This window comes from Amphritea sp. 1_MG-2023 (genome assembly GCF_030547545.1).
Taxonomy (GTDB): domain Bacteria; phylum Pseudomonadota; class Gammaproteobacteria; order Pseudomonadales; family Balneatricaceae; genus Amphritea.
The window spans coordinates 1-57,671 of sequence record NZ_JAUOQE010000020.1; the positions used below are offsets into that span (position 1 = coordinate 1).

Annotated in this window: 56 protein-coding genes and 1 riboswitch (1 of these 57 running past the window's edge); of the genes, 32 read left to right on the top strand and 24 right to left on the bottom strand. The window is 47.9% G+C overall.

The features are described from left to right. From Q4488_RS11590 to Q4488_RS11605, 4 genes are all read left to right on the top strand, one after another. Positions 1–193 (top strand): hypothetical protein (locus Q4488_RS11590; RefSeq protein ID WP_303580636.1); only part of this gene is annotated, 193 nt, incomplete at its 5' end. A gap of 248 nt (positions 194–441) precedes the next feature. Further along, positions 442–1,416 carry a DUF1852 domain-containing protein gene (locus Q4488_RS11595; protein WP_303580702.1) on the top strand — a complete coding sequence of 325 codons (975 nt, stop codon included), beginning with the start codon at positions 442–444 and terminating at the stop codon, positions 1,414–1,416. A gap of 96 nt (positions 1,417–1,512) precedes the next feature. Beyond that, a complete protein-coding gene (locus Q4488_RS11600; RefSeq protein ID WP_303580637.1) occupies positions 1,513–2,544 on the top strand; it encodes a methionine synthase in 1,032 nt (343 codons plus the stop codon). A 408-nt stretch (positions 2,545–2,952) separates the two neighbouring features. Further along, on the top strand, positions 2,953–3,861 hold the full coding sequence (locus Q4488_RS11605; protein WP_303580638.1) for a LysR family transcriptional regulator: 909 nt from the start codon (positions 2,953–2,955) through the stop codon (positions 3,859–3,861). Positions 3,862–4,395: 534 nt separating this feature from the next. Here the strand turns inward: Q4488_RS11605 and groL are convergent. The 3 genes from groL to Q4488_RS11620 form a co-directional block, all read right to left on the bottom strand. Next, positions 4,396–6,048, bottom strand: coding sequence for a chaperonin GroEL (gene groL / locus Q4488_RS11610; RefSeq protein WP_303580639.1), 1,653 nt, complete (start codon positions 6,046–6,048; stop codon positions 4,396–4,398). 58 nt (positions 6,049–6,106) lie between these two features. After that, the gene (locus tag Q4488_RS11615) at positions 6,107–6,400 is read right to left on the bottom strand and encodes a co-chaperone GroES (RefSeq protein ID WP_303580640.1); all 294 of its coding nucleotides are present in this window, start codon (positions 6,398–6,400) and stop codon (positions 6,107–6,109) included. A gap of 142 nt (positions 6,401–6,542) precedes the next feature. Beyond that, the gene (locus tag Q4488_RS11620) at positions 6,543–7,025 is read right to left on the bottom strand and encodes an FxsA family protein (protein WP_303580641.1); all 483 of its coding nucleotides are present in this window, start codon (positions 7,023–7,025) and stop codon (positions 6,543–6,545) included. 484 nt (positions 7,026–7,509) lie between these two features. On the opposite strand from Q4488_RS11620, the gene Q4488_RS11625 reads away from it, so the two are divergent. Together Q4488_RS11625 and Q4488_RS11630 are read left to right on the top strand one after the other, a co-directional pair. Continuing rightward, positions 7,510–8,271 (top strand): SDR family oxidoreductase, encoded by a 762-nt coding sequence (locus Q4488_RS11625; protein ID WP_303580642.1) that lies wholly within the window; start codon positions 7,510–7,512, stop codon positions 8,269–8,271. A 176-nt stretch (positions 8,272–8,447) separates the two neighbouring features. Further along, positions 8,448–9,302: an alpha/beta fold hydrolase gene (locus tag Q4488_RS11630; protein WP_303580643.1), complete on the top strand. Its 855-nt coding sequence runs from the start codon at positions 8,448–8,450 to the stop codon at positions 9,300–9,302. Positions 9,303–9,322: 20 nt separating this feature from the next. Here Q4488_RS11630 and Q4488_RS11635 read toward each other — a convergent pair whose 3' ends face one another. The 3 genes from Q4488_RS11635 to Q4488_RS11645 form a co-directional block, all read right to left on the bottom strand. After that, on the bottom strand, positions 9,323–10,327 hold the full coding sequence (locus Q4488_RS11635; RefSeq protein WP_303580644.1) for an adenosine deaminase: 1,005 nt from the start codon (positions 10,325–10,327) through the stop codon (positions 9,323–9,325). Between the two features lie 79 nt (positions 10,328–10,406). Beyond that, positions 10,407–11,999 carry an MFS transporter gene (locus Q4488_RS11640; RefSeq protein ID WP_303580645.1) on the bottom strand — a complete coding sequence of 531 codons (1,593 nt, stop codon included), beginning with the start codon at positions 11,997–11,999 and terminating at the stop codon, positions 10,407–10,409. 48 nt (positions 12,000–12,047) lie between these two features. Next, positions 12,048–12,530: a YajQ family cyclic di-GMP-binding protein gene (locus tag Q4488_RS11645; protein ID WP_303580646.1), complete on the bottom strand. Its 483-nt coding sequence runs from the start codon at positions 12,528–12,530 to the stop codon at positions 12,048–12,050. 116 nt (positions 12,531–12,646) lie between these two features. Here Q4488_RS11645 and Q4488_RS11650 point away from each other — a divergent pair, with 116 nt between their 5' ends. The 5 genes from Q4488_RS11650 (at position 12,647) to Q4488_RS11670 (ending at position 17,873) form a co-directional block, all read left to right on the top strand. Next, positions 12,647–13,561, top strand: coding sequence for a ketopantoate reductase family protein (locus Q4488_RS11650; protein ID WP_303580647.1), 915 nt, complete (start codon positions 12,647–12,649; stop codon positions 13,559–13,561). Between the two features lie 62 nt (positions 13,562–13,623). Beyond that, entirely contained in the window at positions 13,624–14,481 is an 858-nt protein-coding gene (gene ppk2, locus Q4488_RS11655) for a polyphosphate kinase 2 (RefSeq protein WP_303580648.1), read from the top strand. Between the two features lie 161 nt (positions 14,482–14,642). Further along, positions 14,643–14,869: riboswitch (cobalamin riboswitch) on the top strand. Positions 14,870–14,904: 35 nt separating this feature from the next. Next, positions 14,905–16,740, top strand: a complete 1,836-nt coding sequence (locus Q4488_RS11660; RefSeq protein ID WP_303580649.1) for a TonB-dependent receptor — start codon at positions 14,905–14,907, stop codon at positions 16,738–16,740. 69 nt (positions 16,741–16,809) lie between these two features. Then, positions 16,810–17,379, top strand: coding sequence for a cob(I)yrinic acid a,c-diamide adenosyltransferase (locus Q4488_RS11665; RefSeq protein ID WP_303580650.1), 570 nt, complete (start codon positions 16,810–16,812; stop codon positions 17,377–17,379). Positions 17,380–17,606: 227 nt separating this feature from the next. After that, positions 17,607–17,873 carry a hypothetical protein gene (locus Q4488_RS11670; RefSeq protein ID WP_303580651.1) on the top strand — a complete coding sequence of 89 codons (267 nt, stop codon included), beginning with the start codon at positions 17,607–17,609 and terminating at the stop codon, positions 17,871–17,873. A gap of 103 nt (positions 17,874–17,976) precedes the next feature. On the opposite strand, the gene Q4488_RS11675 is transcribed toward Q4488_RS11670, so the two are convergent. Next, positions 17,977–18,783 carry a cobalamin-binding protein gene (locus tag Q4488_RS11675; RefSeq protein WP_303580652.1) on the bottom strand — a complete coding sequence of 269 codons (807 nt, stop codon included), beginning with the start codon at positions 18,781–18,783 and terminating at the stop codon, positions 17,977–17,979. Between the two features lie 213 nt (positions 18,784–18,996). On the opposite strand from Q4488_RS11675, the gene Q4488_RS11680 reads away from it, so the two are divergent. Both Q4488_RS11680 and Q4488_RS11685 read left to right on the top strand, forming a co-directional pair. Beyond that, the gene (locus Q4488_RS11680; protein WP_303580653.1) at positions 18,997–20,184 is read left to right on the top strand and encodes an NnrS family protein; all 1,188 of its coding nucleotides are present in this window, start codon (positions 18,997–18,999) and stop codon (positions 20,182–20,184) included. Between the two features lie 291 nt (positions 20,185–20,475). After that, on the top strand, positions 20,476–22,326 hold the full coding sequence (locus Q4488_RS11685) for a methyl-accepting chemotaxis protein (RefSeq protein ID WP_303580654.1): 1,851 nt from the start codon (positions 20,476–20,478) through the stop codon (positions 22,324–22,326). Between the two features lie 183 nt (positions 22,327–22,509). On the opposite strand, the gene Q4488_RS11690 is transcribed toward Q4488_RS11685, so the two are convergent. Further along, entirely contained in the window at positions 22,510–23,493 is a 984-nt protein-coding gene (locus Q4488_RS11690) for an MDR family oxidoreductase (RefSeq protein WP_303580655.1), read from the bottom strand. A 1,181-nt stretch (positions 23,494–24,674) separates the two neighbouring features. Between Q4488_RS11690 and Q4488_RS11695 the strand changes: the two genes are divergently transcribed. Continuing rightward, positions 24,675–25,415, top strand: coding sequence for a FadR/GntR family transcriptional regulator (locus Q4488_RS11695; protein WP_303580656.1), 741 nt, complete (start codon positions 24,675–24,677; stop codon positions 25,413–25,415). Between the two features lie 89 nt (positions 25,416–25,504). Further along, positions 25,505–26,083 carry a YhcB family protein gene (locus Q4488_RS11700; protein ID WP_303580657.1) on the top strand — a complete coding sequence of 193 codons (579 nt, stop codon included), beginning with the start codon at positions 25,505–25,507 and terminating at the stop codon, positions 26,081–26,083. A gap of 98 nt (positions 26,084–26,181) precedes the next feature. On the opposite strand, the gene Q4488_RS11705 is transcribed toward Q4488_RS11700, so the two are convergent. Beyond that, positions 26,182–26,943 (bottom strand): Nif3-like dinuclear metal center hexameric protein, encoded by a 762-nt coding sequence (locus Q4488_RS11705; RefSeq protein ID WP_303580658.1) that lies wholly within the window; start codon positions 26,941–26,943, stop codon positions 26,182–26,184. 93 nt (positions 26,944–27,036) lie between these two features. Here Q4488_RS11705 and Q4488_RS11710 point away from each other — a divergent pair, with 93 nt between their 5' ends. Beyond that, a complete protein-coding gene (locus Q4488_RS11710) occupies positions 27,037–28,236 on the top strand; it encodes a S1C family serine protease (RefSeq protein WP_368411572.1) in 1,200 nt (399 codons plus the stop codon). Positions 28,237–28,316: 80 nt separating this feature from the next. Here the strand turns inward: Q4488_RS11710 and hisD are convergent, their stop codons facing one another. From hisD to Q4488_RS11755, 9 genes are all read right to left on the bottom strand, one after another. Continuing rightward, positions 28,317–29,624, bottom strand: coding sequence for a histidinol dehydrogenase (gene hisD, locus Q4488_RS11715; protein WP_303580659.1), 1,308 nt, complete (start codon positions 29,622–29,624; stop codon positions 28,317–28,319). A 2-nt stretch (positions 29,625–29,626) separates the two neighbouring features. Continuing rightward, the gene (gene hisG / locus Q4488_RS11720) at positions 29,627–30,277 is read right to left on the bottom strand and encodes an ATP phosphoribosyltransferase (protein WP_303580660.1); all 651 of its coding nucleotides are present in this window, start codon (positions 30,275–30,277) and stop codon (positions 29,627–29,629) included. Between the two features lie 76 nt (positions 30,278–30,353). Further along, on the bottom strand, positions 30,354–31,643 hold the full coding sequence (gene murA, locus Q4488_RS11725; protein ID WP_303580661.1) for a UDP-N-acetylglucosamine 1-carboxyvinyltransferase: 1,290 nt from the start codon (positions 31,641–31,643) through the stop codon (positions 30,354–30,356). A gap of 22 nt (positions 31,644–31,665) precedes the next feature. Further along, positions 31,666–31,905 (bottom strand): BolA family protein, encoded by a 240-nt coding sequence (locus Q4488_RS11730; protein ID WP_303580662.1) that lies wholly within the window; start codon positions 31,903–31,905, stop codon positions 31,666–31,668. Between the two features lie 122 nt (positions 31,906–32,027). Further along, positions 32,028–32,324, bottom strand: coding sequence for a lipid asymmetry maintenance protein MlaB (locus Q4488_RS11735; RefSeq protein WP_303580663.1), 297 nt, complete (start codon positions 32,322–32,324; stop codon positions 32,028–32,030). Continuing rightward, positions 32,324–32,953, bottom strand: coding sequence for a phospholipid-binding protein MlaC (locus Q4488_RS11740; RefSeq protein ID WP_303580664.1), 630 nt, complete (start codon positions 32,951–32,953; stop codon positions 32,324–32,326). Before Q4488_RS11740 ends, Q4488_RS11735 begins: the two co-directional genes overlap by 1 nt. Positions 32,954–32,995: 42 nt before the next feature. Beyond that, positions 32,996–33,457: an outer membrane lipid asymmetry maintenance protein MlaD gene (mlaD, locus tag Q4488_RS11745; protein WP_303580665.1), complete on the bottom strand. Its 462-nt coding sequence runs from the start codon at positions 33,455–33,457 to the stop codon at positions 32,996–32,998. Positions 33,458–33,460: 3 nt separating this feature from the next. Then, entirely contained in the window at positions 33,461–34,252 is a 792-nt protein-coding gene (gene mlaE / locus Q4488_RS11750) for a lipid asymmetry maintenance ABC transporter permease subunit MlaE (RefSeq protein ID WP_303580666.1), read from the bottom strand. Next, entirely contained in the window at positions 34,252–35,061 is an 810-nt protein-coding gene (locus Q4488_RS11755) for an ATP-binding cassette domain-containing protein (protein WP_303580667.1), read from the bottom strand. Before Q4488_RS11755 ends, mlaE begins: the two co-directional genes overlap by 1 nt. A gap of 263 nt (positions 35,062–35,324) precedes the next feature. On the opposite strand from Q4488_RS11755, the gene Q4488_RS11760 reads away from it, so the two are divergent. The 13 genes from Q4488_RS11760 (at position 35,325) to yjgA (ending at position 45,232) form a co-directional block, all read left to right on the top strand. After that, positions 35,325–36,278 carry a calcium/sodium antiporter gene (locus Q4488_RS11760; protein ID WP_303580668.1) on the top strand — a complete coding sequence of 318 codons (954 nt, stop codon included), beginning with the start codon at positions 35,325–35,327 and terminating at the stop codon, positions 36,276–36,278. A gap of 56 nt (positions 36,279–36,334) precedes the next feature. Next, on the top strand, positions 36,335–37,309 hold the full coding sequence (locus tag Q4488_RS11765; protein ID WP_303580704.1) for a KpsF/GutQ family sugar-phosphate isomerase: 975 nt from the start codon (positions 36,335–36,337) through the stop codon (positions 37,307–37,309). Beyond that, positions 37,309–37,869 (top strand): HAD family hydrolase, encoded by a 561-nt coding sequence (locus tag Q4488_RS11770; protein ID WP_303580669.1) that lies wholly within the window; start codon positions 37,309–37,311, stop codon positions 37,867–37,869. The genes Q4488_RS11765 and Q4488_RS11770 overlap by 1 nt, the downstream gene beginning before the upstream one ends. After that, complete coding sequence (lptC, locus tag Q4488_RS11775; RefSeq protein ID WP_303580670.1) at positions 37,870–38,439, top strand: LPS export ABC transporter periplasmic protein LptC; 570 nt, start codon at positions 37,870–37,872, stop codon at positions 38,437–38,439. Beyond that, positions 38,429–38,977, top strand: a complete 549-nt coding sequence (gene lptA / locus Q4488_RS11780; protein ID WP_303580671.1) for a lipopolysaccharide transport periplasmic protein LptA — start codon at positions 38,429–38,431, stop codon at positions 38,975–38,977. The genes lptC and lptA overlap by 11 nt, the downstream gene beginning before the upstream one ends. Then, the gene (gene lptB / locus Q4488_RS11785; protein WP_303580672.1) at positions 38,974–39,699 is read left to right on the top strand and encodes an LPS export ABC transporter ATP-binding protein; all 726 of its coding nucleotides are present in this window, start codon (positions 38,974–38,976) and stop codon (positions 39,697–39,699) included. The genes lptA and lptB overlap by 4 nt, the downstream gene beginning before the upstream one ends. Positions 39,700–39,720: 21 nt before the next feature. Continuing rightward, positions 39,721–41,235 carry an RNA polymerase factor sigma-54 gene (locus Q4488_RS11790; protein ID WP_303580673.1) on the top strand — a complete coding sequence of 505 codons (1,515 nt, stop codon included), beginning with the start codon at positions 39,721–39,723 and terminating at the stop codon, positions 41,233–41,235. Positions 41,236–41,292: 57 nt separating this feature from the next. Beyond that, on the top strand, positions 41,293–41,583 hold the full coding sequence (gene raiA, locus Q4488_RS11795; protein WP_303580674.1) for a ribosome-associated translation inhibitor RaiA: 291 nt from the start codon (positions 41,293–41,295) through the stop codon (positions 41,581–41,583). Positions 41,584–41,593: 10 nt separating this feature from the next. Continuing rightward, the gene (gene ptsN, locus Q4488_RS11800) at positions 41,594–42,052 is read left to right on the top strand and encodes a PTS IIA-like nitrogen regulatory protein PtsN (protein ID WP_303580675.1); all 459 of its coding nucleotides are present in this window, start codon (positions 41,594–41,596) and stop codon (positions 42,050–42,052) included. A gap of 4 nt (positions 42,053–42,056) precedes the next feature. Further along, on the top strand, positions 42,057–42,914 hold the full coding sequence (gene rapZ / locus Q4488_RS11805) for an RNase adapter RapZ (protein WP_303580676.1): 858 nt from the start codon (positions 42,057–42,059) through the stop codon (positions 42,912–42,914). Between the two features lie 16 nt (positions 42,915–42,930). Beyond that, positions 42,931–43,200, top strand: a complete 270-nt coding sequence (locus tag Q4488_RS11810) for an HPr family phosphocarrier protein (protein WP_303580677.1) — start codon at positions 42,931–42,933, stop codon at positions 43,198–43,200. A gap of 128 nt (positions 43,201–43,328) precedes the next feature. Next, a complete protein-coding gene (mgtE, locus tag Q4488_RS11815; protein ID WP_303580678.1) occupies positions 43,329–44,678 on the top strand; it encodes a magnesium transporter in 1,350 nt (449 codons plus the stop codon). Positions 44,679–44,701: 23 nt separating this feature from the next. Continuing rightward, positions 44,702–45,232 carry a ribosome biogenesis factor YjgA gene (yjgA, locus tag Q4488_RS11820; RefSeq protein ID WP_303580679.1) on the top strand — a complete coding sequence of 177 codons (531 nt, stop codon included), beginning with the start codon at positions 44,702–44,704 and terminating at the stop codon, positions 45,230–45,232. 70 nt (positions 45,233–45,302) lie between these two features. Here yjgA and Q4488_RS11825 read toward each other — a convergent pair whose 3' ends face one another. The 6 genes from Q4488_RS11825 to Q4488_RS11850 form a co-directional block, all read right to left on the bottom strand. Further along, the gene (locus tag Q4488_RS11825; RefSeq protein WP_303580680.1) at positions 45,303–49,331 is read right to left on the bottom strand and encodes a YhdP family protein; all 4,029 of its coding nucleotides are present in this window, start codon (positions 49,329–49,331) and stop codon (positions 45,303–45,305) included. A gap of 56 nt (positions 49,332–49,387) precedes the next feature. Next, positions 49,388–50,872, bottom strand: coding sequence for a ribonuclease G (gene rng / locus Q4488_RS11830; RefSeq protein WP_303580681.1), 1,485 nt, complete (start codon positions 50,870–50,872; stop codon positions 49,388–49,390). Between the two features lie 192 nt (positions 50,873–51,064). Then, positions 51,065–51,703 (bottom strand): nucleoside triphosphate pyrophosphatase, encoded by a 639-nt coding sequence (locus Q4488_RS11835; RefSeq protein WP_303580682.1) that lies wholly within the window; start codon positions 51,701–51,703, stop codon positions 51,065–51,067. A gap of 70 nt (positions 51,704–51,773) precedes the next feature. Beyond that, positions 51,774–52,262: a rod shape-determining protein MreD gene (mreD, locus tag Q4488_RS11840; RefSeq protein WP_303580683.1), complete on the bottom strand. Its 489-nt coding sequence runs from the start codon at positions 52,260–52,262 to the stop codon at positions 51,774–51,776. After that, the gene (gene mreC / locus Q4488_RS11845; RefSeq protein ID WP_303580705.1) at positions 52,255–53,169 is read right to left on the bottom strand and encodes a rod shape-determining protein MreC; all 915 of its coding nucleotides are present in this window, start codon (positions 53,167–53,169) and stop codon (positions 52,255–52,257) included. Before mreC ends, mreD begins: the two co-directional genes overlap by 8 nt. 64 nt (positions 53,170–53,233) lie before the next feature. Further along, a complete protein-coding gene (locus Q4488_RS11850; RefSeq protein WP_303580684.1) occupies positions 53,234–54,277 on the bottom strand; it encodes a rod shape-determining protein in 1,044 nt (347 codons plus the stop codon). A gap of 156 nt (positions 54,278–54,433) precedes the next feature. Here Q4488_RS11850 and gatC point away from each other — a divergent pair, with 156 nt between their 5' ends. From gatC to gatB, 3 genes are all read left to right on the top strand, one after another. After that, on the top strand, positions 54,434–54,721 hold the full coding sequence (gene gatC, locus Q4488_RS11855) for an Asp-tRNA(Asn)/Glu-tRNA(Gln) amidotransferase subunit GatC (RefSeq protein ID WP_303580685.1): 288 nt from the start codon (positions 54,434–54,436) through the stop codon (positions 54,719–54,721). Positions 54,722–54,760: 39 nt separating this feature from the next. Beyond that, the gene (gatA, locus tag Q4488_RS11860) at positions 54,761–56,209 is read left to right on the top strand and encodes an Asp-tRNA(Asn)/Glu-tRNA(Gln) amidotransferase subunit GatA (protein WP_303580686.1); all 1,449 of its coding nucleotides are present in this window, start codon (positions 54,761–54,763) and stop codon (positions 56,207–56,209) included. 83 nt (positions 56,210–56,292) lie between these two features. After that, a protein-coding gene (gatB, locus tag Q4488_RS11865; protein WP_303580687.1) for an Asp-tRNA(Asn)/Glu-tRNA(Gln) amidotransferase subunit GatB crosses the window boundary here: on the top strand, positions 56,293–57,671 show its 5' portion. The gene runs 79 nt beyond the window's last position; 1,379 of the gene's 1,458 nt are visible here — the first part of the coding sequence; its start codon is at positions 56,293–56,295; its stop codon lies beyond the right edge, outside the window.

The window sequence follows — 57,671 nt, forward strand, 5'->3', positions numbered from 1 at the left end:
CAGCTTGAAAAGGTCCAGACATTTCGCTGCACTGGCTTTCGCGTATCTGGCCATTCTAATGTCCGCAGAGAATATAAAGGATTTATTCGCACCTTCCTTAGTCTGCATCGACATCGGCGACCTTATACCCGAAATGATAGAGCGTCATGGTAAAAAATTGACGAACAACACCACCCATGAACAACGATCATAAATCAATGAAGTAATATCAATTTTTTTCATGCAACGAACCCCGTATAAAACACTTTCTGCTTTTAACTTTAAACAATATTGCAGTTGGTTCTTAACTAAGGAAGGTGCGAATAAGTCCGTTATGTTCTCTGTAAGCCAGAGGCGTAATTGACTTATTCACACCTTCCCTAAGCTTTTAGGCATAGATCCAAAAAATAGTGAAGACGACAGACTGAGAAATCAAAGAAGAAAACTGGATAGCTGATGATCATCAACAAAGATTTTACATTTACAATTAAGAGCACTTGTCTGGATGAAAACTATCACCCTTCAGACAATACGCGTATTACTACCAACTTTGCTAATTTGGCCCGAGGCCAGAGCCGCCAACAGAATTTACGCAACGCTTTAAAGATGATCGATAATCGCTTTAATGCCTTAGCCAATTGGGATAATCCCAAAAGAGACCGTTATTCTGTCGAGCTTGAAATCATTTCCGTTGATTTAGATATTAATGGCAGTGGCCATACTTTCCCATCCATTGAAGTATTGAAAACGAATATTGTTGATCACAAGACTAACAAACACATTGAAGGCATTGTCGGAAATAATTTTTCCTCTTATGTAAGAGACTATGACTTTAGCGTATTGTTGCGAGAGCATAATAAAGATCGAGGCGAATTTAGCATTCCCGATAATTTTGGCGAACTACATGGAAATATCTTTAAATATTTCATCAATTCGGAAATCTATCAGCAAAACTTTAAAAAGCCACCGGTTATATGCCTCAGCGTTTCAGATAACAAAATCTACCATCGGACTGACAATCAACATCCGTTATTAGGCTTTGAATATCAACCTAATGAAGCATCGCTGACGGAGCAATATTTCAAAAAAATGGGCTTACAAGTACGCTACTTTATGCCGCCAAATAGCGCTGCACCGTTGGCTCTCTTTTTCTTTGGCGATTTGCTTAATGATTACACTAATCTTGAGCTAATAAGCACCATCAGCACCATGGAAACGTTTCAAAAGATCTATCGACCTGAAATTTATAACGCCAATGCGGCTGCAGGAAATTGCTATCAACCGAATATGAAGAATCAAGATCACTCATTAACGCAAATTGTTTATGACCGAGAAGAGCGTACTCAATTGGCGAATGAGCAAGGGAAGTTTACTGAGGAGCATTTCATCAAACCGTATCAAGCTTTTCTTGAGCAATGGTCTGCTAACTTTGCTTGATAACTGAATTTTATAGCTGAACTTTATAGCTGAACGTTGTAGTTGAACGTCATAAAGACGTTGAAACATTAAACCCACTATACGGCATCACCGATTATGAAAACATTATTACCTACCTCCACGGCAGGCAGTTTACCTAAGCCGACTTGGCTAGCTCAACCGGAAACACTTTGGTCTCCTTGGAAATTACAGGGTGAGGAATTAATTGGCGGCAAACAAGATGCTTTACGTTTGTCATTACAGGATCAGCAACAAGCCGGTATTACGATTGTCAGCGATGGCGAGCAAACACGTCAACATTTTGTAACGACGTTTATTGAACACCTCAGCGGCGTTGATTTTAACAAACGCAAAACCGTTAAAATTCGTGATCGTTATGATGCCAGTGTACCAACCGTTGTCGGTCCCGTTACGCGTCAAAAGCCCGTATTTGTTGAAGATGCCAAGTTCTTACGTCAACAAACCAAACAACCCATTAAATGGGCTCTACCAGGCCCCATGACAATGATCGATACGCTGTATGATGATCATTATCACAGTCGCGAAAAATTAGCGTGGGAATTCGCCAAAATTCTTAATCAAGAAGCGAAAGAATTAGAGGCCGCGGGGGTGAATATTATCCAATTCGATGAGCCTGCTTTTAATGTGTTTTTTGACGAGGTCAATGATTGGGGTATTGCGACGCTAGAAAGAGCCATTGAAGGGCTTAAGTGTGAAACCGCTGTTCATATTTGTTACGGCTATGGCATTAAAGCCAATACCGATTGGAAAAAAACCTTGGGGTCTGAGTGGCGTCAATACGAACAAGTATTCCCTAAACTGCAAAAATCTAATATCGATATTATCTCACTAGAGTGTCATAACTCTCATGTGCCAATCGAACTACTGGAACTGATTCGCGGTAAAAAAGTGATGGTAGGAGCTATTGATGTGGCAACAGATAGCATTGAAACACCTGAGGAAGTCGCCGATACACTACGAGAAGCACTCAAATATGTCGATGCCGACAAGCTCTACCCTTGTACCAACTGTGGTATGACGCCTTTATCTCGTCATGTCGCAAGGGCTAAATTAGATGCCTTAAATGCTGGGACAGAAATCATCCGAGCAGAACTCGCCAGCCGGTAACCAGCCCGTCGTGTGACAGAGTCACGTTGAGCCGGTTTACTGTTTAACTGGGACGTATTGACGTTAACTCATGGTTAAACGGCTAACGCTGAACTCAAGGCAAAAAAGATAACGAGGGCATACCATTTACGCTTCACCACCATGAACGTGAATGGAGCCCCTTCAGCGAGTGGAACACTCAATAACCAGCATATCCCTTCAGCACAATAACAACGACTGTGTTGATGGCGATTTAAATGAATGACTCTCGCTCACGTCATCAGCAAATCGCTAGTAACCAGAATCACCTACCGTCATGATCATTAACGCCTTTGCTGTTAATGATCAACCGACTTATTTGATGAATTAAAATGATACAATTTCGCCAATCAATGAATTTAGTTCATCGTTAAGGCTAGGAGTTATCAGGTGTTAGAGAGAATCCATTTAGAAATACTCAATGCAATAAAAGAACATGGAACCCTAACTAAAGCGGCTGATTCATTACACTTATCCCAATCGGCATTAAGTCACAGTATCAAAAAACTCGAAGGCCAAGTGGCGACGCCGATCTGGAAAAAAGAGGGTCGAAACCTACGCCTTACTACTGCAGGAGAGCGCATTCAAGCGTTAGCGAATAGAGTATTACCGCAGTTTTTACACACAGAGTTATTACTCAATCAAATTGCAAAAGGTGAAGTGGGGGCGCTACGCATTGGCATGGAGTGCCATCCTTGCTATCAATGGCTACTGAAAGTCATTCAGCCTTATCTCGCGCAGTGGCCAGACATCGATATGGATGTGAAGCAGGAGTTTCAGTTTGGGGCTTTAGGTGCATTACTTAGCTACGAAATAGATGTACTGATCACACCAGACCCACTATTTAAGCCCAATATAGACTACATTCCTGTTTTTGATTATGAGCATCGCCTCGTCGTTTCTGCCGCGCATAAACTGGCAAAGCAAGACTTTGTCTTACCCGAACAGCTAAGCGAAGAGGTGCTGTTCAGCTACCCTGTAGAGCCGCTAAGGCTGGATATTTTTAGTCAATTTCTTAATCCAGCAAAGTGTTCGGTTAAGAAACACAAAACCATTGAAACCACTGAGATCATGTTACAGATGGTGACCGCGGGTCGAGGTGTTTGTGCCCTACCGGGCTGGCTAGTCGATGAATATTCGAAATCAATGCCTATCAAGAGCATTCGTTTTGGCGAGCAAGGGATTGGTAAACAGATCTTTATCGGTATTCGCAAGAACGAACAACATATTGATTACTTGCAGGGTTTCATCGCGCAAGCGAAAAAACAAAATGCTCAATTAGCTCAGCCTTTAGCGTAGCCACCGCCGACAGCGACATAGCGCTTTCTATCGTACTTTCAATTGGCCGCTTTCAATGGCGCTTGAGATTATTCATATAAACACACATAAGAGGCCCACGAGTCGAGTTAAGGAAGGTGCGAATAAGTCAATTACGCCTCTGGCTTACAGAGAAGCTGGAGATCAAGGCAACCGTTACAGGCATACTGGTTGTACGTCGAAAAATGTTAACGCTGAGATCCTGCTTCTCTGAAAGCCCCGAAGGGCGGATATTAGAGTGGTCATCTACTTTGTCAGCCAGCTTGAAAAGGTCCAGACATTTAGCTGCACTGGCTTTCGCGTATCTGGCCATTCAAATCTTCGCAGAGAACACAACGGACTTATTCGCACCTTCCCTAAACGGTGACGAGCAACTAACATCAGAGTACCCAGCATTCTGACAGAAAAATATTATTGCAGCTTGAGCTTGATAAGCGACGCATAAAAAAGCCCGAATAGTACTATTCGGGCTTTCCTTTATGCGGTGTTAGGGTCACACCAATAGAGTTAACACTCTTACATCATGCCACCCATACCACCCATACCGCCCATGCCGCCCATATCAGGCATGCCACCAGCAGCACCAGCTTCAGCAGGCTCATCAGCAACCATCGCTTCAGTGGTAATCATCAGACCAGCAACCGATGCAGCCGCTTGCAGTGCAGAACGGGTTACTTTAGCTGGATCCAGAATACCCATATCCAGCATATCACCGTATTCACCGCTAGCCGCATTGTAACCAAAGTTACCTGTGCCTTTTTCACGGATGTTAGCCACGATCACGGAACCTTCTTCACCGGCATTACCAACGATCTGACGCAGCGGCGCTTCGAGTGCACGGAAAGCCAACTCAATACCAACGGTTTGATCGTGGTTGTCGCCTTGCAGCGCGCCAACATTGTCCATCGCGCGGATCAGTGCAACACCGCCGCCAGGTACAACGCCTTCTTCAACCGCAGCACGCGTTGCATGCAGCGCATCTTCAACGCGAGCTTTCTTCTCTTTCATCTCAACTTCGGTAGCAGCACCGACTTTGATAACTGCCACACCGCCGGCCAATTTAGCCACACGCTCTTGCAGTTTTTCACGATCGTAATCAGACGATGTTTCTTCCATCTGTGCACGAATCTGAGAAACACGTGCTTCAATGCCAGCGTGATCGCCAACACCATCAACAACAGTCGTGCTTTCTTTCGTAATTGTTACGCGCTTCGCCTGACCCAGTTGCTCCAAAGTCGCCGTATCCAGGCTCAGACCAACCTCTTCAGAGATCACAGTACCGCCTGTTAGGATAGCAATATCTTCCAGCATCGCCTTACGACGATCACCGAAACCAGGTGCTTTAACCGCAGCGACCTTAACGATACCACGCATGTTGTTAACCACCAGTGTCGCCAACGCTTCGCCTTCAACATCTTCAGCAATAATCAGCAGCGGACGAGACGTTTTAGCTACCTGCTCCAGAATCGGTAGCAGATCACGAATATTAGATACTTTTTTATCAACAATCAGCATGTATGGGCTTTCGAGCTCAACACTCATGTTTTCTTGATTGTTGATGAAGTATGGTGACAGGTAGCCACGATCAAACTGCATACCTTCAACCACGTCCAGCTCGTTTTCCAGACCTGAACCTTCTTCAACGGTAATAACACCTTCTTTACCAACTTTCGCCATCGCTTCAGCGATGATGTCACCCACTTGAGTGTCAGAGTTAGCAGAGATAGTACCTACCTGTGCGATCGCTTTACCATCGGCACAAGGAACTGACATCAGCTTCAGTTGTTCAACAACCGCTGCAGAGGCTTTATCGATGCCGCGTTTCAGATCCATTGGGTTCATGCCGGCAGCAACAGACTTGAGGCCTTCGTTAACGATTGCCTGAGCCAGTACCGTAGCCGTCGTGGTGCCATCACCAGCAACATCGTTGGCTTGGGAAGCAACTTCCTTAACCATCTGAGCGCCCATGTTTTCGAACTTATCTTTCAGCTCGATCTCTTTTGCAACAGATACACCATCCTTAGTGACGGTAGGAGCGCCGAATGCTTTATCCAAAACAACGTTGCGACCTTTAGGTCCCAGTGTGGTTTTAACTGCATCAGCCAGAATGTTTACACCCGCCAGCATACGTACGCGAGCATCGTTACCAAACAGTACTTCTTTAGCCATTTTTAAAAATCCTGTGTCTAAAAAAATTCAATTAGAAATTCTTACCGAAAGCTTTAACTCAGCTTTCCAGTACACCGTAAATATCGCTTTCGTTCATGATCAGTAGCTCTTCACCATCAACTTTAACAGTGTTAGAACCTGCATACTGACCAAACAGTACAGTGTCGCCAACCTTAACATCCAGCGCTTGAATCTCGCCGGTACTGGTAAGACGACCAGTCCCTACAGCCAGAACTTCACCTTGGTTAGGTTTTTCAGCAGCTGAACCTGGCAGTACAATACCGCTGGCAGTAGTTGCTTCTTCTTCTTTACGGCGGACAACGACACGGTCGTGAAGCGGACGAATTTTCATTGAATCTCTCTCCTGATCCGTTGATCAAAAAAAGTCAGTTTTGTTTTATAAAGTGCAGCAACAAAGCGTTACTACAAATCCTTGGATGACACTCTAAGTGGGGGCGTCAAAAGACATTTCAACACCCAGCGTAAAAATATTTTTAGTCTTCGCGACGAAAATCTCCATCGATTATGTCGCCCGACTTTTCACGACCCCGATGCGCTGAAGAATACTGCTCATGATGAAGAGAATCTTCAAACTCAGAGCCCTGTTGCTGCTTAGACATCGCCACTAACGTTACACGGCTCATCACAAATCGGCTCAGCCATTGACGCGTATAGGGAATCAAGCAGAGAAAACCAATAACATCGGTGACGAAGCCAGGAGTCAATAACAGCGCGCCACCCACAGCAAGTACAATTCCCTCAACCATCTCGTTGCCAGGAATTTGCCCTGAATTCATGCGTTGCTGTGCCCGAGCGAGAGTGGATAAGCCTTGATAACGCAGCATATTGACGCCGATAAAAGCAGACAACAGCACTAAACCAACCGTGTACCAAGCACCTATCGCCTGACCCACATTGATCAGCACCGTGATCTCAATCACCGGAATGATGATAAAAAGTAATAGAAGAAAGCGCATAAAGCTCCAATTCTGTCTCTAAAAAGGTAAAGTGGCTTACACGCGAGTTGTACGCAGACCTCACATTGAACCAATGTGACCCTCTAAACAGCCACAAGCTATTAAAAACAACCCCGACGAGCATTTATGTTAAGCGCGCTAAGGCCGTCAGAAAAAATCCTGAACATTCAATATAGTTAGGGACTCTTGCGGTTTTTTCAACCCTGCCAAAATTGATCGCATTTGCAGCATTACGACTAAAAAACTATACAAATCCCCCTAAATAGGCATGTGCTTTTACACTTAAAAATCATATGGTTATGATATGCCTTACAAAAAACAAACACACAAGCTATTGTTTAATAAGGATTTTTAATAAAAATTAGTTCAATGAGTAGACTTTTTTGCAGAAGCGTTATAAGTTCTTAACCAAGCATTTTGCATCGCACAAAAGCAGCTATAATAAAAACGAAAATAAAATGTAGAAGATAAGGTAGTCAAACTGATGGAACTGAAAGATAAAGTAATCGTTATTACTGGCGGCGGCCGTGGCCTAGGTCGTGCAATGGCACTCGAACTTGCCGCAAAAGGCGCGAAACTGGCCCTCGCAGATCTTGATCAGGAAGGTCTTGATGAAACTATTGGTCTATGCATGGAGTTCGGTGTAGAAGCGCGAGGTTACATCGCTAACGTCTCTGATGAAGACTCCGTGGTTAAACTGTTCAACGATGTCGTCGCCGACTTTGGTGCGCTGAATGGACTGGTTAACAATGCCGGCATCACTCGCGATGGTCTGTTTATCAAGGTTAAAGAAGGTAAAGTTGTTAGCAAGATGAGCTTGGACAACTGGAACCTCGTTATGGATGTTAACCTGACAGGTACATTCCTATGTGGTCGTGAAGCCGCAATTAAGATGATTGAGCTGGGTAATCAAGGCTGCATCATCAATATCTCTTCGATCTCACGTAACGGCAACATGGGTCAAACCAACTATACGGCCACCAAAGCGGGTGTTCAGGCAATGGCTGTCACTTGGGCCAAAGAACTCGCGCGTTACGGTATTCGTGCCGCCTCTATTGCACCAGGCTTCATTGGTACCGAAATGGTGCTGAGTATGAAACCGGAAGCGCTGGAAAAAGTTGAAGCGATGATCCCTGCGAAACGTCTGGGTAAGCCACAAGAGATCGCCAATACAGTCGCCTTTATCCTCGAAAACGACTATGTAAACGGTCGTTGCATCGAAGTCGATGGCGCACTGCGTCTCTAATATCTAGAGATTCTGTGTTAATAAAAGCCAGCAGTATTGCTGGCTTTTTGTTTTATTGCGCTCGAGTGAGGTCGCTCAGACCTTAAATGATGGGAGTCAAAGCAAACTTTTAACAAAAGCCTTCATGCCCTGTAAGCTGTCATACCCACAGCCTTAGATATCAGTAGAGATCAACCATGACAATATACAAATCATCCGACGGTGAGCACGCAGTCAAACAATGCTATAACGAAGTGCTGACACTCTGGCCGGTTGCTGTTGAGTCGCTAACCTTGCCAACCCACCACGGGGACACCCATGTGTTGGCCTGTGGTGACGCTACACTGCCGCCGCTATTACTCATGCATGGTGCGATGTCTAACGCCACCGCTTGGTTACATAATATCGAGGAATGGTCGAAGCATTTTCGCCTCTATGCAATCGATATGATTGGCGAGCCGGGCTTAAGCGCAGCAGTACGCCTACCGATGGATAGCGATGCCTACGCTTTATGGTTAGATGAGGTAATGCAAGGGTTATCATTGTCTAATGTTGCCATCGTGGGTGAATCACTCGGCGGCTGGCTGGCATTGGATTACGCTAATCGCCGACCAGAAAACGTCAATCGACTCGCCCTGTTAGTACCCGGCGGTGTTGGCCCACAACGGAAATTTCTTCTCAAAGCCCTACCACTGATGTTGCTGGGTAAATGGGGTAAACGCAAAGTGCATGAGATGATCTTCGGCCCTGAAGAGAAAAACCCATCGGCGATAGATCTGAAATTTCAGCAGTTTTTTACGCTGATCAGCCAACATGTTATCCCCCGACTGGATAAACTACCGATCTTCAGCGATCAAACTCTACAAACCATCAAAGCCCCGACGCTGGCCATCGTTGCGGGTAAAGACGTACTACTCGACGCTAAAGCGACTCAAGCACGCTTGGAAGCAAACCTTGCCGATATCAAGGTTATTTATCAAGCGAATGCACGCCATTTAATTCGCGATCGCAGTGATATTTTAACCTTCCTGATGAAGCACAACCACGACTGAAATAGTCATATAGTGGTGCGCTAACGGGAAGCCGCGTAACGTTCTAACAGCTCAAGTAGTTGCGCCTTTCGTTCTGGTGTAGCGAAACTGTATTCAAAACTATGACGCGCTAACGCTATCGCTTGCTCATGGGTCATCCCTAAGCTTGTTTCGAGGGCCATAAAATTCTCGGTAAGATAACCACCAAAATAAGCGGGATCATCGGAATTAACCGTGACTTTCACGCCCTGTGCCAGCATCTGCAGAATATTGTGCTGACTCATATCGTCGAAAACTTTCAGTCGAGTATTCGACAGAGGGCAGACCGTTAGTGCTATCTTTTCTCGCGCCAAGCGCTGCATCAGTTCGGCATCATCTATCGCTCGCACCCCATGATCGATCCGATCGACTTTAAGGACATCCAGTGCATCAATGACATTCTGTGCTGGGCCTTCTTCACCCGCATGCGCCACCGTCAGCAGGCCTAGCTCACGCGCCTTGGCAAACACCCGGGCAAACTTAGCGGGCGGATGCCCCTGTTCAGAACTATCCAAACCAACAGCAATAATTTTATCCAGAAAAGGGCTTGCCTGCTGCAATGTTGCAAAGGCTTCCGCCTCGCTCAGATGGCGAAGGAAACACATAATCAAGCCAGAACTAATGCCATACTCACGTTCAGCGTCCGCAAGGGCTCGGCTGATGCCATTGATCACTGTTTCAAAGGCGATACCCCGAGCGGTATGGGTTTGAGGGTCAAAAAATGGCTCAATATGCAGCACATGCTGCGCCTGACACTGCTGTATATAGGCCCAGGTTAGATCATAAAAATCTTGCTCGGTTTGTAACACCGCAGCGCCTTGATAATAGAGATCCAGAAAATCCTGCAGGTTGCCAAAATCATAGGCCTTACGCAATTGCTCTACGGAGGTATAGGGCAACGCAATAGCGTTACGCTCCGCCAAGGCAAACATCAATTCGGGCTCTAACGAGCCTTCTAGGTGAAGGTGTAATTCAGCCTTTGGTAAGGCATTCAAAAACTGACTCATCGGTATCACTCCAGCCTAAAAAATAGCCACTTCAGTGCCCCGTGATGGCCCCTGAAACGATCATTTTAATATACCCACTTCAGCCGCTATTAACCGCGACCGCTTTTTTAGTCACGTTACTGTCTAATGAGGCGATAGGCAACCAGCGATTCGCCACAACGATTAACAACAGCACCGGCAAGCCCACCAACGTGGTGAAAATAAAGAACCACTCATAGCCCACACTATCAACGATGGAACCCGAATAGCCGCCCAATATTTTCGGTAACAACGTCATTAACGAACTAAAAATCGCATATTGCATCGCTGTAAATGAGATATTCGTGAGGCTCGACAAGAAAGCCACGAAGGCCGCGCCCGCCAAGCCTGCCGATAAGTTATCGGCGGCCACCACAATATAAAGCCAAAGCAAGTCTGCGCCTTGATCGGCTAATATCATAAAGAGTAAGTTGGTAATGGCCGATAACAGCGCCCCAAGGAACAAAATTCGCATCACTCCCTGCCGCATGGCCAACAGCCCGCCTAAAAATCCACCAAAAATAGCCATCGCCACCCCGAACGTTTTCACGGCGGTGGCTATTTGCTGTTTGCTAAAGCCCATATCCAGATAAAAAACATTCGAAATAACACCTAAAATAATATCGGATATACGATAACTCCCCACCAGCAGTAACAGCAGCAAGGCGGTGCCTTTGCCATAACGCTGGAAAAACTCTCTTACGGGAGCAACGTAGGTTTCATCCACCATCGAGCGCTGCACCAAACCACTCACTAACAACACCTTAGCCAGTAAGAAACTAACACTCCCAGCTATGCAGAAACGCAATATTTCAATCAAAAAAGAAGCTAAAGCATCATTCAACAGTAACGCAGAAAGCTGCACTTTTAACGCTTGCGCGACACCTGATGTCAGATAAAAGCAAACAATAAAACCAGATAAGGAGAGCGCGAACAGCACTAAAAACCGGCTATATTCAAGCGCACTGTGATGATAATTGCGCTGTGCACTAGCCTCTGGTTCTTTGATCATTAGGGTTGTGGCAACCCCGATCAACATCGCCAGCATCATAATCCAATAGGTATTTCGCCAAGCCTCATAGTGATAATTGCCAAGCTCCGTACCAAACCCCGAAGCGATGACCAATGCGCCAGCCCCAGCAACCACCATCGCCACACGATAGCCGGCGATATAAGCCGCTGACATCATACCTTGCAGCCGAGTATCCGCCGCTTCAATACGATAAGCATCAATGACAACATCTTGTGTCGCCGACGAGAAGCCCAGTGCCACCGCTGCCAGAGCCATAGCGACCTGCCCTTCTTGCCCCAGAGCGGGATCAATACTCGCCATCGTACCAATCGCGGCGATAATGGCCAGCTGCGCCAATAACAACCAACTCCGGCGGCGGCCCAGTAAACGGGAAAGCCAGGGTAGCGGTAGCTGATCAACCAAGGGCGCCCAGACAAACTTAAAGGAGTAGCCCAATGCCGCCCAGCTAAAAAAGGTAATATCCGCTCGCTCGACACCGGCCTCGCGTAGCCATAGAGACAGTGATGAGAAGATCAACAGAATAGGAATACCTGCAGAAAAACCCAACACCAACATCACGACAACACGCGGGTGAAGAAAAGCCTCTAGCGACTCTTTCCAGCTAGCCTGAGACTCCTGCATAGATCGTTTCCTTTCAGTTAATGATCAGCCATGACGCTAACCGCCGTCTTAATCTCGAAAGTTGGTGTATTGCAGCGGCAGGTCTAGATCGGCCTCTCGCAGCATCGCCATGACATCTTGCAAGTCGTCTCGCTTCTTACCCGTCACCCGTACTTGATCACCCTGAATCTGTGCCTGAACCTTGAGTTTTTTATCTTTAATCATTTTAATGATTTTCTTACTCAGCGGTTGATCTAACCCTTGTTTCAGTGTCACCAACTGACGGGCGCGCATATTGACCGTTTGCGGCTCAGCAATATCTAGGCTCTTAGTATCAATTTTACGACCCACCAGCTTATTGCGCAGAATATCCATCATCTGTTGTAACTGAAAATCCACTTCAGCTTGCAGCGTGATAACTTCACCAGCCAATTCAAATTTGGCATCGACTTTATTAAAATCATAGCGCGTACCGAGTTCTCGATTAGCCTGGTCTACGGCATTATTCACTTCATGCATATCCAGTTCAGAAACGATATCAAATGATGGCATCCACATTACTCCTTAAAACACTACAGCCGCCCACTGACGGTAAATTCGTTTGATCCTGCCTATCATACCGTTATGATGGTCAGACACATACCCCATTCAGTACAGGATTCTGACCTATGCACTGGCATATTCTGGGCGCTGGCGCTATCGGGTTACTCTGGGCCGCTAAATTAAAGCAAGCCGGCCATCGGGTTACATTGATTCTCCATACGCCTGAAAAACTAGCGCAATACGTTGAGGCTGACGGCTTTTCACTGACCGATGGCGCGACCACCGAGCGCTTCAATCCACCGGCGCAGCTGGCTGCCCATCAAACCCCGATTACTCACTTACTGATTACCACTAAGTCGTTTGCTGTTATCGACGCCTTTACCGCGGTGCGCTCACGGCTCGTGAAAAACGCCCGTCTATGGTTATTACATAATGGCATGGGGCCGCAACAGCAATTGACGACGGCTAACCCTCAGCTAGAAGTCTGGGCGGGTAGTACCACCGATGGCGCTTACTTTGATGCCCCTTGGCACTTAATACGTGCAGGCACCGGTACTACACAGATAGGTCGTCTCTCAAACAGCGGCAACGATGACCTGTTTGAGGCGCTCAGCAAGGTCGATAATCAGCTCTCGCTAGCCACCGATATGACGAGTGTTTTATGGCGCAAGCTCGCCATCAATTGTGCCATTAATCCGCTCACCGCGCTGTATAACTGCCGTAACGGTGAGTTATTAAAATACACTGATCGACGCGCGGCGATGGCTCAGCTATGCAAAGAGGTCGATGAGGTGGCCCACGCATTGGGAATTACACTGTTTGAACGTAAGCTGATGGAACAAGCTTGGGATGTCGCTGAACTAACCGCCGATAACTACTCCTCTATGCAGCAGGATATCAGCCATCAGCGCCCCACAGAGATTGAAACCATCACCGGTTATTTCTGCGCTAAAGCTGATCAAGCGCATATTGCAACACCGGCTAATCACCTAGTATTAGAGGCTATTCGCAACATGAGTAAGGGAAACGGTCACGACTAGCTTGCTGTTCAGCCTCGTGCGTTACTATTTTCAAAGATAATCGGACTCTCAAGGGTATGAATATGACAAAGGATAAAACACAGATCAGTGCATCCGATAAACGTAAAGCCTTAGGGCTAGGCGAGGATTACCCTTACGACACCAAGATGCCACGCAGCGACTATGAAAAAGAGAAAAAAAGGCTCCAGATAGAGTTGCTACAAATGCAAAACTGGATCAAGAAGACCGGTCAGAAAGTGATCATTATTTTTGAAGGCCGAGATGCTGCCGGTAAAGGTGGTGCGATTCAGCGCTTCACCGAGCACCTAAATCCGCGGGGCGCCCGTATCGTCGCACTCGACAAACCTTCCAGTGCCGAACAGGGACAGTGGTACTATCAACGCTATATGCAGGAACTACCCAATGCGGGCGAAATCGTCCTATTTGACCGTTCTTGGTATAACCGCGCGGGGGTTGAGCGGGTCATGGAGTTCTGTACCGAAGAGGACTACAAGTTATTTCTCAAACACACTCCGATGCTAGAACAGATGTTGGTTGAAAGTGGCGTATGGCTCTTTAAATTTTGGTTTTCAGTGAACCAACGGGAACAGTTTCGTCGTTTTGAAGAACGCCGAGAAGACCCTTTGAAACAGTGGAAACTCAGCCCGATGGATATCGCCTCCGTTGAGCGCTGGGCTGATTACACCAAAGCCAAAGAAGCGATGTATCACTATACCCATACGGAATTTGCGCCCTGGACCACCATCATGTCCGATGATAAGAAACGCGCCCGTCTGAGCGCCATGAAGATTGTCCTTGACGCCCTGCCCTACAAAGACCCAAAAGATAAAAAAAATCTCACCCCCGACAGCAATATCGTTGCCGATGCGATGGACCGTCTACCTCAATTTAGCAAAAAGCACATTCCAGATATTGATTAAACATTAATCAAATATGCGTCACATCACGCCGCCCCATAAAACAATCGATAGGGTCGGCTGACGCCCGAGACAAGCTATATCATCAAAAGTTCAATCAAATGATCCGAATTCATCAATAGCTGACCGATTTTCATTTGACCAGAGCGCAGCTGCAACATAAAGTAGCGCCTCGTTCTACTGGTGCCCAATGCTGATTCTACAGCTAGGGTTAATCGGGAAGACTGGTGCGCTCCTCAACAGAGCAACTCCAGCGCTGCCCCCGCAACGGTAAGTAACTGCAAAACTGATATAGCCACTGTCATGGGAAGGTGTCAGTTGTTGTTTGATGATCGGCTCATCACCGATCAGGTTACAAGCCCGGAGACCGGCCAGTAGTCAGTCCACTTTTTCAGTGCACGGTGGGTGCGCTAAACAGGAATTATAATGAACAGACTCCCCCTTTATCAGGCTGTACTGCTGGGTACTTCGCTGATCTCTGCTACCGCTGTAGCACAGGAAAACACCGCTACTACTCAAACATCAGACACCAATACTCTAGAAACCATGGTGGTGTCGGCTAACCGAATCGAGCAAGCTGCAACCGAAACGATCGCATCCGTCTCGGTTATTACCGCCGAAGAGATACAGCGTTCTCAGGTGAGTTCAGCCAAAGCGGCCATCAACTTGCTACCCGGAGTCAATTTTACCAGCAGTGGTGCCCGTGGTCAGGCGGCTAGTCTCTTCACCCGAGGCACAGAGTCGGATCAAACCTTGATTCTGTTAAACGGCCTCCGCATCGGCACCTCTTCAGCATCAGGTACTCGTCTAGAATTGATACCTGTCGATCAGATTGAAAGAATTGAGTTTGTCAGAGGGCCACGTTCTGCGCTTTATGGTTCAGATGCCATTGGCGGCATTATTCAGATCTTCACCAAACAAGCTACCGGCGAAACCAGCGGCTCTGTCGCCGTAACGGTGGGTGATCAAGGCACAAAAAAAATTGCCGCAAACATCGTACAACAATACAGTGACACCGGCAGCATACTACTATCGGTATCTAGTGATCATGATGATGGTATCGATGTAAAAGATGACAGCGAGACAGATAAAGACGGTTATCGCAATCAATCCGCCAATATCACAGTAAACCAACAACTGAATGAACAGTTCGATCTCACCCTGCAAGCCGCTAAGTGGCAAGGTAACAGTGAGTTCGATTCGTCTTATAGTGGTAATGAATCTGATTTTGAAAACGAACTTTACTCGGGCAAAATCAGTTACGCTGACGAGAGCTTTGAAAGCGCTGTCACGGCGGCATTTACCAGAGACGATAATTTGACTTATGGCAACGGTACCAGCCGCAATGATGGTACGCGCTATGTGACTGAACGCAAACAGCTTAACTGGCTGAATAGCTTCTTTATCGACAACAATACCGTAACGGCCGGTATCGATTATACTGATGATGATCTGAGCGATAGTAGCGCTACATATACTGATACTAGCCGTGAAACCAAAGCGCTGTTTGCCGGTTTGTTACATCAAGGTGAACGTTATCAAATTGAAGCGAGTGGCCGCTATACCGACGATGATCAATTTGGCGATAACTCAACCTATAGCTTAGGTTATGCATATCAATTTGAGCCCGTAAAGGTAGCGTTGAGCTATGGCACAGCCTATAAAGCTCCGACATTTGACGATCTTTATCTGACTAATCCATCCTGGGGTTACCAAGGCAATCCAGACCTAGAACCTGAAGAATCCGAAACAACAGAATTGAGTTTTTCAGGCAAGGGTGAAATCAGCAACTGGGAAGTTAGTTTATACAAAACAAACGTCAAGAACCTGATTAGCTCGAACAGTACTTATACCTCAGTTATCAATATCGATAAAGCCGAAATCGAAGGTGCAGAGGCTAGTTATCAGATCAGCTATGGCAACTGGAATCAAACACTGTCTTATCAGTACGTTGATGCGAGAAATGCAACCACAGGGAAGAGACTGTTAAACCGACCACAGGACACGGTTAAATGGCAGATTAACTATGCCACCAACCAATGGGCGGCGGGCAGTGCCCTCATCTGGGAAGGCAAGCGTGATACTTATAGCGGTTCTCTGGCTTCCTTTGCTGTTGTCGACTTTTTCACAACCTATCAAATCACCCCTGAGTGGCAGCTAGGTGCGCGGGTTGAAAACTTATTCGATAAGGTATATCAAACCAATTATGGCTATTATACTCAGGATCGCTTAGTCACCGCGACAGCCCGTTACAGTTTCTAATAACTGAACATTTATCGCTGAACACCAGAGGCCGGGCTATTAAACCCGGCCTTTTTATTGGGAGTTAACATGACAAACCGTCTGACTAAAATCTACACACGTACCGGTGACAAGGGCACTACGTCACTGGCCAATGGCCATAAAGTGGATAAGTGCCACCCACGTATCGAAACCCTCGGTGACACCGACGAGCTTAACTGCCTACTCGGTGTCCTGATTGCTGAACTCCCCGCTCAGGAACCGTTAAGGAAGCAGTTGCTACAGTGCCAAAATGATCTATTTGATCTGGGTGGTGAATTGGCCGTTGCCGATCCCGCTTACACCGTGATCAATGATGCAGTGATCACCGAGCTAGAACAACAGATCGATGCGATGAACAGCACCTTGCCTCCCTTAAAGGAGTTTATCCTTCCGGGCGGTAATCGAGCAGCAGCCCTCTGCCATCAAGCCCGTAGTGTCTGTCGTCGAGCCGAAAGACGGATGGTGGAACTGACACAGCAGGAGACAGTCAATCAGATAAGCGCTCAATATCTGAACCGACTATCGGATCTACTGTTTGTTGCCGCTCGTATGCTGGCCCGACAGGAAGGAGAAGAGATCTTATGGCAGCCGCGCAAACCGAACGTGTCGAAGACATAAACGCTCACGTTGTAGAATGGCAGTAGAGAACAGTAAACTTAGCGCGAATGAATCACATCAATTGATACGTGCTATTAAATAATAGTTATTAACGAGCGCTATTAAAGAGCACTATTAAAGAGTTCTATTAAAGAGTGCTATTGAATAGCACGAACACAGACCTCATCTACGGGTCTAACACACTTAACACATTCAACAAACCTAACAGACAGTTGAGAGAAACCAATATGTTGCGTTTAATCACCCCACTGACCCTTTCAGCCATGTTATTAGCGCCATTGGCACAAGCGGACTGCGCCGATGAGCAAGCGTGGTGTGAAACCAAATGCGAAGTTAAACATATGACCGATGATGCTGCTGTCAGCGGCTGCAAATCTAAATGTATCGCTGCACGCGCCGCCTGCAGTACACAAGCAGGCGCTGAAACCGCTTGGGATGCCACCAAAGAAGCCGCTAAAGATACCAAGTCATTCTTCAAAGGGCTGACCGAATAAAGGCGCTAAATCAATATCAATACAGCATTCAGCTCGGCACCATGACACACAACGACAAACAGCGCGGATGACATTCGCTCTGTGGCGTTTAGCTCGCAGTTATTCACTTGGGATTCACATCCCGTGCCTGCTGTAACGCCTCACAAACCTGCTGAGCGCCTTCGAGTAGACGCATCGTTGGCCGATAGAGTAGATCTTCATTAAGCCGATAAAACTGCTCATGCCGGCTAGCCGCTAACGCTGGCCATGACAACCATTGCTGCTGCCAGCCATCTGGGACATTTTCCCCGGTTAGAATAACCTGCGGATCGGCCTGTAAAACCGATTCGATCCCCAGATGAGGCACCGCCTCTGACTGCGCAGCAAAGATATTCTCGCCGCCACACAGATCAATAACCTGACTAATCATCTGACTGTTATTCACCGTCATCAACGGCTGATGCCAGAGTTGATAAAAAACCCGCAGCTTGGTTCGATCAGCATAAGTTTGCTGCAATTGTTGCCAACGTGTTTCAAACTGTGCAGCCTGAGACTCCGCTTCAGGCAATTGCAGCAGCTGCCCTAATGCGCGAAGGTTATGCGGGATATCACTAAACGCTTGAGGATCTGAATAATAAACCGGAATCCCCAACTGCTCGAGCCGCTGTAGCGGCAGCGATGGATTCCCTCCAGACCAAGCCACCACCAGATCGGGCTGCATGGCAATAATGGCTTCTAAATTGAATCCTTGAGAATCACCCACGATGGGAATCGTTTGTGCCTGTGGGGGATAGTCACTATGACTCACCACACCGACCACATAATCACCCGCGCCGATCGCGAACAAGTTTTCAGTGATATGAGGCGCTAAGGCAATCACCCGCTTTGCCGGTTGAGCAATATCAAGCACACGCCCATCATTATCTGTCACACTAATGTCTGCTTCCGCTAACGAAGCCATTAAACACTGACTGCATACAAATAAGGTAAATCCGCGTAACGTTGGCCGCATAACTAATCGCCGAGTAAGAGTGAATCTGAATAACTCAATTCTACCCTACCCCGCGATAAAAGGTGCCATCACAGTCATTGAAATTTAAGACAATAGTATGTTTATTGCAGCATGAACTAAGGGCAATTATTAATGCAGATTCAAGAACCAAATCAAGGCAAACACTTTGCCCTTTTTAATCTGGGCTTTCGTCCCTTTTTCTTATTCGCAGCACTGTCGAGCATGTTACTCATGAGCTATTGGCTGATACTGTTAAGTAAAACTCAACCCGGTTATCAGTACTATCAACTCAGTCAGATATGGCATGGTCATGAAATGCTGTTTGGTTATGCGGTGGCCGTGATTGCCGGTTTTTTATTGACCGCTGTACGTAACTGGACCTCGATACAAACACCTTACGGCGCACAACTGGCTGGACTTTTTCTGCTCTGGCTAGCAGGGCGTTTATTACCCATTTTCGCAGAACTCATTACTCCACTTCCCGCTGTCCTCATCGCGGTAACCGATTTGCTTTTTTTACCATTGATCGCGTTAGTCATTGGTGTGCCAGTTATCCGCTCAGGCAACTATCGCAACCTTGTCTTTGTCATTATTTTACTCGCACTGACGCTGGCTAACGCACTGATTCATCTGCAACTACTGGGTATCACGCAAACAACCCTAGGCAGTGGTTTGCAATTGGGTTTAGGGCTGATCATCGTGGTTATGATCGTCATGGGGGGACGCGTTATTCCCTTCTTTACGGAACGCGCGTTAGCATTTGAAGCCAAGCGATACCGCTGGCTGGAGGCTTCAGTCATCCCGTTAGCGGCCGCTTGGTTGATCGCCGATCTATCACCCTTCACACTGATTGCCAACCTACTGGCAGCGCTCAATGCTGCCGTCCATTTACTTCGCCTGAGTGGTTGGTTCAAATTACGCATGCTACGCAACCCGCTGATCTGGGTTTTGCACTTAGCCTACCTATTTATCCCACTCGGGTTTGCCCTGAAGGCTCTCTCTGGGATGGCCTCTCTATCCCCCTACCTTGCCATTCATGCCTTTGCTGCTGGTGCAATCGGATCGATGACCATCGGCATGATGGCTCGCGTATCATTGGGGCATACCGCACGACCATTGAAGCTGGCTAAAATCACCGTCGTGGCTTTTATCTTGATGATGATATCGGGGCTTATCCGGGTGTTTCTGCCACTGATTCCCGAGCTTCATTCAGTGTCAATCCATATCTCCGGCGGCTTATGGGTCATCGCTTGGTTACTCTTTTTAATTCCTTACACACCGATCCTGTTGCAACCTAGGCTTGATGGTCAGTTTGGCTGATCAATCCTAGGCATCATCATGGGGCAATAGGTCGTTAAATACAGCCGACGAAAGTGCTCAGTCGCACATTTATGAGCCAGCATCAGCACCATATTAGTGCAAATCGATGCGTTTATGTGTGATTAAGCTGATCTATCATGACGTCATTCCCTTTTATTCACGATAACCGCAGACTTAGCGTCATAAACTAAGGGAATGCGTCTACTTTATTCCTGATATGAATTTTATTTTCATATGGAACAACATTTGCTTGTAGATAGGGCTTATTAGGTAGTCCTGACGGAATGAGCAATGACACTATTGAGTAAAATCTTTGGCACATCGAACAATAAAACGCCGGATGATACAGGCGCACCTATAATCAACACCTCAGTCAACCAAACGATTGATGTGCCCTACTTTTCAGCCGATGAAAAACGTTTCTATCGTGCATTACAGCTGATTAGCAGTCAGACTGCACAACTGTCTCGACAAATATTCAGAGCCCTAGAAGCACAACAAAACTTTCTCTCAGAGATTAATCAACGCGCCGCCAAATTAGACACCGACTTAAACGTGGCTAATGATTATTTAAACAGTTCTAACGCCACCGTCAGCACACTACAGCAACAGATTGAAGCAGAAGTACAGGATGTTAATAGCTCGATTAATCAATCGCTGGATGAGATCAGTCACTCTCTATCGGAAAAATCTAGCAGCGTTAATGAGGTGCTCGATGGCATTCTGAACATCGGTAAAGGGGTCAACCTGTTAGCCCTTAACGCCTCTATCGAAGCCGCGCGGGCCGGTGAACATGGCCGCGGCTTTGCAGTGGTAGCCGATGAAGTCAGACGGCTAGCCAACGTCACCACGGAACAAGCCCATCAAGCCGCCAAACAACTCGACTTCTCTCAGGTCAATACCGATCTAAACAATATAAGCCGAGCCAATAGTGAAAAGCTCGATAATTTTGTCAAGGTCACTCAATCGGCTACCGAACAATTAACTGAATTATTTAACTCCATCGCCACCCAACTCAGTGCCGTGATGGACAATACCGCCGTCATCTTTGAAACCCTGGAGATGAGTAACGGTGCCATGCAGCGGATCGATAACAAAAACCAGTTAATTAATCATGTTGTCGAAGAGATGTCGCACGGGTTAGATAAAGTTGATATTCATAGTGCCGATATTCAGCTAGCCTCTCAAACGATCAATCAAACACTGAAGAAACTGCATCTCGTCGCCGATGCCGGACATGATCAGTTGGATGATATTCTGCGTAGAGGCAAGCTGCGCGTTGCCATCGAACCTAACTTCGTCGGTTTATCGTTTCGAGAAAAACTAGGTCAGCCTTTGAAAGGGCTTGATGTCGATTATGCTATGGCCTTTGCTCAATACCTCGGGGTTGAGTGTGATTTTATCGAAACGCCGTGGGATATGTGTACAGAGTTACTCACCGCAGGTAAAAAGTTTGGTCAGCCGCCCGCCGATATTGTCATCAGCGCATTACCGCCATCGGCAGAATACGATAACGCCGCTTACTCAGAAGCCTACACATACCTGCCATGGGTTTTAGCCCGTAGGAAAGGCGACACGCGCATCAACTCGATTCAAGACTTACAGGATAAAGTGGTTGGCGTCATCAACGATCCCGCCGGTTTAATGATTCTCGAAGATCTCGGTATCCGTTGGAGCAGTAACGAAAACAAACCCGGCGGCCACATCACCCTGAACAATCTTATCGCCTACTCTGATCAAGCTCGCATCCATCATTGCTTGGCTGATGGCATCGTTGATGCGTTCGGCATAGACCTGCCCATCTATTACTGGGCATGTAAGAATCAAGCTAGCCCGTGGTCCGATAAAATTGAAATCATTCCCGGAAACCTAGCCCCGCGGCCTTTTTTCTACACCATGGTCGTTAATAGCAGCGCCTCAAGTTATCGCTTATTAGCCCAGGCCAATCGCTTCATACACTGGTTTAAACAACAGAGTGCACGCACCGCTATCGAACAGAAATGGCAAGGCTCGGTGCTCGATGGTAGCGGCTCTTATCGTGATGAGCCGGGCAACCTGTTAGGCGAAGCAGATCTCAAAAAACGTTATGAAGCTCACTGCCACAAATTTAACCTTGAGCCTAAAAGCCTTGACCTTGGTTAACGTGAAAACGTCCTCACCAGCGAGCTGACATCGACTAGTAAGGTTCAGCCGCACGCGCACTCAGCATCTGCTCAGTGCGAGGCAGTTTAATCAGACTGGCGTATTATTAATGCTAAAAAGGAGACTTACGGTCTCCTTTTTCACTCTGTAGCGCTTATCAGCAAGCGATAACCCCTTACCGCATCATAGATTAGGGTCCACCAGCGTGCGTCCCTGAATTTTACCCGCCACAATATCCGCTGCCGCCTGAGGCACATCCGCTAAACCAATGACATGGGAAATCTCACCCAAGGCATTATCGGGTAGATCCGTCAGCAAACGCTGCCAAGCAGTCGCTCGAATAGCCTCTGGACACATCACCGAATCAACCCCTTGTAAACGGACATTTCGCAAGATAAAGGGCATCACCGTAGTCGGCAGTTTATAACCCCCCGCCAGACCACAGGCCGCCACGGTACCACGATAATCAGTCTCGGCTAACACCCGCGCAAGCATGGTATCGCCGACAGTATCGATCGCGCCGGCCCAGCGCTGCTTTTCCAGCGGACGCGCAGCTTCTGCCATTTCGGCACGTGATAACAATTCGCTAGCGCCTAAGCCTCGCAGATATTCATGCGTCGATTCACGCCCCGTGACGGCAGCAACGGTATAACCCAACTGACTCAAGATAGCGACGGCGACGCTACCCACACCACCTGCGGCACCGGTAACGACTACCGTTCCCCGCTCAGGCGTAATGCCCCCTTCTTCTAGCGCCATGACACACAGCATCGCCGTTAATCCCGCCGTCCCGATCGACATCGCTTTAGCGGCATCCATCCCTTTAGGCATTTTAACCAACCACTCCGGTTTCATCCGTGCATACTGACTATAACCACCCCAGTAGCGTTCACCGACACTCCAGCCGGTCATAATAACTTGATCGCCGGGCTGATAATCAGGGCTGCGAGATTCTTTAACCACACCAGCGAGATCGATCCCCGGCACCATCGGAAATTGATGCACAATCTTACCGCTACCGGTTACCGCTAAACCGTCTTTATAGTTCAGTGAGGAATAACTGACCTCCACCAATACATCTTCATCCGGTAAATCACTAAGTTCCAACGTTTTAACTGCAGAAAGCGTTTTTCCCTCTTCCTGCTCCAATACCAGCGCCTTAAACATAACTCACCTCACTTTAAACGGTTTTATCTTCTTATCGCATCCCAAGCGCCTGTTTGTCGATGCTATACAGCTAAACGAAGTGCAGCATCTCACGCCCAGCGTCGCTCAACTGAGTACGACAAAGCAGACCAATAGTCTTGCATCTCTATTTGTCTTACAAATTAACATATGGCCAAATCTACACCATTTTAATTTGTCTTACAAATTAACCATAAGTCGTAAATATGCCATAACGACACACTCATTATTGTGGTTTCCAGATGGTACCGGAACCCAATTCCAACTTAGCTGGATTGGCTACAGCTACCGTGATACATGACTTATCTACTGTTTCAAGCTACTTTCAAAACACCCAAAATCCAGCTCAAAGTGGTACTGACTTATAGGGCCCTAAATCACAGTCATCACATAACCTCAGCATAAACTTATCTAAGCCAAGCCTTACTCGCACATGTAAGAATAGCTTTGTATAGAGAAAAGTCTTCAGCTATAACCGCATCTTTTGAATAAACGTTACAAACGACAGCTCAGCAAGCGATAAAGTGTCTGCGATTGACTGATCGATTCAGTCACCTAAAATTTTATTCAAAAAAACGTTGTTCACTTTGCCTGGTAACCCAATTTAGTTATTCAATTAATTTAGGGAAACTCCATATAGAGTTGTGTAAATACCTGACAGGTATGCTTTCATTACCTGCTAACTCGTCCACTGCTCCTGAAAAATTGAAAATTTATTGTTATCGAACGGCTATCCAGGCAGGAGTAGCGTCATATTTTCAGACATTTTATCCACATGAGCCGATGATTTTTCCTAACCGATAGCCACCGTTTAGCTTTCCATCTGTCTTAAACTTATTCCTTGTCTTTACGCTAAAGGCATACAGCAAGTTTTTTCACAAGCTTGTGTTCACCCCACGCCTATGGATAACTCGTCTTAAGGGGGATAACGGCCTACCTGTCACATGACACCTTTATGCTGTAAAATGGATACACTTTAATAATAGCTAATTGATCAATATCCATACTTGTTATAGTTAATTCCAGCATGACTAGGATTCTCAGGAGCAATGCCATTCCAAGTAGGATTTGCAAGACTTTCCTCTCGAGATTGGTTTCGATAACCCTCTGAAATTAAAGACATTAGAGTTCCTTGCTGAACGGGAACCGACAGGAGATACCCTGTGAGTTTAGACATCGCCCCTATCGCGCAACGCAGTCTATCGAGCCAGATCGCTCAACAGATCCGTCAAGCGATTATGGATGGTTCTCTCAAAGCCGATGACCGTCTTCCTACCGAGGGAGAGTTAGCGCTGCGCTATCAGGTATCTCGTCCAACCATTCGTGAAGCACTGAAACGCTTAGCCGCTCAAAATCTGGTTCGATCACGCCGTGGTCCCACCGGCGGCACGTTTATCAATCGTCCATCCGCCGCCGACTTAAGCGATGCTCTGACCAGTGCAACGACGCTATTAGTGGGTATGGATGCGTTCTCGATGGATGATATCAATCAAACTCGCCTACTGCTGGAAAGCAATTGCCTGCAGTTAGCCGCGCCTCTGATCAATGAAGAGCAACTTGAAGCATTAGCACGGGAACTCGCTGAACAGCAGAATGACACGCTCACCGCGGAACAGTTTTGTGCTTCCGATGTGCGCTTCCACCGCCTGATAGCCGAAGCCTCTGGAAACCCGCTCCTCAGTTTTATTATGTTCAGTGTCATCGAGGCGCTACAACCCATCAGCAACATGGTCACCTTTCGTTTTCGTGAACGCTCTGTGATCATCGATCAACATCAACGAATTTTACAGGCACTGAGTCAGCATAATGCCGATCAAGCCTGTGCCGTATTAGCCGAACAAGTGGCTTATCTGGCAGAAAAGTATCATCAGGCACAGCAATGGAAAGCCGAAACAACAACTTAAAGTTGAAATGATCTCACCAAAATAACATAGGATTTATCTTTTGTTTGCGGTATTCTTCAGCTATGAATCAGTGCATTTAAGGAGTTAATGTGGCAGAGAATAGCGTCTGGATTATTGGTATTGTAACCCTGTTAGCAGGAGCACTCATCGGCTATCTGTTGGGACGTTCCGGCGATAGTTCCAGTCAGAAAAAGTTGACGAGTCAGTTGAATGACGCGCAGCGCGATCTGAATGAGTACAAGGAAAAAGTCAACGGTCACTTCGAAAAGACGGCAGAGCTCGTTAACGGCCTAACTGAGAGCTACAAACAAGTTCATCAACACTTAGCACAAGGCTCAGAAATGCTTTGCATGGGTGAACACTCACCTGAAAAGCTAAACAGCGATGTTCAAGCACGCATAGCCGAATCAGCGTCAGCAGCGGAAACATCAACAGCCGCTGAGCAAAGCCCAATCACTGATGAGCCCGCCACCGCTGCCGAACCCGACGTCGTTGAGCCACCTCGCGATTATGCGCCTAAAGAGCCCGATGAAGAAGGGATGTTGTCAGACAAGTATGGTCTTAAGAAAACCGCCGAGTTTCAAGAAGATGATTCAAAAGAAGAGATACCACCGCTTTTGAAAGATCAGATTCCCGCAGCGAAGGTTAGCGATAAAGAAGAAAAATAGTCGGCAGGCAAACAACCTAATGTTTGCCTTGCCCGTCAATCAAAACCGGCCACTGGCCGGTTTTTTTATCTACGTCACTCGCTAACCTAATCTAGCGGTTAAACCGGATTATCAATATCAACAAACTGATGCTCTATATCAAACTCTTTCGCTAATCGCTCTCCTAACGCCTGCACGCCATAGCGTTCAGTCGCATGATGCCCCGCCGCAAAATAGTGAATGCCCAACTCTCGAGCACTATGGACCGTCGGTTCAGAAATTTCGCCTGAGATATAAGCATCCAAGCCAAGTTCAGCCGCCTTATCGATATACCCCTGTGCCGCGCCCGTACACCAACCAAGCGTTTCAATCTGCTGCGGGCCAGCATCGATATGCAGCACCTCGCGCCCCAATACCATCGCGATTTTCTGCCTCAATTCAGCCGCACTTAAGGGTTCGGCTAACCGACCTATCAGTCCGATACTCAATGGATTATCAGGCTCTAAACCGCCGAGAACCTGCAACTCTAGCTGCTCTGCTAAGCAGGCATTATTACCCAGATCGGGATGGCCATCTAAAGGCAGATGATAAGCCAATAGACTGATATCATGGCTTAATAGCGTTTGTAAGCGGCGCTTTTTCATACCCACGATCGCTTCAGCTTCACCTTTCCAAAAATAACCATGGTGAACCAGAATCAGATCAGCCTGCAGTTCAACAGCCCGATCGAGCAAGGCCTGACTTGCCGTCACTCCAGATATGATTCGCTTAACCTCATGACAGCCCTCAACCTGTAAACCATTGGGGCAATAATCCCTATATTTTTCAGAGGATAAGAGGGAATTACAATAATTAACTAACTGTTTCAGTGATACCGCCATAATCTTTTCTTTATCTTCCCAAAAACACTTTATTATCCGTATAATTCTAAAATAGCTGAATAACTTTACCACTGTTTATAAAGGCATCTCTAATTGATTCAACGTTTTGCTTTTCTGGTGTGGCCTATTCTGTCAGGGATTCTCGCGGCCGTGGCCTTGCTAATCTATCTACCTGATATGTTTGCTCCGCAAACCAGTACTCCTCAAATCCGTCAGACTGCCACATCTTACAACGATGTTCGCGGCCCGTTTTCCTATGCCGATGCGGTAGAACACGCCGCCTCCAGCGTCGTCAACATCTATACCCGTACCGTTGTGCCTAGCAGTAACAATCAGATCTATAATGATCCTGATATCCGCAAATATTATGATGCCAACACCGGTCACAAAGAACGCATTCAATCCAGTCTTGGCTCTGGCGTCATTCTCAGCCCCGAAGGTTATATCGCCACGAATAATCATGTCATTTCCGGCGCTGACAGTATTGTCGTTGCACTGCAAGATGGCCGTGAAGCTACCGCCACCGTTGTAGGTAACGATCCCGATACCGATTTAGCGGTGCTAAAAATAAACCTGCCTCAGCTACCTAGCATTACCATCAGCTCATCGGCAAACCTACGTGTCGGCGATGTAACGCTGGCTATCGGCAATCCATTTGGTGTGGGGCAAACCGTGACGATGGGAATTATTAGTGCTACGGGGCGCAATCAGCTAGGACTGAACACCTATGAAGACTTTATTCAAACCGATGCCGCCATCAATCCAGGTAACTCTGGTGGCGCATTAATCAACGCACAAGGCAACCTGATCGGCATTAATACTGCGATTTTTACTCGCTCTGGCGGCTCACAGGGTATCGGCTTTGCCATCCCTTCTGATCAAGCTCAACAGGTGATGCAAGATCTCATAGAACATGGCCGAGTGATCCGTGGGTGGGTGGGTGTTGAAGCTCAGGAAATAACCCCAGAACTGGCGGAATCCTTCGGCTTAAAAGACACCAAAGGCTTAATTATTGCGGGCATTTTCCGTAATGGACCGGCCCATCAAGCAGGACTATTACCGGGAGATATTTTACTGGAGATTGGAGGTAAAAAAATCGTCAACAGCTATAACTCTATGTACAGTGTCGCTCGCATGCCGCCTGGCACCATTATCCCCGTTAAAGTTTGGCGTAACGGCGAGGTGATAGAATTAGACATCGCCGTCGCAGAACGACCGGCGATTGATAATGCGGTAAAAGAGGTGCCCGCGACTAAAGCTGACGAAGCTAACAGCGATAACGTTAAGCCTTAAGTGATTAATGTTCATCACTGACGAATAGCAAAAAAGCCCCGTAGGGCTTTTTATAATATACAGTCAATCAAGCTGACACTTTACTCTTTAATACGGTATTCAGCTGAACGAGCATGAGCGGTAAGACTTTCACCGCGGGCTAACACAGAGGCAACTTTACCCATTTCCGATGCACCGTCTTCTGAAAACATAATCAATGAAGATCGTTTCTGGAAATCATACACACCCAAAGGTGATGAGAATCGAGCGGTACCAGACGTTGGCAATACATGATTTGGCCCAGCACAATAATCACCCAGCGCCTCAGCGGTATAACGCCCCATAAAGATCGCACCCGCATGCTTAATCAAAGGCAGCAGCGCTTTAGGATCGGCTACAGACAACTCTAAGTGCTCGGGCGCGATGCGGTTATTAACCTCAGCCGCTTGCTCTAGATTTTCCACTTTGATCAGCGCTGCACGATCAGCCAATGAGCGACTAATAATAGCTTCACGCTCCATCGTTGGCAGTAATTTAGCGATACTAGCGCTCACCTTATCGAGGAATTCAGCATCTGGGCTGATCAATATCGGCTGGGCATCTTCATCGTGTTCGGCCTGAGAGAACAGATCCATAGCAATCCAATCAGGATCTGTCTGCCCATCACAAATCACCAAAATCTCAGATGGTCCGGCGATCATATCGATACCAACGGTGCCATAAACCGCACGCTTAGCCGTCGCCACGAAGATATTACCTGGGCCGACAATCTTATCCACTTTAGGTATCGTTTGAGTCCCATAGGCCAGTGCGGCAATCGCCTGTGCGCCACCAATGGCGAAGGCACGGCTAACACCGGCTAGCGCCGCTGCCGCTAGCACCAACTGATTCACTTCACCGTCGGGTGTCGGCACCACCATAATCAACTCGTCAACACCGGCAACGTGAGCCGGAATCGCATTCATTAAAACCGATGATGGGTAAGAGGCTTTACCGCCCGGCACGTAAAGCCCAGCTTTATCCATTGGCGTGACTTTTTGGCCTAACAAGGTGCCATCAGCTTCCTGATACTGCCATGACTCACCTTTCTGCCGTTCGTGATAATCACGTACTCGCTGAGCAGCCACTCGCAAGGCTTTATTTTGCTCTTCCGGCAACCCAGCCAAAGCCTGTTCTAAATCATCCTGAGTAAACTCAAGTTCAGCCATCGTACTGACGTTAAGCCGGTCGAAGCGGTTTGTGTATTCAACCACCGCGCTATCACCTTCGGCTTTAACGCGCTCAAGAATCTCTTCAACCGTACGATTAACATCTTTATTGGAAACCGATTCCCAGGCCAACAGTTTATCCAACTGTTCACTGAAATCCGCCTGCTGACTATCTAATCTTAAAATCTTTGGCTGAGTCATGATTATTCCGCTCTATCTTTTCGCGCGTCGACTGCCGCAGCTAATTGTTCAATGATAGGCTGTATCTGCCGATGCTTCATTTTCAATGCCGCCTTGCCAACGACCAATCGCGAACTGACGTAACAGATATCTTCCATCGGCTCGAGACCGTTGGCCCTGAGGGTATTCCCCGTATCAACAATATCAACGATACGATCGGCTAGCCCCATAATCGGTGCTAGCTCCATCGCCCCGTAGAGTTTGATAATATCAACCTGACGCCCCTGACGGGCAAAATATTCTTTGGTGATATTAACGAATTTGCTAGCGACTTTCATGCGCCCTTCAACGTTGCCTGCGCCCTTCATGCCGGCTACCATCAGTTTACACTTGGCAATATCAAGATCGAGTGGCTCATAAAGATCTTTAGAACCATATTCCAAGAGCACATCTTTGCCTGCAACACCCATATCAGCACCACCATGCTCCACATAAGTAGGCACATCGGTGGCCCGAATAACAACCAATTTGATGTTCTCATGGTTGGTATCGAATATTAGCTTACGACTGCTGAAAATATCTTCAGCGGGAATAATGTTAGCTGCTTCTAAGAGCGGCAGCGTATCTTTCAGAATACGCCCTTTAGATAGCGCAATGGTCAAGTTCTGTTTCATAATTGCAGTTTTGTTACCACTTAAAATTCAATACAAGCACACAGCCTAGGCTGTCAATGCTAAGGTTGGCTCAGTGCTAATCTTCTGCCGGTACGATATTCCGATTACCTGGAACTCGCTTAATTTTAGCTCCCAGCAGTTGGAGTTTTTCTTCAATACATTCATAGCCACGATCAATATGATAGATACGATCGATCACCGTATCACCTGTTGCCACCATCGCCGCAATCACCAAACTCGCAGAGGCGCGCAGATCCGTAGCCATCACCGGAGCACCCGTGAGCACTTCACGCCCTTCAATAATGGCCGTATTGCCGTCAATAGAGATCTTAGCGCCCATACGCAACATCTCTTGCATATGCATAAAACGATTTTCGAACACCGTTTCTTTAATTACGCCAACACCTTCAGCAATCACATTCAAGGCGGCAAACTGCGCCTGCATGTCGGTAGGAAAAGCGGGATAAGGGGCGGTGGTTAAGTTCACCGCCTTAGGGCGCTTACCCTTCATATCCAGACTAATCCAATCGGCACCACATTCGATTTCAGCCCCCGCTTCAATGAGCTTTTGTAACACCACATCGAGAATATCCGGACGCGTACTTTTTACCTTAACTTTTCCGCGTGTTGCTGCGGCAGCTACCAGATAAGTGCCGGTTTCAATCCGATCGGCTACCACCGAGTAGGTACAGCTTTTCAGCGAAGCAACCCCATTAACGACGATGGTATCGGTACCATGACCGGTGATATCGGCACCCATTGCGATCAAGAATTCGGCGAGATCAACTATTTCAGGTTCTCGAGCCGCGTTTTCAATCACCGACTGCCCTTCAGCCAAGGCTGCCGCCATCAAGATATTCTCGGTACCGGTAACCGTAACGATATCAAAGAAGACTCGCCCTCCTTTCAAGCGCCCATCGCAGGTGGCACGAATAAAGCCTTCTTCAACCGCAATCTCTGCACCAAGAGCCTCAAGACCTTTTAGGTGAAGATCGACCGGACGGCTACCAATCGCACAGCCTCCGGGCAGCGATACCTCTGCATGACCAAAGTGCGCCAACAGCGGCCCTAATACCAAAATTGAAGCTCGCATGGTTTTAACCAGATCATACGGCGCGACCGTTGACGTTAATGTACGCGCATCGATTTCAACATTGAGCTTTTCATCAATGGTTAATTCAACCCCCATCTGCCGGAGCAATTCCAGCATGGTGGTAATATCATGCAGATGCGGTAAATTACTCACCGTAACGGGTTCGTCAGCTAAAAGTGTAGCGGCGAGAATCGGCAAAGCGGAGTTCTTTGCTCCGGAAATGCGCACTTCGCCTTCCAAGCGACGGCCACCGGTGATGATCAGTTTGTCCATGAAAATAGGGCCCTTATGCGCTTCAGTTCAATTCTGCCCACTGGGCCCGAGTAAACGTTTTGATAGTCAGTGCATGGATACTACCATCAGCAATCTGATCTGAAAGACAGCCATAAACCATCTGTTGCTTTTTCACCGGCCGCAGACCTTCAAAGATATCGCCAACGACAGTGACCTGAAAATTACAGCCTTCGCCCTCAGGAAATACTTCACAACCTTCCAGTTTTTCTTCCAGAATACGTTTTACATCTTCGATTTGCATGCATGATACCAATGACAATAGGGGGAAAATAATGAGCCGATAATAATAGCGGAAAGAGCAACAAAAGGCGATGACTGTCGCGAATACAGTCATCGAACCTCAGAGCGTTCTAATTCATTCGGCTATGGATTAAGGGCGGTATGCTCTAAGCCAACTAAGCGCACGATGGCACTCAGTTCGGCAGGAATATTGCGCGCAGTGAGTGATCGATTTAATGCCTGACTTTTACGCATCAGGCACAGCCAAAGTGATACGGCAGAGCTATCCACCCGCCCGACGTTAGCAAAATCGATCACGATCGCTTGAGTCGTTTGATCAATCGCATTTTCAAGCGCCTGACGCACCGAAATGATCGTACTAAACAGAAGATCACCGTTCAGCACAATCGCATCAGAGCTGATTTCAACCTGAGCGACCATTAGCTATCCTTGCTGCCATTATTGGCCATCGCGGCTTTCCAATCAGCAATCACCTGCTTCACATCACCATTCGTCCGCGACACCATATCTGCGAATTGATTCTTGAAATTCAAGCGCAGGTTAATACCATCCACCAACACATTAACCAAGCGCCAACCGCTCTCTTGTTTCAGCATGTAATACACCAAGGTGTACTGCTGGCCATTCGCAGCAAACACATTCACGCTGACCACCTGCTTATCCGCATCAGGGCTTGGATGACCTTCCGGTGCGACTTCATATCGAACAATATCGAAACCGGTCAAGGACTTAGCATAGGTACGCACCATCGTGTCTTTAAACACCGAAGAAAACAACTGCTGCTGCTTAGCATCAACACGGTTATAGTACTTACCCATCACGCGCTTAGACGCGTAATCAAAATCCACAACGGGATTCAAAATAGCCTCGATTTCAGCAATTAATGCTTCACTCTGCTCAGGTGCTTTCAGCGGTTCATTTTCCAGCACCTGCATCATCTTAGATGACGCTTGTTCAATGGTATCCCGCGCTTCATCCCAAGATGCCTGAGCAGTAACGGTCGTGAACAGCAGGGTCAGTAGTACCAAGCAACGATTAATATATCTCATGTTTACAATTCCCATCCTTATATAACGAGACCTTGATAAAGGTTATTCCGAGGCCTTATTAAAGAGAAACTTACCAATTAATTCTTCCAAGACTAGCGATGACTGAGTGTCTTCAATGAAATCACCCTGTTGCAAAATTTCATCATCCGCAGCCCCTGTTGTGATACCTATATATTTTTCACCTAACAAACCGGCGGTCAAGATCGATGCCGAACTATCGGAAGTTAAATAATCGGTATCGGCATTAATCTCCATTTCGACCAATGCCATCAACTTTTGACGATCGATACTAATATTGGTGACTTGACCAATCGCCACACCGGACATAGTGACTTTCGAACGGGCCGTCAGCCCACCGACATTTTCAAACAAGGCATAAATTTTATACGAGCCCTCTTGCTTAGAAAGCGTCAAACCACTGACATTAATAGCCAGCATGGCAAGCGATAACGCGCCCACCAACATAAAAACACCTACACCCAGCTCAATTCCACGAATACGCATGTCTTACAAATCTCCAAACATCAAAGCTGTCAGAATAAAGTCAAGCCCCAGAACGGCTAGGGATGAATACACAACGGTTTTGGTGGTTGCCTGACTAATGCCCTCAGACGTAGGCACCGAATCATACCCCTGAAATACAGCGACCCAAGTCACCACGACCCCAAACACCAAGGACTTAATCAAACCATTAACCACATCATCAAAAAAATCGACTGAGTTCTGCATATTAGCCCAGAAAGAGCCTTCATAAATACCCAGCCAATCGACACCCACTAATAATCCACCCCAGATTCCGACGGCACTAAAAATCATCGTCAGAATAGGTAAAGAGATCAGTCCAGCCCAGAAGCGTGGCGCGATAATCCGCCGCAACGGATCGACACCAATCATTTCCATACCCGATAGCTGCTCGGTCGTCTTCATCAAACCGATCTCGGCGGTTAAGGCAGAACCCGCCCGCCCGGCAAATAACAACGCCGTCACCACCGGTGCCAATTCACGCACCAGACTCAGCGCCACCATCTGTCCAACCGCCTGTTCACTGCCGTAATCCACCAAGATGGTATAGCCTTGCAACGCCAAGACCATACCGATAAACAGACCCGACACCATAATGATCACCATTGACAAAACGCCAACCGAATAGAGTTGTCGCATCAGCAATGGAAATGAATTAAAAGGCTCAGGACGAGCAATCACTGCATGCATCAACAACATGCCCGAACGACCAATAGCCGCCAAACGGTTGATGGTTGATCGTCCGAGTAACGCCAAATTAGCAATAACCGACTGCATCAGCGTCCCTCCATGAGTTCAGTAGCGTAATCACTCGCGGGAAAATGAAAAGGTACCGGGCCATCAGGTAATCCCTGCATAAACTGTCGTACCTGCTCAGCATCATTTTGCTTTAACTGTTCGGGTGTACCATGCGCAATGACACCGCCATCCGCAATGATATAGATGTAATCGGCGATACTCAGTGTTTCGTTAATATCGTGTGAAACTATAATACTGCTATGTCCCAGCGCCTTATTCAGGGTCTTGATCAGATTAACCAGCACGCCCATGGCGATGGGATCTTGTCCGGTAAACGGCTCATCATACATAACCAACGCGGGATCCAAGGCGATCGCCCTCGCCAATGCGACTCGACGTCCCATCCCACCAGATAACTCGCTCGGCATCAGTTCTGCAGCCCCCCGCAAACCGACTGCCTGTAATTTCATCAACACGATATCACGGACCATATCTTCCGGAAGCTGTGTATGTACTCGCAAGGGAAAAGCGACATTTTCAAACACAGTCATATCGGTAAACAGTGCGCCGCTCTGAAACAACATGCCCATTTTTTCGCGCACATTGAACAACTCATGGCGACCGAGACGGGGAATATCATCGCCATCCAACAGAATCGAACCGGCATCCGGCTTCAACTGCCCACCGATCAATTTCAACAGTGTCGTTTTCCCGGTGCCACTCGGCCCCATAATCGCCGTCACCTTACCCCGTGGAATACGAATATCTATATTTTTACAGATATATCGATCACCCCGACTAAAGGTAAGCTGCTTAATATCAATGATGATATCGTCAATAAAATCCATAATAGCGATGACTCAATCAGGATAATAACGAGTTACAGCGTGGATAAGATGCGCTCTGCATCGATCACACGCTAAAACCACTAAAAAGCGTATAGCAAAAGGTTTATTGAGCGACCTTGTTGCTATAAAAAAATCGCGCTGAGTGTACCACTCTTACCTATAAACTTGAATAAAATCGACCTCAATGGCAGCAACCTCTTGCACATAAGACAGATTACTCATTAAATAGGCCACCGTTTTAACCAAGGCTGAACAACTAACCGATGTTATACCCCATTATTGCACTACTATTAGGTTTTATTATTCTAGTCTGGAGCGCTGATCGCTTCGTTATCGGCGCCGCCGGAACCGCCAAAAACATGGGTATGTCGCCGATGCTGATTGGCCTGACCGTGGTTTCGTTTGGTACTTCGGCACCCGAAATTCTGGTCTCCATTATGGCCTCCACCACTGGTGCCGGCGATCTTGCCGTCGGTAATGCATTAGGATCCAATATTGCTAATATAGGATTAGTGCTCGGCATCACCGCTCTGATTGCCCCATTGCCGGTACGATCTAAAGTCCTTAAACAAGAAGTACCGCTGTTACTCGCCATCACGTTATTGGCCGGTGGGGTGCTCTACGATCTCTATTTAGGGCGTATTGATGCGATTGTTCTGTGTTTAGCACTCGCCGCTTGTCTCTATCTATTTACTCGATTTCAGCGTAATGCTAGCGATGATGCCATCAATGATGAAGAAGAGGAGTTACCCGAGTTATCGACTGCTTGGGCTATATTCTGGCTTATCACCGGACTACTGCTGCTAGCGGCTAGCTCCCGCTTACTGGTATGGGGCGCCACCGAGATTGCCTTAAGCTTAGGGGTTAGCGATCTAGTCATCGGTCTGACGATCGTCGCCATTGGCACCAGCTTACCCGAACTCGCAGCTTCCGTTGCCAGTGCGTTGAAAGGCCACACCGATATCGCCTTAGGCAATGTCGTTGGATCGAATATATTTAATATTGCCGCGGTAATGGCGGTCCCTGGTTTACTCGTGCCGATTCAACTCGAATCCGTGGTTTTATGGCGTGATTACGGTGCGACACTGGCCTTAACAGTGCTACTCGTTGCACTGGTTATTTATCAGCGTTCACCTAAAATCTCACGCCTCGAAGGTGGAATACTGCTGACTGCCTATGCAGGCTATCTTGCACTACTATACAATATGAGTGTTTAACCCAATTATCGGCTGGCAGCCTTCACCTCTGCAAATAATGTTGTGAATAATCAATGATGAATAAAGAATTAGATTTTTTAGCTTCCGCCAAACGTACCCTCGAAGTGGAACGAGATGCCATCAACGATCTATTAGGCTATCTGAATGACGATTTTACCAAAGCCTGTCACCTAGCATTAGCATGTCAAGGTCGCGTAATCGTAACGGGGATGGGAAAGAGTGGTCATATAGGCCGTAAAATAGCAGCCACCCTCGCCTCGACAGGTACACCCTCGTTCTTTGTTCATCCTGGTGAGGCGAGTCACGGTGACCTAGGAATGATCACCCGCGCCGATGTCGTGGTCGCACTGTCTAATTCGGGTGAAACCAATGAAGTACTGTCGATTCTACCGCTGATCAAACGCATGAATGCACCGCTGATCAGTATCACCGGCAACCCAGAATCAACCCTATCTCGCAGCGCGGATGCCAACTTAAATGTCACCATCCGTCAAGAAGCCTGTCCGCTAGGTCTCGCCCCCACCTCCAGTACAACCGCCTCACTGGTTATTGGCGATGCGTTAGCGATTGCATTATTGGAAGCCCGAGGCTTCAGTGCTGAAGACTTTGCCTTCTCTCATCCCGGCGGCAGCTTAGGCCGTCGCTTGTTACTGAAGGTTTCCGACATTATGCACAGTGGCGATGAGATACCTCGCGTCAGTAGTTCTACCATGCTCAAAGACGCCTTGATGGAAGTCACCCATAAACATCTCGGTATGACCACCGTGGTCGATGAAGCCGGTATATTACAAGGGGTTTTCACTGACGGCGACTTACGTCGTACCCTCGATCATGATGTCGATATGCAGAACACGCCAATTACCGATGTCATGACGACAGAGTGCACCACCGTCAGCAGCGATATACTCGCGGCTGAAGCCCTGCAGATCATGCAAGACAAACAAATTAACGCGTTGATCGTGCTCGATGAAGCTAGCTGTCCGGTCGGTGCGCTGAATATGCATGATATGCTCAAAGCAGGAGTCATCTAATGCCTTCACCGTTTGTCGACAAACTCAGACAAGAACTCAGCCTCGCACAGCTCGATAAGCTGGCCCCCATCAAACTGGCAGTCTTTGATGTTGATGGTGTGCTCACCGATGGTAAACTCAATTTTCTCGCCGACGGTAGTGAAGTTAAAAACTTCAACACCCTCGATGGACTGGGCATTAAACTGCTCGCTCAGGGCGATATCAAAACGGCCATTATTACCGGAAGATGTTCACCTCAAGTCGAACGCCGTGCAGCAGCATTAGGGATCGATTACCTTTATCAGGGTCGCGAAGACAAACTCACGGCGCTACAAGAGCTGTGGCAGGATACGGGCTTTAGCGCTCAACAAACCGCCTATATTGGTGATGACCTGCCCGACCTCGCCGCTATTCGTGCCGTGAATTTTGGTGCCACCGTCAATGGTGGCCATCAATTCGTTGCCGCACATGCCGATTGGTGTACTCAACGCACCGCGGGGAATGGTGCAGGAAGAGAGTTTTGCGAAACCATTCTAGCAGGTCAAGGCAAGCTTGAAGCCCTGTACCGCGAGTATTTGTAAATGCTGACTGGACGTGCCCGACTCATAGCCGCGGCGGCGATCCTATTCCCGACGGTAATCTATTTGGGAATGGATACAGAACATCATACTGTGCTTCCGAAAGAAGAACCCAACCCCGCCTATCAACAAGCCGATTATTATATTGTTAATGGGCAGATAAGGGATTTTTCTCCTACCGGCAAGCTGAAACAACAATTAAGTTCAACCCAGTTAGAACATCAACCGGCCTTACAACAAATATTAGTGACCAACCCTGAGATGCAGATATACAACGCTCAGCAACCGAGCCGAAAAGTCAGCAGTCTCAGAGGCATCATCAGTGACAACGATGATAAAATTGTCCTCGAGGGAAAGGTACTATTTCAGGACAATCCTGATCCAACACAGGCGAACATGCTACGCACTGAATCCTTAGTCATCTTACCGCAGGAAAATATCGCGAAGACCGATCAGCGAGTAACCATTTCAAGTCGATTAGGTGTCACTACCAGCGTAGGCATGACAATAGACACTGACAGTGGCATTCTTAACCTCCTGTCAGACGTAACCGGAGTATACAATGTTAATTAACCGTATAAGCAAAGCCTTATGCGTGATGCTACTCAGCTGGCAGCCGATGGCGATGGCCTTACCCAGTGATGCCAACAAAGCAATTCACATCACGGCAGATAGCGCTACCCGAAACGATCAAACGGGCATTACCCTCTATAAAGGCGATGTCCTGTTAACACAGGGCAGCCTGAAGGTAAGCGGCGACAGTATAGAGCTCAGACAAACGGGCAACACCATCACCATGATTATCGCCAGAGGACGCCCCGCCGAATTTCAACAACGCTCGTCCGCCGATCAAGAGATTACTCATGCATACGGTGAAGTGCTAGATTACAATCTACACACGAAAGAACTCGAAATCACCGGCCAAGCCAAAGTGACTCAGGGTTCCGACCTCTTTAGCGGCAACCGAATTGTTTACAATATGAACAAAAGTACCGTCAATGCATTTAGAGATGAAAATGCTGACGGAGAGCGGGTACAAATCGTGATTCAACCCAAGGCAACACCGACAACTGAGCCTACACCTGCACCTGGAGAACTCCAGCCACAATGAGTCGACTAGAAGCACTTAACCTCGCAAAGAGTTACAAAGGCCGTGAGGTTGTACGAGATGTCTCGATGAGCGTCGATAGCGGCCAAATTGTCGGTCTCTTGGGCCCCAACGGTGCAGGTAAAACCACCTGTTTTTATATGATTGTTGGCTTGGTAGATGCCGATCGAGGGCGTATAAAAATCGATCAATTGGATCTCACCAAAGAACCAATGCACGGTCGGGCCCGTAAAGGTATTGGTTATTTGCCGCAAGAGGCATCGATTTTCCGTAAGCTGAGTGTGCATGATAACCTAATGGCCATTCTGGAAACTCGTAAAGAGCTAAATCAGCAGCAGCGGCAACAGAAATTAGATGAATTACTGGAAGAATTTCATATTTCACACCTGAGCAAGAGTATAGGCATGAGCCTTTCCGGTGGAGAAAGGCGACGCGTTGAAATTGCCAGAGCATTAGCCACAGAACCCACCTTTATTCTGCTGGATGAGCCCTTTGCTGGCGTCGATCCGATTTCAGTGAGTGATATCAAGCAAACCGTAAAACATTTACAAAACAAGGGTATCGGTGTCTTAATCACCGATCATAATGTTCGCGAAACATTGGATATATGCGAACAAGCCTATATTGTTAGTGAAGGTTATATTCTTGCAGAAGGATCACCAGAGGATATACTGGCAAACCAGCAGGTCAGGGAAGCCTATCTCGGTGAGCAATTCAGGCTGTAACAGGTATATAAGCGATTCCCTATGAAACAAGCGCTACAACTAAAAATGGGTCAGCATCTGACCATGACTCCACAATTGCAGCAAGCGATTCGCTTACTGCAATTATCGACGCTTGATCTGCAACAGGAGATTCAAGAAGCACTGGAATCCAACCCGATGCTGGAAGTGGCTGAAGAAGAGAGCGCCTCTGAGAACGCTGCCGATCAAGCCTCCTCTGATGCAGAAATCAGCAATCATGAATCCGTCTCCGCATCGGCTAAAACGTCGGAATCAGAAGACATTCAAGCCACCGATAGCGATTGGAATGATGACATTCCTAATGAACTATCCACCGATAGTAACTGGGAAGACACTTATCAGACGGTATCCAGCTCATCATCTGCATCATCCCATGACTTCTCCGACATGGAGATGGAATCGAATGACACCGCCGATGAAACCCTGCAAGATCATCTGAATTGGCAGTTAAATCTCACCCCGATGAGTCCCATTGACGAACTGATCGCCACCAATATTATTGACGGCATCAATGTGGACGGCTATCTCAGTGTTGAGCTCGACTCCATCTTAGACTATTTTCAACGTCAGGATGATGAACAGCTCAAGAACATCGAACTGGATGAGGTTGAGGCCGTTTTACGCCGTATTCAGCAGTTTGACCCACCCGGGGTTGCCGCTCGCGATCTAAGCGAATGCCTAGCCATTCAATTACAGCAGCTACCCCCTAAAACAGACTATCGTGCCGAAGCGCTCAAGTTGGTGACTCAATATATTCACCTCCTAGGTAACCATGATTATAAGCAACTCATGCGTAAAGCGCGGATTCGAGAGCCTCAGCTATTAGAAGCCATCAACCTCATCCGCACACTCAACCCGAAACCCGGCTCGATGATCACCAGTACTCAATCGGAATATGTCATACCCGATGTATTGGTCTATAAAGAAAAGGATGTCTGGCAGGTCACACTCAATCCGGAAGTAGCCCCCAAGCTACGGATTAACGATAGCTACGCCGATCTCATTCGGCGGGCGGATAGCAGCCCCGATAACACCTATCTTAAAAACCACTTGCAGGAAGCCCGGTGGTTTATTAAAAGCTTACTGAGTCGTAACGATACACTCATGAAAGTCACACACGAGATCGTTAAACGACAGGAAGCCTTTTTAGAGCACGGTGATGAGGCGATGCGCCCCATGGTGCTTCACGATATCGCCGAGGCGGTGGAAATGCATGAATCCACCATATCGCGGGTAACGACGCAAAAATACATGCATACCCCTCGGGGTATCTTTGAACTGAAGTATTTTTTCTCCAGCCATGTGACAACGGTCAATGGCGGAACCTGCTCATCCACGGCTATCCGAGCATTGATTAAGAAGCTAGTTATCGCTGAGAGCCCGACCAAACCCTTGAGTGATAACAAGATTGCACAGCTCCTGGAGGAGCAAGGGATCAATGTTGCGCGCAGAACCATTGCAAAATACAGAGAATCCCTTAGCATTCCACCTTCTAATGAACGAAAACGTTTGGTTTAATAACTGTTTATCATGGGAACCGGGATTCGACCCGGACAACAACACTAGGAGATTACCATGCAGATCAATATTACTGGTCACCACGTTGAATTGACTGATTCCCTGAACGAATATGTTCAGAACAAATTTGAAAAGCTGGAGCGCCATTTCGACAACATTACCAATGCACAGGTAACCTTAAGCGTTGAAAAAAACCGTCAAAAAGCCGAAGGCGAAATTCATGTCGCCGGTGGAAAGTTATTCGCTTCTGACGAACAAGATGTTATGTATGCCGCGATTGATGGGCTGATCGACAAGCTGGATCGTCAGGTTATTAAACATAAAGAAAAGATGAAAACTCACAAGTAAATAATTGACGATGCTAATTTCAGAACTATTAGCGCCCTCGGGAGTACTCTGTGCTCTGGAGGGTGGTAGTAAAAAACGTATCCTAGAAATTGCCAGCCAGCAGATTTCCGAACACTACCCAGAGCTCGAACCCGAACTCATCTTCGCCGGTCTATTGGGTCGTGAAAGGCTCGGTAGTACGGGCATCGGTGAAGGCGTGGCAATTCCTCATTGTCGTTTGGATGAGTGCAACAAGGCCACCGCCTTACTCATTCAATTACAAGAACCGATCGACTTTGACGCTATCGATGCACAACCCGTCGATCTCCTGTTTGTGCTCGTGGTGCCTTCTGAGGCCTGTGATCAACACCTACAAACGCTGAGCAACCTGGCGGAACTGTTTAGTCAGGCATCCTTCCGTGATCAACTGCGCAATGCTGAATCAGTAGAAGCTCTGTTTGCTGCAGCTACCGGCCCACGGCAGGTTTAATCTGATGAAGCTGGTTATCATCAGTGGTCGTTCAGGGTCTGGTAAATCAACCGCCCTGCAAGCACTGGAAGATGTTAACTTCTACTGCATCGATAACCTGCCAGCGCCGCTGCTACCTGACTTAGTCAAGCAAATTCTATCCGATCCCGATCATCCCAATCAGCTTGCTGTCAGTATCGATGCACGTAATCAGCACAGCAACCTGAAACAGTTTCCCGATATCTTTGCCCGTCTGCGCCAAATCGAGCAAATAGACTGTGAAATTCTCTATCTCGATAGTTCAGAAACCACCCTACTCAAACGTTATAGCGCCACCCGCCGAAAGCACCCACTTTCGAATGATACGCAGGGTTTGCAACAGGCCATTAACTATGAAAAGCAGCTACTTGAGCCGGTCTCAGATCTAGCTAATATCCGTATCGATACGACTCGACTATCGCTCTATCAACTCAGAGATAGCATCAAACTCAGAATTGCTCAACGACAAGAGCAACAACTATCGCTGCAGTTTGAATCTTTCGGCTATAAACACGGTATTCCTCTCGATGTGGATTTTACCTTTGATGTTCGTTGCCTTCCCAACCCTTATTGGCTACCTCAACTGCGTGGCTTAAGCGGTCAAAATCAGCCGGTCATTGAGTTTCTTGAACAGCAAACAGAAGTACAAGAAATGCTGGCGGATATCACGCAATTTTTAGAGAAGTGGCTACCATCATTTGAAAAAAATAATCGTAGTTACATCAGTATAGGCATAGGCTGCACCGGCGGTCAGCATCGCTCGGTGTTTATCAGTGAACGTCTCGCTGTTCATTTCAGAACAACTATGGATAATGTCCAGATACGCCATCGCGAACTAAACTGATTACGGGTATACATCAATGTTGGAAAAAAAGATCACCATTATCAACAAGCTGGGGTTACATGCCCGCGCGGCCGCTAAACTGATCAATGTGACCAGCTCATTTTCTTCCGCTATACAACTGACGAAAGATGGCCGTCAAGTGGATGGCAAGAGCATTATGTCGATAATGATGTTAGCCGCCAGCAAGGGTACAGAGCTGACTATTTCAGCCTCGGGTGATGATGAACAACAAGCGATGGATGCCATTGAGCAGCTAATCAACAATCGCTTTGACGAACAAGAATAGTCTATTCACCCTATTCGTTTAAAAACAATACGCTATAATGCCCTCAACATATTGATGCTAATCACTATCGAGCATCACTAACAGTCTGCAAAGCATTCTGTATCTCTCTTTCTGACCGGGGCCCGGCCATGAACGCCAATATAAACGAAAGCGAACTGGATAAGTTAAACACCGCCCTTGAAGAAGGTGCTTTCAGGCAGATACGTTATACCCTAAACAAAACGCTACGCCCCTCAGAAGTCGCTCACCTAATCGAAAAGTCACCGCCCAAAGAGCGGCGACTATTATGGAGCATGATCCATAAAGATATTGAGGCCGATGTTCTCCAAGAACTAGGTGACGACGTTAAATCAGAGATTTTAAGTAAAATGAACACTTCTGAGGTGTTAGCGATCTCAGAATCTCTTGAGCCAGACGATCTCGCCGATATGATGCAGCAGTTGCCGGAAACGGTGATGCACGAACTGCTACGCTCCATGGATCATCAAGACCGTGAACGCCTCGAAAAAGTACTGTCCTATCCGGAAGATACTGCCGGCGGTCTGATGAATACCGATACCATCACTATTCGACCCGATATCACTATCGAAGCGGCGCTACGCTATCTGCGCCGCCACGCCGAATTGCCTGATATGACGGATAGTCTGTTTGTTGTCAGTCGTAAAGACACCTATATCGGTAGCCTCCCACTAACCCGAATGCTGGTGAGCGATCCGGCGAGCACCGTGCGGGAGATGATGGTCACCGATAAGCCGCCAATTTCTGCAAACATGGAAGATACACTGGTTGCAAAACTGTTTGAGCAGGAAGATTTGGTTTCCGCACCGGTAGTTGACGAACACGGTCAGTTGCTGGGACGTATCACGATCGATGATGTCGTTGATGTTATTCGTGAAGATGCCGATCACTCGTTGATGAGTATGGCCGGTCTGGACGAAGATGAAGACACCTTCGCCCCCATTATGAAAACCACACGTCGCCGAGCGGTATGGCTAGGTATCAATCTGATTACCGCGTTTCTCGCCTCGGCGGTTATTGGCCTGTTTGAAGAAACAATTGGCAAAGTCGTCGCCTTAGCGGTGTTGATGCCCATTGTCGCCAGCATGGGCGGAATAGCCGGTAGCCAAGTATTAACATTGATGATTCGCGGTCAAGCACTCGGCCATGTCGAACGCTCTAACGCGGGCTGGCTGCTTAACCGTGAAATGATTGTCGGCTTACTCAACGGCCTGCTGTGGGCTGTTGTCGTGGCGATCATTGCTATCCTCTGGTTCGATGACCTAACCATCGGTATCATTATCGCTTGTGCTATTATGATAAACCTATTCGCAGCCGCACTGGCGGGCACCCTGTTGCCGATCCTCCTAAAGGCCTGGGGTATTGATCCGGCACTGGCTGGCAGTGTGTTATTAACCACGATTACCGATGTAGTCGGATTTTTTGCCTTCCTCGGTCTAGCCGCTTTCTTTTACAGCTAGAACGACCTAAACAAGAGAGTTTTATGAGTCAACATGACGATTTTCTCCCCGATGACGAACACGAGTTTGATGAAGAGTGGGTATCAAAATCCCAGCGTAAGCGGGAGATGGAACAGCTACAGGAACTGGGCACTAAACTGCCCGAATTGAACAAAGAACAGTTAGCCAAAGTGCCGATGAGCGACACGTTACGCAGCGCCATTGAAGAAGCTCAGCGCCTTCAGCCGCGTTCAGAAGCGACTCGCCGTCAACTGCAATATATTGGTCGACTGATGCGTGGCGAAGATGCCGACGAGATACAAGCAGCGGTTGATCAGTTCGAGGCGGGCAAGCAAGCTCACTTACAGGTATTTCATAAACTGGAACGCTGGAGAGACCGACTCATTCTCGGTGACAATACCGATCTGCAAGCCTACTTAAGCGAAGATACGGGAGCCGATATTCAGCATCTACGTCAGTTATTACGTAATGCCAAAAAAGAAGCCAGTTTAGGTAAGCCACCGGTTGCCGCCAAAAAGCTGTTTAAATACTTACGTGAACGAGCCGAAGTGTAAACGAGTCACCTCAAGCGTCTTCGATTCGCCAACCACGCTTAACACCGATAGACAAGACAGCAGAGCCAGATTACTTAAGCTCTGCTGCTTTCTTTTCTGCTTCGGGTCGGCGTAACAACTCTACATCTGGATCGCTCCAGTCGCCTTTCATGGTATAGGTCACGGTAGCAATTTCCTTTTTCACCTCATCACCAATCAACTTATCCAACAGAAAAGCCACTCCCGCGATCTGTGGTGCGCCCAGCAAGACGGCGGCCAATGGAATATTATCTGTCACCGGTAATGTCACGGCCACTTGCTGATTGACAGTTTCATTAACGAAATCAATATCACCGCTAGCCGCCATATCGACGGCGGGCCCACGCATCAAAAAAGGCGTCTGCGTGGTAGCCACACCTTTGACTATTCGATAATTGCCCTGCATCCGATCAAAACTAACCCCCTTTGCATACAGATCGGAAAAATCCAGTTTAAGCCGTCGCCCTAGTGTATTCATATTAAGAATCCCGAACACGCGTAACAACCCCGTGCCACTGCCGGCTTCGATCAACCGTCCATCACGAGCATCAAAACTGAACTGACCACTGGCCTCAGCTAACGCATATTCCCACGGAGCCCCTAACCATTGAAACTCAAGCTTCGCCGTGACCTTTTCCGTTTGCAGTACTTTTTCATAGCCCACGCTCTCGAGTGTTCGGCTTAAATCTTTTGCCTCAACGCTCAGGGTTAACTCGCTCTGACTGAGATCCCCTGGACGCCAGATAATCTCTCCGGCCACCTTAAATTCCGGCAGTCGAGCCACAATATCCTCAACATACATGCTTTGTTGACGATTTCGCACCTTAAAATCCCACTGTCCCCAATGCTTCTGCTTGACGATCAGATCAGCAATCTCAATATCGAGGTCTGGCACATCGCCCGGCTGCAGATGCCCTACTATCTCTTCTATGTTCGCCGGCTGCTCGCTGCTGACCGGCGATGACAACTCATCCTCGGGCAGCAAGGCATCTAGATTTAGCGTTTGAAAACGTAACTGAGGCACCTTCGCATCACTATCGGGCAGATTCACCTGCAGGTTAAGGTCGGCACCCGACACACCGATATTCCAACCATCGCTACCCCGCTCTAGTAATAGTCGAGCATTATTCATCTGTAGATCATCATAACCGAGTGAAGCCACGTTAATATCTGCTTGGACTGGCACCGTTGACTGACTCATACTAACGTCAGTCGCGGCTGACGTCGATGCAGCAGACAAAATACTCGCTCGCGTTAACATGTCTATCAGTGACTCATAATTCAACTGCGGTAACTGACCACTCACACTCAAGCCGGGATAAGCGCTCGGTCGAGCATCCGCCGCCCCTAACATCAAATGCCCCCGGCTGAGCCGATCACCATCCAGCTGCAACCACGCACTCAATTGATCACCGACTCGAATATTTAATGTTTGTGGCGAGTTAAAGTCGGTATGCAGCAATAAAGGCATCTCCTGCCCGATAGACTTACTATAAGGAGGAATCAGTGCCAAGGCGGTCTGTTGCAGATCTGATTTTACCGTCAATCCAGAACAATCCGCCCTTAAGCAGATATCCAGATCGGCTTCATAGGCCTGCACCCCCTCCGCCAGGGCTAACAGCTGAATACCGCTCCAGTTTTGCAGTTCAGACAGGCGAATAGATGATCTGAGTCGCGCGGTAATTTTTTCAGATTTCCCCTGTCCACTGGAGATAATATCGGCTTTTAATGGCTGCCCAAACAACACGCCGTTAAGTGATTCAGCATTCAGGCCTTTATCCGTTTGATAACTCACCTGGCCCGCTAACTGACTGATTTTAAGCTGTCGTGATTGTGATGCTAGCTCCAGATTTTTAAACACACTGCTGACATCAACATCTGCATCGGCACCATTCAACGGGATTATTAATTTTAAACGGGTCTGTGCCGCCCCACTAAGACGCCAGTTTTCGAGTTCCGTATTAGCGCCATCTAAAATGGGACTTTGCAACAACGTCGAAACTATATCGTCGCTATCGCCATTAATGCTGGCAATAATATGCAGATCTTGAGAATGGGGCGGCAGATAAACCCAACCATGCTCGATATGACTGTCATACATCTGGCCACGACTGACATCAATCTCTAAGCCTTGATCACGCAAAAGCAACGATGCATCTGCGGCTTTTACCGCCGGCCAGCCTGACTGATATGCCACCTCTGCATCGGAAATGTCCATAAACATCTGGACGGTGGGCGCCTGTCGAGACGGAATACTGCGTGTGCCGGTATGCAGCAGAAAGCCGCCTTGATTGAGCACGCCCTGCTTAATTGATTGAGCCACCCAAGCCTTAATACCCGGATCGATTGCATGATCGGGTATTAACTCAGGCGCCAAACGGCCATCCGCGTCTTTCACACCAATCAATAGTGTCAGTTCACTCTGAATCTCTCTCTCCAACGGTAGATACAGACTCCAACGCCCACTCGCATTAATACCCGCTTTGTGTAGTTCAACATATTCACTGTGAAGGTGGAGCACATTCTGCGCCAAACTAAAATGCGTAACGCCTTGGGCTTCACTAAACAGCCAACCTTGATCGAATACCTCTGGGAAATGCAGCCCCAGCGCATCACTGGTCAGATCGATTCGCCCCTGCAACCCATCATCGTCATGCTGAAGCTGAAGTAATCCGGTGACACCAGACATCGCGGGCGCGCCATAAGCCGCCTCAAAGGCGATGCCTTCTAAATCGCCCTGTAACGATAACTGCGTCCAATCTTGAGCCTGATCGAGGGATACAGAATTAACGCCATGCGCTACCATCGTTGTCTTGGCGGTTGCTGAAACCGCAACAGCATGACTCGCAGCCGAGCTGACCATGTGCCGATTAACGCGAGCGTTTGTCGTCACACTAGCATCCGCTACAGCGGTATTTGCCGCCGCTACTGTAGGCTCAGCTAACGGCCACTGTAACAACAGATGACGGATCATCCCGGTCGGTTTAATCGTTGTCAGCACCCGCTTAAGATCGTCCGGTACAAAGGCTTGTTGCTCAAGAAAACTGGCGATTTCAGTGACATTAAACTCAGTCAACGCCACCGATTCGATTCTCTGTCGTTGTCGGTTAATCACTAGCTGCGGAAAACTTAGGGGCTGTTGATTGATCTGAGCAGAAAAATCACTTACCTGCAGTTGAAACTGACCCGGTTGAGGCTGAAGTAGAGCAAAGCCGGAGTCTAACTGTTGTATTGAAAGCTCAGTTAATCCGGCCTGCTGAGTCGCTAACTGTAATCGACCGCCATCAACCTCACCAAACAACCGCGTTAACCGTCCCTCTGACCAGTTACCCCAAATTTCACTATTCAGTTCCAGTTGTTCTAGGGCCGTCGGAATAGGAAGCAACTCCCGCGCTGCATCCATGAGCGGAGTATCAATTCCTGCTAACTTAAGATAAAAATCGAAGTTTTTGGTATCTGAAGCAAAAGCATAACTATCAGATTCGATTCTCAGCGTTGCTGTCGCTTCACGCTGTTCATGCGTGACACGTAATTCGCCAGCAAAATGATGCTGATGTGGACTATTCTCGAGATTTAAGTGATCACTCTGCAACAGCACCTGCTTACCAGAGGGCAGTGTCAGATCAATTTGCGTATCATAGAAAAAGATATGTGGCTGCAACCATAACGCCGCCAAGGGATCCGATGTAGAGGAAAGATCCTCCGTTTTGGTCGACTCATCCACCTGAGCGGTATGAGGCCAGTTCACCAGCTTAACCTGTGTGTGCAGTGACCATAACTCAACCTTACTCAGCACCGGTTGCCATTGCAGCAAACTACTGACGGGGTTAAATCCCAAGATGAGCTGACGCAGTTCTATCCGGCCAATATTACGCGACCGATGATTCGCAATCACCACATCCTGCAGCAGCAAGCGAGGAAACTGACTCTCCCAACTCGCGCTAATTTCACCAATACTCACCTCTGTGCGTAATCGTTCGCTCAGATAGTCTTCTATTTCAGCTCGGTAATCCCAGACCCCAGGCAGTAATAATCGAACCACGACGGTGAGTAAAGCGATGGCGAGTATTGAAATAACCAACACCCACCCCAGCCACCGATTCAGTGCCTTCAAAAGTCCAACAAGAGATATCACCGTTACCTCAGCACCACATCATATTGTTCCGGACCGTACATCGGCTCAACCTGAAAGCGAATAGTTTTTGCAATAAAGGCTTCCAATTCAGCCACATGATCTGACGCTTCATCCAGCAGCATCGCCACCACTCGATCCGATGCCAGTACCAAATAAGAATCCGTATCGTAGGCGCGATGTTGCCGCAGTATCTCACGGAAAATCTCATAACAAACCGTCTCTGAGGTTTTCACCGAGCCGCGTCCCTGACAGTGACCACAAGGCTCGCATAGAATATGTTCGAGACTTTCACGCGTGCGCTTACGTGTCATTTCAACCAAGCCTAGCTCAGAAACCCCCGTCAGCTTACATTTAACATGATCCTTTTCGAGCACCCGCTCCAACGTCCGCAATACCTGACGCTGATGATCTTCATCCAACATATCGATAAAATCGATAATGATGATACCGCCCAAGTTTCGCAGTCGTAGCTGACGCCCAATAGCGGTGGCGGCTTCTAAATTAGTTTTAAAAATCGTCTCTTCTAGATTACGATGTCCAACATAAGCGCCGGTGTTAATATCCACCGTCGTCATCGCTTCAGTCTGATCAAATATCAGATAACCACCCGACTTTAACTCGACTTTTCTTCCCAGTGCTTTCTGAATCTCTTCTTCAATATTATAGAGATCAAAAATAGGCCGTTCGCCGGGATAATATTCAAGAATATTGCTGATTTCAGGCACCAGAGCCTCAGCAAACTGTTGCGAGCGTTGAAATGTCTCTCTTGAATCGACTCGAATCCGCTCGATCCCCCCATGAGCCATATCTCGCAGGGCACGCATATTCAGCGGCAGATCTTCATAGATACAGGTGGGCGCGCCAAACTTTTCAATTTTACGGGCAATTGACTCCCATAAACGACACAAAAACAGAATATCCTGCTTAAGCTCAAGCTCAGACACCCCTTCCGAGACCGTTCGTAGGATAAAGCCACCCACCTTGGTGCTCTGATCTTCCATGCCCGCGACGACTTCTTCTACAGCCTTGCGTAAACGTTCTCGCTCTTCATTGTCTTCGATTCGCTGTGAAATGCCGATATGTTCATTACCCGGCATATAGACAAGATAACGGGAAGGGATCGATAAATTAGTGGTCAGTCGAGCACCTTTAGTGCCCAGAGGGTCTTTAGTCACTTGCACGGTAAGCGATTGACCCTCGCGCAATAAACGATTGATCGCTAATTGAGCCTTCCCAGGCACTCCGGCGCTGTCGTCGTCAGGATGCTGTAGCTCATCCACATGAATAAAGGCCGCGCGTTCTAGGCCGATGTCGACAAAGGCCGCCTGCATACCCGGCAAGACACGCACCACTTTACCCTTATATATATTACCCACAATACCGCGTCGCTCGGCTCTTTCGACGTAGATTTCCTGTGGCATACCGTTCTCGATAACCGCGACCCGCGTCTCAATCGGGGTAAAGTTAATCAGAATCTCTTCGCTCATAATCCATCCCTAGGAAACCTAACAACAGGCTCCATCAGTATTCTCTGGCACTGCACTTCAAACCATCGAGTTTCGAAGCAGTAGGCCTTTCAGCGTTGTAAGCACCCAATATCTCGATGCCATCATATCAATGCTCATGACTAGCATCAGTAAAGTGGTTAATCACTTAAACCACAACACCTCAAAGATAACCTAAGAGGCGCTCGTATCATCATCTTCTGCCGTCAGCACCAAAGTCTGCCACACAGGAATATCAAATGCCGCTAACAAGTTTGCGGTTTCCGTCAGCGGTAATCCCACGACTGCAGAATAGCTACCTTTGATCGCCGCAACGAACACCGCGCCTAAGCCTTGAATACCATACGCACCGGCTTTATCGCAGGGTTCACCCGTCTCCCAGTATTGCTCGCATTGCGCCGTGGTTAATGTTTTAAAACGCACATCAGTAGTGACTACCAGACAGCGAATTCGTTCCTTATTTGTAACCGCAACCGCCGTCATGACCTGATGCTCTGAGCCTGACAACTGCTGTAGCATGCTGATTGCATCTTCACGGTCAGTCGGTTTACCGAGGATATCGCCATGACACACCACCACCGTATCGGCACCCAAAACGACGGCATCGCTATCGGCAACGGCCAAACCGGCACAGGCTTTTTCCCGCGCCAGACGCTCAACAAACATCGCCGGCGACTCTCCAGGCTGATGCACTTCAGCGATATCAACCGGTTTCACGCGACAAGCGACACCTATTTGCTGCAACAGTTCGCGTCGCCGAGGAGACGCTGAAGCCAGAATCAATTCAGGATTTTTATTCGATAATTCAGACACTTAAGCACCCAACAGTATAACGTGATAGAGATAGGACTTAGCTCAGCGCAGGCCAACCGATCTTGCCCCGTCAGGACACTCTAAAAGCTCTACGCAAGCCTCGCAGCACAATAAACAACCAGGGCCATAGAATCGCGCTCATCATCGCGGGTAGGAGAAAGATCAGGCTATCACTGCGTGTACCCATGAAGCTGTGAACCCAGTTAAAAATTAACTGATTAATGCCCACCAGCACCATCACCATGACCGCTTGTTGAATCAGCGGAAACATTCTCAAACGTTTGTATAACAGCAACGTCAGATAGGCAATAATAAGTAGCGATAACATATTCAGCCCCATCGGGCTGCCTTTAATCAAATCAAGTCCCAAGCCAACGACGGCTGCGGTACCCAAGCCAACGCGTTCCGGCAAGGCCATGACCCAATAGATCAGAATCATAGCCACCCACTCGGGCCGAAACCAGTCGGCAAACTGCGGCAACGGCAGTTGACTGAGCATATAGCCCAACAGAAAAGTCCCTAAAATAATGGAACCACCGCCACTCCGCTGATTATTCACCGCTGCTCTCCAGCGCCTCAGCCTCAACGGGCTGTGGTTTAATTTTCTCACCGTGTACAGGCGCAGGCATAACCGGCAACTCTTCCGCTTTTGGTGGCATATCGACGAGCAAAATATGTCGACTTTTATTCAGCATCGCTGCGGGTTCAGCCTTCACTAACGCAAAAGGCTCTCCCGGATCGCGCTGTACACTGACGACTTTAGCCACTGGATAGCCGCGAGGAAAACGTCCGCCTAAAGCAGACGATACCAGTAAATCGCCTTCACGAATATCGGCCGTATCCGGCACATGCACCAGTTCAAGTTGATTCACCGAACCGTTGCCCAACGCGATAGAGCGGAAGCCGTTACGGTTGACCTCAACCGGAATCGCATGACGCGAATCCGTAATTAACATGGCCCGACTAGTATAGTGACTGACTTCAACCACCTGCCCCATGATGCCACCGGAATCCAATACCGCTTGCCCCACATAGGCATGATCTTCTGATCCGCGATTCAGAATAATCTGATGCTGGAAGGGATCAGGGTTAACGCCAATCAGCTCCGTCAAGAAGACATCTTGCTCGAGTCGCTGTCGACCGTTAAGCAATTCACGTAAACGAACATTTTCAGCAGTGAGTGCCGACACCTGCAGTACTCGCTGCTTTAACAGCAAAGCTTCCTGACGTAATCGGCGGTTTTCATCCGTGAGTTGACTGCGATCCACGAGGACATCACTGAGTTCATCAGCAACCTGAGCAGGCGTATCAACCAGCCACTGAAGTGGCGTAATCAACAAGGAAAGGTAGGAGCGAGTTTGATGCATATTGGACCATTTGAGATCCAATGTAATCAGCACCAGTGACAGCACCACAAGAATGAAAAAGCGGGCCCGTAAGGACCCGCTAAGAAAGATACTAGCGATGGAACACCTCCTGTGGGAACTGTTCCGTTAGATTGGGTAACTCAAGCATTCAGATCAATCAGTCTTATTCAAAGGTGAGTAATTCAAATGCATGCTTGTCCAGTAGTTCCAGCGCACGACCACCACCACGAGCAACACACGTCAATGGATCATCAGCAACAATCACCGGTAACCCGGTCTCTTCGCTGATCAGTTTATCCAAATTACGTAACAACGCGCCACCACCCGTTAGCACAATACCACGCTCAGCAATATCCGAAGCCAGTTCTGGAGGGCATTGTTCCAGCGCGCTCTTAACCGACTGAACAATCGCCGATAGAGGTTCCTGTAGCGCTTCCATGATCTCGTTACTGTTGAGCGTAAAGCTACGCGGGATACCTTCCGCCAGATTACGACCACGAACATCAATCTCTAGGGTTTCCGAGGTTGGATAGGCGGTGCCAATTTCTTGCTTGATCCGTTCAGCCGTGGCATCACCAATCAAACTACCATAGTTACGACGAATATAGGTGACAATGCCTTCATCAAAACGATCACCGCCCACTCGAACAGATTCTGCATAGACGATACCGTTGAGTGAGATAATCGCGATCTCCGTGGTACCACCACCGATATCAACCACCATCGAACCGTTGGCTTCATCAACCGGCAAACCGGCACCGATAGCCGCCGCCATCGGCTCTTCAATGAGATAGACTTCTCGGGCACCTGCGCCCATCGCTGATTCTTTTATTGCCCGACGTTCAACCTGTGTCGACTGACAAGGAACGCATACCAATACCCGAGGGCTCGGCGTCAGGAAACTATTGCCATGCACTTTACTAATAAAGTGTTGCAACATCTTCTCGGTTACATGGAAATCAGCGATAACACCATCTTTCATCGGCCGGATAGCGGTAATATTACCCGGCGTCCGGCCTAACATCCGCTTCGCATCCGTACCAACGGCGGCCACGGTTTTCTGTGCTCCGTTACTGCTTTGACGTATAGCAACAACGGAAGGCTCGTTCAGTACAATGTCTTTATCGCGAACATAAATAAGGGTATTGGCAGTGCCCAAATCAATTGAAATGTCACTGGAAAAAATCCCTCGAATCTTCTTAAACATCGATTGTCCGCCTTAGATTGTGCGACTGCACATTCACTTGATCAAAAAAACAGGCCCACTGTAGCAATGGCGGGGATTTTGGGCAAGCTGCAAATGTGTTAACGTAGCGCTTTATTTAGTTATTAGAACAAATTTCACAGCAATGAGAATCCAATAATGTCGTTAGACCGCACAGACGTCGAAAAGATCGCTCATCTGGCAAGATTAAATATCGCCGAGCAAGATATTCAAGAATACGCCGATAACCTTAGCAGTATTCTTGACCTGGTCGACCAGATGCAGGCCGTCGATACTCAAGATATTACCCCCATGGCTCATCCAATGGATGCTATTCAGCGTTTACGTCTGGATGAGGTAACCGAAGCAGATCAACGCGATCGGCTTCAAACCGTTGCTCCGTCCGTTGAAGCAGGCCTATTTCAGGTGCCTAAAGTAATCGAGTAATGCCGGACCAGACATCCGCTTGAAGGATTTAAAAACGTTATGTTAGACAAAACACTCGCCGAACTGGCGCAGGGGTTAGCAACGGGTGAATTCAGTAGTGTTGAACTGACCCAAAACTACCTTGACCGCATCAACGCCGAAGATGGCAAGCTGAACAGCTTTATCACCGTCACCCCAGAGCAAGCGCTAGCGCAAGCCAGTGCCGCCGATCAACGTCGCGCAGCCGGCAATGCTGACGCATTTACGGGCTTGCCCATTGCTCACAAAGATATTTTCTGCACCCAAGGTGTCCGCACGAGTTGCGGCTCCAAAATGCTGGATAACTTTGTTTCCCCCTACAACGCCACCATCGTTGAACATTTTAATCAAGCGGGCGCCGTTAGCTTGGGTAAAACCAATATGGATGAGTTCGCGATGGGCTCCTCCAATGAATCGAGCTTCTACGGCCCGGCTCGCAACCCGTGGAATACCGATTGCGTCCCCGGCGGTTCATCGGGCGGCTCGGCGGCCTCTATTGCCGGCGGTTTAACCCCCGCAGCAACCGGCTCTGATACCGGCGGTTCGATTCGTCAACCGGCGGCGCTGTGTGGCATCACCGGATTAAAGCCAACTTATGGTCGCGTATCCCGTTATGGCATGATCGCTTACGCTTCATCATTGGATCAAGCCGGCCCCATGACTCGCACTGCCGAAGATAGCGCGATGATGTTAAATGTCATGGCCGGTTTCGATCCAAAGGATTCCACCAGCCTCGATCGCCCTGTGCCAGATTACACGCTGACACTGAATGATTCTCTTAAAGGGTTAAAAATCGGCTTACCGAAGGAGTTCTTCTCTGACGATATCGATCCGCAGATCACCATTCAGGTGCAAAATGCGATCCGTGAATTTGAAGCGCTGGGCGCGACAGTTAAACAGATTAGCCTCCCCAATACGCATTTAGCGATTCCGGCGTACTATATTATTGCCCCCGCAGAAGCCTCCTCCAATCTGTCACGCTTTGACGGTGTGCGTTATGGCTATCGTTGCGAAGATCCGACAGATCTGGAAGACATGTATAAACGCAGTCGCGGCGAAGGCTTTGGTGAGGAAGTTAAGCGACGTATTATGGTCGGTACTTATGCACTATCTGAAGGCTTTTATGATGCCTACTATAAAAAAGCACTGCAGATTCGCCGCCTGATTCAGCAAGATTATGTTACCGCGCTCTCTGAAGTCGATATTATTATGGGGCCAACCACCCCTCACCCAGCCTTTAAGCTGGGCGAGAAGACCGCCGATCCGGTTACCATGTATATGGAAGACATTTTCACCCTATCCTTGAATCTCGCGGGCATGCCCGGTATCTCGGTGCCCTGCGGCTTTGCTAATGGATTACCTGTTGGCCTGCAAATGATCGGTAACTACTTTGCTGAAGAACGGCTGTTAAATGCCGCACATCAGTTCCAGCAAGCCACCGACTGGCACACACAAACGCCCGGTCAATAAGCTGCTGACCGAGAGCATATAGAATTTAACGCAGCAGCACGACATTCAAACATGTCGGCTGACTGCTATAAGAGGTTTACATAATGGAATGGGAAGCAGTCATCGGGCTTGAGATTCACGCCCAACTGGCGACTAAGTCCAAAATATTTTCCGGTGCCAGCACCGCCTTTGGAGCCGAGCCAAACACTCAAGCCTGCGCTGTCGATTTAGCGTTACCCGGGACGCTGCCAGTATTTAATGCTGAAGCACTCCGTATGGCGGTTTTATTTGGCTTAGCAATTGACGCTGAAATCGGTTACACCTCGGTGTTTGACCGTAAAAACTACTTTTATCCCGATCTACCCAAAGGCTATCAAACCAGCCAGCTCTTTCATCCAATTGTCGGCACCGGTTATGTCGATCTCGAACTGGAGGACGGTACGGTTAAACGCGTTGGCGTGACTCGAGCACATCTGGAAGAGGATGCTGGTAAGTCGCTGCATGAGGAATTCCCCAGCATGACCGGAATCGATCTTAACCGTGCGGGTACCCCACTGTTAGAGATCGTCTCCGAACCGGATATGCGCAGTGCCGAAGAAGCCGTCGCCTATGTGAAGAAAATTCACTCCATCGTCACCAATCTCGGTATCTGTGACGGCAATATGGCGGAAGGTTCTTTCCGCTGTGACTGTAACGTCTCCGTGCGCTATAAGGGTGAAGAGGCATTCGGTAACCGTACCGAAACCAAGAACATCAACTCGTTCCGTTTTATTGAGAAAGCGATTAAGGGCGAGATTATCCGTCAAATCGATATACTCGAAGACGGTGGTTATATCACTCAGGAAACCCGCCTGTATGATGCCAATAAAGATGAAACTCGCTCGATGCGCAGTAAAGAAGAAGCTAACGATTACCGTTACTTCCCGTGCCCCGATCTGCTGCCGATCGTCATTGATGACGACTATGTCAATCAGCTACGCGATACCTTGCCAGAATTACCCGACGCCCGTAAAGCGCGGTTTATTGAGCAGTATCAGCTGAGTGACTACGACGCCATGGTGCTATCCGCCTACCGCGATCTAAGCCACTATTTTGAAACCGTTGCCAACACCGCAGGCGATGCCAAATTGGCGGCTAACTGGGTGATGGGCGAACTGTCCAAGCTACTGAATCAGAATGATACCGAGATTAACGCTTCACCGGTTTCAGCTGAACAACTCGGCGGCCTATTATTGCGCATTAAAGACAACACCATTACCGGCAAAATAGCCAAGCAGGTGTTTGAAGCGATGTGGGCGGGTGAAGGCTCTGCGGATGAGGTTATCGAATCTAAAGGCCTGAAACAGGTCACCGATAGCGGTGCGATTGAAGCGATGGTCGATGATGTCATCGCGGCCAATCAACCACAGGTTGATCAGTATGTGAATGCTGAACCGGATAAACGTGGCAAGATGATCGGCTTCTTTATGGGTAAGGTGATGCA

Bases quoted from the DNA above. Each gene is read 5' to 3' on its own strand.
- Q4488_RS11600 (WP_303580637.1), top strand. From the start codon at position 1,513: ATGAAAACATTATTACCTACCTCCACGGCAGGCAGTTTACCTAAGCCG.
- groL (WP_303580639.1), bottom strand. From the start codon at position 6,048: ATGGCTAAAGAAGTACTGTTTGGTAACGATGCTCGCGTACGTATGCTG.
- Q4488_RS11615 (WP_303580640.1), bottom strand. From the start codon at position 6,400: ATGAAAATTCGTCCGCTTCACGACCGTGTCGTTGTCCGCCGTAAAGAA.
- Q4488_RS11620 (WP_303580641.1), bottom strand. From the start codon at position 7,025: ATGCGCTTTCTTCTATTACTTTTTATCATCATTCCGGTGATTGAGATC.
- Q4488_RS11625 (WP_303580642.1), top strand. From the start codon at position 7,510: ATGGAACTGAAAGATAAAGTAATCGTTATTACTGGCGGCGGCCGTGGC.
- Q4488_RS11630 (WP_303580643.1), top strand. From the start codon at position 8,448: ATGACAATATACAAATCATCCGACGGTGAGCACGCAGTCAAACAATGC.
- Q4488_RS11635 (WP_303580644.1), bottom strand. From the start codon at position 10,327: ATGAGTCAGTTTTTGAATGCCTTACCAAAGGCTGAATTACACCTTCAC.
- Q4488_RS11640 (WP_303580645.1), bottom strand. From the start codon at position 11,999: ATGCAGGAGTCTCAGGCTAGCTGGAAAGAGTCGCTAGAGGCTTTTCTT.
- Q4488_RS11645 (WP_303580646.1), bottom strand. From the start codon at position 12,530: ATGCCATCATTTGATATCGTTTCTGAACTGGATATGCATGAAGTGAAT.
- Q4488_RS11650 (WP_303580647.1), top strand. From the start codon at position 12,647: ATGCACTGGCATATTCTGGGCGCTGGCGCTATCGGGTTACTCTGGGCC.
- ppk2 (WP_303580648.1), top strand. From the start codon at position 13,624: ATGACAAAGGATAAAACACAGATCAGTGCATCCGATAAACGTAAAGCC.
- Q4488_RS11660 (WP_303580649.1), top strand. From the start codon at position 14,905: ATGAACAGACTCCCCCTTTATCAGGCTGTACTGCTGGGTACTTCGCTG.
- Q4488_RS11665 (WP_303580650.1), top strand. From the start codon at position 16,810: ATGACAAACCGTCTGACTAAAATCTACACACGTACCGGTGACAAGGGC.
- Q4488_RS11670 (WP_303580651.1), top strand. From the start codon at position 17,607: ATGTTGCGTTTAATCACCCCACTGACCCTTTCAGCCATGTTATTAGCG.
- Q4488_RS11680 (WP_303580653.1), top strand. From the start codon at position 18,997: ATGCAGATTCAAGAACCAAATCAAGGCAAACACTTTGCCCTTTTTAAT.
- Q4488_RS11685 (WP_303580654.1), top strand. From the start codon at position 20,476: ATGACACTATTGAGTAAAATCTTTGGCACATCGAACAATAAAACGCCG.
- Q4488_RS11690 (WP_303580655.1), bottom strand. From the start codon at position 23,493: ATGTTTAAGGCGCTGGTATTGGAGCAGGAAGAGGGAAAAACGCTTTCT.
- Q4488_RS11705 (WP_303580658.1), bottom strand. From the start codon at position 26,943: ATGGCGGTATCACTGAAACAGTTAGTTAATTATTGTAATTCCCTCTTA.
- hisD (WP_303580659.1), bottom strand. From the start codon at position 29,624: ATGACTCAGCCAAAGATTTTAAGATTAGATAGTCAGCAGGCGGATTTC.
- hisG (WP_303580660.1), bottom strand. From the start codon at position 30,277: ATGAAACAGAACTTGACCATTGCGCTATCTAAAGGGCGTATTCTGAAA.
- murA (WP_303580661.1), bottom strand. From the start codon at position 31,643: ATGGACAAACTGATCATCACCGGTGGCCGTCGCTTGGAAGGCGAAGTG.
- Q4488_RS11730 (WP_303580662.1), bottom strand. From the start codon at position 31,905: ATGCAAATCGAAGATGTAAAACGTATTCTGGAAGAAAAACTGGAAGGT.
- Q4488_RS11735 (WP_303580663.1), bottom strand. From the start codon at position 32,324: ATGGTCGCTCAGGTTGAAATCAGCTCTGATGCGATTGTGCTGAACGGT.
- Q4488_RS11740 (WP_303580664.1), bottom strand. From the start codon at position 32,953: ATGAGATATATTAATCGTTGCTTGGTACTACTGACCCTGCTGTTCACG.
- mlaD (WP_303580665.1), bottom strand. From the start codon at position 33,457: ATGCGTATTCGTGGAATTGAGCTGGGTGTAGGTGTTTTTATGTTGGTG.
- mlaE (WP_303580666.1), bottom strand. From the start codon at position 34,252: ATGCAGTCGGTTATTGCTAATTTGGCGTTACTCGGACGATCAACCATC.
- Q4488_RS11755 (WP_303580667.1), bottom strand. From the start codon at position 35,061: ATGGATTTTATTGACGATATCATCATTGATATTAAGCAGCTTACCTTT.
- Q4488_RS11760 (WP_303580668.1), top strand. From the start codon at position 35,325: ATGTTATACCCCATTATTGCACTACTATTAGGTTTTATTATTCTAGTC.
- Q4488_RS11765 (WP_303580704.1), top strand. From the start codon at position 36,335: ATGAATAAAGAATTAGATTTTTTAGCTTCCGCCAAACGTACCCTCGAA.
- Q4488_RS11770 (WP_303580669.1), top strand. From the start codon at position 37,309: ATGCCTTCACCGTTTGTCGACAAACTCAGACAAGAACTCAGCCTCGCA.
- lptC (WP_303580670.1), top strand. From the start codon at position 37,870: ATGCTGACTGGACGTGCCCGACTCATAGCCGCGGCGGCGATCCTATTC.
- lptA (WP_303580671.1), top strand. From the start codon at position 38,429: ATGTTAATTAACCGTATAAGCAAAGCCTTATGCGTGATGCTACTCAGC.
- lptB (WP_303580672.1), top strand. From the start codon at position 38,974: ATGAGTCGACTAGAAGCACTTAACCTCGCAAAGAGTTACAAAGGCCGT.
- Q4488_RS11790 (WP_303580673.1), top strand. From the start codon at position 39,721: ATGAAACAAGCGCTACAACTAAAAATGGGTCAGCATCTGACCATGACT.
- raiA (WP_303580674.1), top strand. From the start codon at position 41,293: ATGCAGATCAATATTACTGGTCACCACGTTGAATTGACTGATTCCCTG.
- ptsN (WP_303580675.1), top strand. From the start codon at position 41,594: ATGCTAATTTCAGAACTATTAGCGCCCTCGGGAGTACTCTGTGCTCTG.
- rapZ (WP_303580676.1), top strand. From the start codon at position 42,057: ATGAAGCTGGTTATCATCAGTGGTCGTTCAGGGTCTGGTAAATCAACC.
- Q4488_RS11810 (WP_303580677.1), top strand. From the start codon at position 42,931: ATGTTGGAAAAAAAGATCACCATTATCAACAAGCTGGGGTTACATGCC.
- mgtE (WP_303580678.1), top strand. From the start codon at position 43,329: ATGAACGCCAATATAAACGAAAGCGAACTGGATAAGTTAAACACCGCC.
- yjgA (WP_303580679.1), top strand. From the start codon at position 44,702: ATGAGTCAACATGACGATTTTCTCCCCGATGACGAACACGAGTTTGAT.
- rng (WP_303580681.1), bottom strand. From the start codon at position 50,872: ATGAGCGAAGAGATTCTGATTAACTTTACCCCGATTGAGACGCGGGTC.
- Q4488_RS11850 (WP_303580684.1), bottom strand. From the start codon at position 54,277: ATGTTTAAGAAGATTCGAGGGATTTTTTCCAGTGACATTTCAATTGAT.
- gatC (WP_303580685.1), top strand. From the start codon at position 54,434: ATGTCGTTAGACCGCACAGACGTCGAAAAGATCGCTCATCTGGCAAGA.
- gatA (WP_303580686.1), top strand. From the start codon at position 54,761: ATGTTAGACAAAACACTCGCCGAACTGGCGCAGGGGTTAGCAACGGGT.